We start from the raw sequence: 55,309 nt of genomic DNA on the forward strand, positions 1-55,309 counted from the left end.
TCGCGACCAAGCTGCGCCGTGGTGAGAGCTTCACCATGTCCTGGACGCACGCCGCCGGTGAGCCGACCGGTCGATCGACGATCTGGTTGCAGCCTGCTATCCCGCTGCGGTTCGTCTTCGACTCTGAGCAGCCCGAGTCTCTCGACCAGAACCTCCTCAAGCGCATGGCCAACGATGCGAACTCTTCGCGTGGTCTCAGCCTCGACATCGATGTGGCGGAGACCAGCGCGGATCAGCGTCCGGCAGCGGCCCGTCCCGCGCAGGCCCGCCCGTCGACCGCACCGCGCTCTCTCGTCCGCGCCGCATGACGTCCGCTGATGCCGCGGTGAACCACGCCGCCGCGTGGGACGTCCCGACCGAGCCGCTCACGATCATCGCTGCGGCCGCAGCCGGGCCGGTCGTTACGGCTTGACGTCGTCCGTCGGAACGGTGCCGTGCGAAGCCCTCGTGGGTGGTTCGAGTCGAGTCAACGCGATCGCCGCCACGAGCAGCACGGACCCGATCGCGATGAAGAGCAGCTTCGGCCCTACCGGGCTGTCGGCGGGTAGAAGGAGGGTCGGCGCGGCGAACACGAGGGCGGAGATCACCGCGACGATCGGACCCCAGGGTCGTACCCGTCTGCGTTCCATGACACCCTCCTCCTCAGACCGTGCGATCAGGGAACGACGTATCCCGCTGCGCGGACGAGCGAGTACCACTCTGCTCGCGACAGCACGACGTCCGCGCCGGCTGCTGCCTCGACCACGCGACCGGGCGTCGTCGTCCCGAGGACGACCTGCATCCCGGCGGGATGGCGGGTGATCCAGGCCACAGCGATGGCAATGGGCGACACGCCGTAGCGCTTCGCGAGGTCGTCGATCACCGCGTTCAGTTCCGGGTACGCCGGGTGGCCGAGAAACACGCCTTCGCTCCGTGTCCCCTGAAGAGGGGACCACGCCTGAAGGGTGATGCCCTCCAGGCGGCAGTAGTCGACGAGACCGCCGCCATCGAGGACAGCCGACTGGGGAGCGGTCTCCATGTTCATGGCCAAGCCCTGGGCGATGATCGGCGCGTGGGCGATCGAGAGTTGCACCTGATTGGCGACGATGGGTTGGCGCACGGCGGTGCGGAGCAGATCGATCTGCCGCGGCGTGTGATTCGACACACCGAAGGCTCGGACCTTCCCGGCGGCTTCCAGCTCGTCGAACGCGCGCGCGACCTCGTCGGGCTCGACCAAGGCATCCGGCCGATGCAGGAGCAGGACATCGATGTACTCCGTCTGCAGGGCGCGGAGCGAGGCGTCGACGGACGAGACGATGTGATCGTAGGAGAAGTCGAAGTACGGACCTTCGCGCACGATCCCGGCTTTCGTCTGCAGACGGATCTCCGCACGCTCGGAGGATGACAACCGAAGCGCCTCGGCGAATCGCTGCTCCGCGGAGTGAAGCTCTCGAGCGTAGATGTCGGCGTGGTCGAAGAAATCGATACCTGCGGAGCGGGCATCGGCGTACAGCTCGCGCACATGAGTGTCGCTCTTCCCGTCGATCCGCATCATTCCGGCAACGACGGCGGGGACAGCGGGGCCCGAAGGGCCGAGCGGGACGGTTCGCATCGCCCCACGCTATCCCGGGATGTGCCGCCGGGGCTTCAATCAGCGGCGACGGCCTCGTCGTCGGAGCCCTTCTCCGACGCGTCGCGTTCCTCCTCCGACCGCTGCGTGCCCCGTGGGGCGGCACGCATCAGTTCGTCCATCTCGGACAGGAAACTGTCGAGTTGTTGTTGCTGCCACCGCAGATCGCGCGTGCGGTCTTCAGTGGAGCGCAGCACGCTCGAGGCGTGTCCGGTGATGGCATCCGCGATGCGCTGCGCCTTCTCGCGCGCGTCATCGAGGATCTCCCTGGCGTGCACGCGCGCCGATGCCTCCATCTGCTGCGCCTGTGCCCGAGCCAGCCGCTCGTGATCGTCCGCCCGAGAGGCGATTCGCCGCGCATGCTCGAGCGCGGCCTCCACTTGTTCGCTCGCGTCCGAAGTGATGCGCTCAGCATGGGCCACGGCCTGATTGTGAAGAACGAGAAATTCCTGCTGGGCGTCGTTCTGTCGGCGCGTCAGTGACTCTTCGAACTCGAGGACTCGAGCTGTCATCTCCCGCACGTCCCGGTCGGCTTTCGCCCGCATGTCGCCGGTCTCACGGGATACGAGGGAACGCAGCGCCGCTGCTCCCTTCTCGGCCTCCGTTCGTACGGCCACGGCCTCACGTTCTGCCTGTGCCACCTTCTCGAGGGCGTGGGCGCCCTCGCGCTCGATACGAGCGACGTGCGCGGTGAGCTCGGTTTCGATCCGAAGGCGGACCTGGTCGGCATCGTGCTGCGCCTCCGCGCGCATCCGATCGCGCTCGGCGGTCGCGTCCTCGCGGATGCCGGCCGCCTCGTCGCGCGCGCTGTCCAAGAGCCGTTCCGCCTGGACAACCGCGTTCTGCACGAGTGCGCTCGCCTGTTCCTCGGCGACGCGGAGGATCGCGTCGAACCGTTGACGCGCCTGGGCGGGATCTCCGGCGTCGTCAGAACCGGAGGCCAGCCCGCTGGAGAGAGCGGCGACCTGTGCCTCGGCCTCCGCCGTACGTGCGGCAGCAGCGCGTAGCTCTTCTCGCAATCGGCTCGTCTCCTCGGAGTGGAGTCGGGCTGATTCGGCGAGCTCGTCGTCGTGTTCCGCACGCTGCTGGGCGAACATCGCCTCGGCGCGCATCTTCTCGCGCTGCGCGTCGTTGGATGCTGATCGGGCTCTCTCCGTCAGACGGCGGACCGTTTCGTCGACGGCCTCGCGGTCGTATCCGCGGAAGCCGATCGGGAAATTCGTCGCGGCGCTGTCGTCAGGAGTGTCGCCGAGGAGTTCTTCCAGGGGCGACGCTGCCTCCTGGTCGGGCGCGTCCTCGGACGATGACGGGGACGGCTCGGCCTGATCGTTCGTCACGGGTGTCCTCTCGAGCGATCATGGTCCGCGTCGTGCTGCTCTCGGCACGCTACGAGCGGCGAGTGCGGGGAGGAGCCCGAGCCGAGGGATGCGCGGCCTCGAACCGGGTGCCGTGGCCACGAGACCGCGCATCCATGATGAATGACCGGGTTTACGAGCAGGGAACTTGGGGGAGAACCGCTCACGATCACTCGGAGAAGACGATGCCATGCCGACGAGCCCGAGACCGGTTCCTGGGCGATTCCTCACCCGAGGAATCGCCCGAACCCGATCGGATTTCCGACCGCACGCAGGTCGGGTGCGTCGGCATCCCGCGCGACAGGCTCGGGGCGCGGTACCCTGGCCGAGCCCCTCGACGCCGCCGGAGACGCCCATGACCGAGACGATCGTTCGGTCCGCCGGCTCCACCGCGGGCGAGCGAAGCCGTCGGGTCGCCCGCCTCGCGGCCCTCGGCGGGAGCTTCGCCTTCGTGAGCGCGGCACTCATCTGGATGAGCAGACTCGGAGACCCGAGCGTCGAGTACGTGAGCCAGCTCGGTGCGACCGGGATGCCGACGGCGCCGCTGTTCAACTCTGCTCTGCTCCTGCTCGGCATCGCCGCGGTGTTGGTCGATCGTGCGCTCCTCCACGGGCCGAACGTCTATGTCGCAGGGTGGCCGGTGTCGGCCACGCTCGTCGTGTGCGGCGCGTGTTTCGCGCTGGCATCCGTCGTCACCTGCTCTCCCGGGTGCCCGGTCCCCTTCACCCCGGGAGCCCTTCCGCAGGACCTCATCCATATCAGCGCGGCGGTGCTGGGCTTCGTCCTCGCAATCGTCGCCATGGCTCAGGTGGCCTTCCTGCGTCGGCGCCCCTGGATGCGCGCGGCCAGTCTCGCAACCCTCGTGGCGGTGGGCGTGACCTCGTTCTCCGGTGCCATGCTCGCGCTCTTCCGCGGCGACACCGTGCTGGGGGGCAATCTCGAGTTCACGGCCGCCACGCTCGCCATTTCCTGGTTCGGCGTCTTCGGTCTGCAAGTCGCGGCCGACCATCGCGTCATCCGGTCAGCGGGAGCGGAGGGGCGCCGCGGCGCGCCCGCGCAGGAAGTACCGTGACGTCATGACGAAACGACTCCTGCTCCGGATCCTCGGCGTTGCCGCGCCGGTCGCAGCGCTCGTCATCGTTCTGGTCGTGCTCCACGGCGCCGGCGTGCCGTTGTCTCTGCCCGGCGTGCTCGTCGTCTTCGTGATCCTCGTGATCGCACGCACGGTCGTGCGGTTGCGGCGTCGGCGGCGCACCGACCGCGGCTGAGTCGGCGCGCCACCGCGTCACAGGTCGCTCTCGGCCTCGATGAGACCCCACGCGTGCGCGGCGCGGATGGCGCTCGCGCGATCGGACACCTCGAGCTTCCGGTACAGGCTCTGCAGCTGCGTCTTCACGGTGTTGGGCGAGACGACCAGAGCGCGAGCGATGTCCGCGATCGTCGAGGTGGGCGTGAGTTGCGCGAGAACCACCTGCTCGCGTTTGGTGAGATGCGGCACGCTCACGGATGACGCGAAGAACGAGGCGCGTTCGGACATGCGCTCGCGCGCCGCCGGCGACAGCAGTCGCAGAACGAGCCCGCGGTCCTCGGGGGCGACCGCGCTCCAGGGGCTCCACAGGTCGTGGCGGGCGCTGAGTGCCTCGGCGCGCTGGGCGGTGGAGCGATGCGCGCCCGTCCCGTTCAGCCGCACGTCGGCGACCATGCTCACCACCATGCTCTCGAGGGCAGCTCGTGGCGACGAGTCCTGATGGATGCCCCACTTGACACTCATCACGTACGCTTCGTGCGCGCGACCGGCATAGAGCTGAGAAAGCGCGATGGCCGGGGCCGTCGCGGCGGAGAGGCCGAATGGCCCCTCGAACAGGGCCATCGCCTTGCGCGCCTGACGGAGCGCGATCAGAACTTTGGCGCGAGCCGTGAGCAGTTGGATCGACTGAAAGTGCGACGGCGGGGTGCTGCGCGTCCTGACCATCCACGACCGCAGCATGCCGAGCGCATCGGGCGCCGCTCCGGACAGGAGAAACGCGATCGCCTGCACGGCCGCGGCGAACGGCCACAGCTCCCGTGCCCCGCTCGTCGCCGCGATGGTGTCGAGCCGGTCGCGGGCCGCCGCCGCATCCCCTCGTTCCAGCGACAACCACGCATCGGCCAGGCGGGTCCCTTCGCCCCAGGGCGAGGCGAACCATCCGTCTTCGCGGTCGGCGTCGCAGAGAGCCCCCGCCGCGCGCACGTCGCCTTCCAGGAGCGCGACGACAGCGAGAACACCTCGGGCTCGCAGTCGTCGTGCGGGCGGCGCGAGACGGTCGACCTGCCCGAGCGCGAGGGTTGCATCCCGGAGCTTGCCCATCGCCAGGTGAGTCATCCCCACCTGGTACCAGCCTTCGGCAACGACGTCGTCCGGCACGGCGGGCCGTTTGCGCAACGCGTCCACCAGGAGGGTGGCGGATTCGGTGGCGAGAGCGAAGCGGCCTGCCGCCCGCAGGAGGTTCACCCGGATGATGAGCGCTTCGATGTTGTGCTGGGCGGCGGCCTTGGCCTCGGGCAGTCGGCCGAGTGCACCCACGACCAGCGCAGGCGTTTCGGCGGATGCGGCCGTCTCGGGGTCGACGGAGAGGAGGGCGTCCACCGACACGGGATCGAAGCCGACGTGCGATCGAAGAGTCGAGACCAGGGACGTGAAGGCCTGGGAATCCCGCGCCCAGATCTCCGGACCGGCCGAGCGGAGGATCGAACCGAGAGTCGGCCATTGGCCCGCGTCCGACGCCAGCTGGGCGGCCCGGAGAGGCTCTCCGGCGGCGACGAGGTGATCGAGGAGACGGAGACGGGCCCGTTCGACCAGCTCGGGAGCGCCCGCGGTGATCTCCCGCAGCCACTGCGTGCGCACGGGCTCTGCCAGAACGAGTCGAGTCGTGCTCGGCCAGACGAAGCCGGCATCCTGGAGCTCCGTCAGGAGGTCGCTCGTGGTTCCCGTCGTGGAATCGATGCCGATCGCGTCGGCCAGTTCCACGTTGATGTACGGAGCCACCGCAAGGAGCCGCACCTCGTCCGTGACGGGGGCGCTCAAGTGGGCCTCCATCTCCGCGGTCAGGGCGACGGTGGCGTCGTCGGCGACGGCATCCGCTTCGTCGCGGGTTCGCAGGGGCAGACCCTCGAGACGCAGTCGGGAGCTGGCCAGTTGAGCGAGCGCGGGCCATCCGTGCGTGCGCCGCATCAAGACGTCGATGGCGACGTCGGTCGTCTCGACCCCGTTGAGCTCCAGGACGAGAGCGAGCTCCTCTCTCGACATGAGGAGGTCCGGCGGGGTGAGCACGTGCACGTCGAACTCGAGCGCGACCAGCGGGCTTTCGAGTCGGGTGACATGACGAGTGGCCGCCACGACGCGGAGTGCGGGATCGACACGGAGGAGGTCGAGGATCGCGGTCGAGTCCACCGGTGTCCCATCCGTGAGGTTGTCGACCAGCAGGACGTGCTGCGGAGGACCTTCGCGGAACGCCGCGCCGATGCGGTCGAGGGTGGCCGGGTCGGCGTGTGCGGCCTCCAGGAGCTGGATGCCGACCTCGGGATCGTCCTCGAGCTCGCTGGCGAACTGCCGCAGCAGAGCGCTCTTGCCGACGCCCGCGGGTCCGCGGAGCAGGACGACATCGCTCTCGAGTGCGTTGCGGAGCTTGGCAACAGTGGCGGTGCGCGGTGTCCAGAACCGGCTGGAACGGCGCACGGTGCGCGCGGCAGCGGGTGGGGTGTCGAGGTCGATCAGCATCCTGTTCTCCAACTCTCGGGCCGGTGGTGTCGTCGGCCCGCTGTGTGCGACGGCGACGAGGTGAGCGCTCGGCGTCGGGCCGCTTCACCCGATCATTGGGGCGATGTTCGCCCGTTGACCGCACGAAGAGAGCGGTTTCATCCCGGTCGTCATCCCCCTTTCACCCTGGCGACATCACACTCCCCGACCTGGTCTCACCACCGTGACGAGCCCCTGAATCCCCCCGCGTTTCGCCCGCTCGCGGCGATTCCCCGCGTGCGCGGACCGACGCCGGCCACGTGCCTATGCTTCCCCGGGCTCGGCGTTCCCGACACGGGCCGAGCGAAAGGCGGAACACGAGTGGACATGCAACGCGTGGCGCGCATCCTGCGCGCGTACTGGAAGACGATCCTCGCGCTCACGATCGCCGGGGGGCTCGCGGGGCTGGGCTGGAGCGCCCTGCAGCCGCGGGTCTATACCGCCGACGCGACCGGCTACGTTGCCAGCGCGTCCTCGGACGGGTCGACCGCGGGGGCCCTCGCGGGAAACTCGCTCGCGTTGTCGAAGGTGAAATCCTTCATCGACATGGGCTATTGGCGATCCGTTGCCGAAGCGGCGCGCGATGAACTCGGACTCGACACCAGCCCCGAATCCCTGGTGGCACGAATACAGGTGTCCAACCCGATCGACACGGTGAATATCCGGGTCGACGCGAGCGGACCGACTCCCGAAGCGGCGCGTGATCTGGCGCAGGCGTGGCTGCACGGCATGACCTCGCAGGTCGACCAGTTGGAGTCCAGCGCGGCGGGCGACGGTGCTGTTCGTCTGGTCGCGGGGGACTCGGCGCGTCTTCCGACCGCGCCGTCCTCGCCCAACGTGAAGCTCGCGGTGGCCATCGGCGCCATCGCCGGTGCCGTGATGGGCGTCGTCTTCGCCCTGGTCCGCCGCGCGTTCGACCGTCGGTTGCGGTCGGCGCACGACGTCTCCGATGCCGTGGATGCCTCGGTGGTTGGCATTCTTCCCATCGACAAAGAGCTGGCCGCCGGTCGGGCCGTGTTCTCGTTCGACGACATTCGCGACGGCAGGGGATCCTTCGCGCACAAGGAGGCGATGCGAGAACTCCGGACGAATCTGCAGTACGTCGATGTCGATCGTCCTGCGCGAGTGATGGTCGTGACCAGCCCTCTCCCCGGGGACGGCAAGTCGACGACGGCCGCGAATCTCGCGGTCAGCATCGCGGCGACGGGACAGTCCGTCATCCTCATCGACGCTGATCTGCGGAGGCCCGTCCTGGGTGCGATGTTCGGCTTCTCCGACGATGTCGGACTGTCCGACGTGCTGGCTGGTCGCGCGCGCATCGATCAGGTCGCCCACCAGGTCGACGAACACGGCCGCCTCTTCGTCGTCGCGGCGGGGCGCACGCCGCCCAACCCGAGCGAGATGGTCGGTTCCCAGCGCATGCAACAACTCGCACGTACGCTGGCTGACGATCTCGTCGTCGTGATCGACTCGCCCCCGACGCTCGCCGTTGCCGACGCCGCGGTCATCGCCAGCTGGGCCGACGGTGCCGTGCTCGTCGTCACGGCAGGGCGCACGACCGACGACATGCTGGTGCGAGCGGTCGGAAACATCTCCAAGACGCGGGGGCGGCTGCTGGGAGTCGTGCTCAATCGCGTCCCGCTGCGCGGTGCCGACTCGAACTACTACGGGGCGCAGTATGGGGGCTACTACGGGTACGGGGTGTCCAGCTCTCGCTCGGGCCGGAGTCGCCGGTGGAGTGGCCTGTGGCGGCGCGCATCGAAGAGTTCCCCGGGCACGGATGACGAGACGCCCGGCCCTCGCCGGCGTTCCCCCGAAATGCCCCCGTCCAACGTCAGCGGGTTACGCACCCTCTCCACGCGGCGGAACGGATCTTCGCCGGCGGGTGAAACCGCTCGTGAAGGCGCTAAGGCGACCGCGACGACCACCGACGGTGTCGGCGAGTCCCCCTCCACACGTCGAAAGCGCGGCTGACGGTCTGAAACGAAGAAGGCGCCGGTCCCCGATGGGGCCGGTGCCTTCGCCGTGGGCTCAGTGGGCGGTGTCGCCGGGCGCGACCACCGCCTTGACCGTGCGGACGAGGATCACGATGTCGCCGATGAGCGACCAGTTCTCCACGTAGAAGAGGTCGAGCCGGATCGCCTCCTGCCACGGCAGCGTCGACCGGCCGCTGACCTGCCAGAGCCCGCTCATTCCCGGGCGCACGATGAGGCGTCGACGTGCGTCATCGTCGTAGAAAGCCACCTCGGCCTCGCGCTGGGGTCGTGGGCCGACGAGGCTCATCTGGCCGGCGAGGACGTTGAACAGCTGCGGGATCTCGTCGAGGGAATATCTCCGCAGGACCCGGCCGATCGGGGTGATCCGCGGGTCGTTCTCGATCTTGAACAGGGGTGAGCCGTCGCGGCCCTGGGCCGACAACAGCTCGGAGAGTCGCGCGTCGGCGCCATCGAACATGGAGCGGAACTTGAACATTCCGAAGCGCGTGCCTCCCTGCCCCACGCGCTCCTGCCGGTAGAACACCGGACCAGGGCCCGAGAGGCGGACGAGAGCGCCGAGGACGAGCAGCAGAGGGCTGAGCGCGACGAGGAGGAACAGGGACGCGACGATGTCGAACGCGCGCTTGAGCACCCGCTGACGCGTGGAGTATTGGGGCGTCTCGACGTGGACGAGGGGGAGGCCAGCGACCGGACGCGTGTGGATGCGGGGGCCGGCGACATCGGTCAGATTCACCGCGACGATGAGGTGCTGCCTTCCGGGCTCGAGCCCCCAACCGATCCGTCGGATGTCTTGGGCATCGAGCTGGCCGCCTCCGGTGATGAGTACGCTGTCCGCGTCGAGCGCGTCGAGTCGACGTTGCAGCGTGCGCGCGTGCGCGTCCGTCCACGTCGTCCCGTCGTCGGAGTCCACCTGGTGCAGGCCGACCACCGTCAGGCCGACGCCGGGCTGTCGCATGATCTCGGCGGACACCCGCGCGTTTTCATCGGCGCTGCCCACCAGCACGACGCGCGCGGACATGTCGCCCTTTCGTCGCCGTGCGACCAGCCATCTCCGCGCGGCGGTACGAGCCACGAGCAGCGTCAGAGTGCCCAGGGGGAGGCTCAGGAGGAAGTAGCCGCGGGACAGGTCGATCTCCGCGAGGTATGCGGCGATGGCGACGAGTCCGAAGAGCTGGAACGACGCCGCGATGACCAGGCGATGCTCGGCGATGCCTTGTCCGACGACACGGGGCAGCCGGGTTCCCCAGAGGGTCAGCGCCGCCAACCAGCCTGCGCTGAGGAGGATCGACGCCGTCGTGTAGTCGATCGGCGCCCCGCCGACGCTGGCCGGTGCAGGACCGAGCCAAAGGAACTGCGTGACGAACACGGCGAGGACGACCACGAGGGAGTCGAGGATCGTGAGCAGATTGGCGTACCTCGCCTGCCAGGACCGTCGGCGCGGGAGGCGGGGGGAGGTGGAGCTTTTCGTATTGGTTGGTGAAACGAGTGGCGAGGTCGCGAGATCCATGAACGCTCCGCTGATCGGGCTCAGTGGCCGGAGAAGGTGCGCGCCTGTGCGGGATTGAAAGGCGCGTGGCCCGGGCACTCTGCCACCGCGTCGGTCGGGAGTTCAGAATTCTCCGCACGGCGAAGAAGGGTGAAGGAGGCCGACCGCGATGGATCGAGGGCACGGACCGCGCACGGCTCGGTGCGCACTCCGATGCGATCCGTCGATGGATCGCCCCCTCGCTCACCTTGACATCCACACCCGTCACCCAGCCGGGGCGGCGCCTGGCGGTGGCGAGAAGGAATGTCACGGCATGTACACATGTTCATGTGGGCGTAACTGTGCAGTCAAGCTGGACCCATGACCGACGTGCCCGATCCTTGGAACGAGTTCGCCCACGAGTTCGGCGCACGCCTTCGACACGCACGCGCCGACCGCGGCCTCTCGCAGGAACACGTCGCCCACGCCGCGGGGCTGGCGACCTTCACCTATCGCAAGCTGGAGCACGGCGAGTCCAATCCCGGTACGCCAGCGAACCCGCGCCTACGCACCATCGTGTGTCTCGCGGAGGTCCTGGGCATCCCGCTGTCGGAACTTCTCCCTCAGCCTCCGGAGGGCGTCGCGCCCGGGCGCTGAGGGCGGTGTCGGAGGCTCGTGCTTCACTTCCCTCGTGCCCACCGACGATCGGGTCGCCCGTGAGGGCGATCCGGAGAAAGAGGTGTCCGGCATGAGAGAAAACGATGTCCGCCCGGTGCGTACCGAGGCTCGCTGCGGATTCCCGTGGTGCACGACGCTCCACGGAGAGACCGCTCACCCCGACGACGAAGCGCATCGCAGCGCCGGTGTGGGTTTCACCGCGCGCGTTCGGTCCGTCGATGAGACCGGGGCGGGGGCGGAGGCCGATGTTGAGGTCGGGATCCTCCGGCGTCTCGATGATGACGAGGACTGGCTCGTGGTCGAGGTTGCGGGCGAGGGGCTCGCGTTCGGCCGAGACGGAGTGCGGCAGCTTCGTCGGATCCTGGTCGAGAACCCGCAGATCCGCGAGGCGTTCCTCTGCTGAGTACGACCTCCCGTCCTGTCGTCGTGATTCACCCGGCGCCGCGCTCCGTAAGGACGTTGACGAATGGGCAGTGGTCGAGCCGCGAGGCGCTGAACTAGGGGAGCGGACGCCACCCCGGTCCGTTCGCCGAAAGGTCCCCGTGAGTGCATCATCGCCCGCGCGCGTGCTGATCGTGTGCACCGCGAACGCGATCCGATCCCCCTTCCTGGAGTATCTGCTCAGGGCGAGGTTCGCCATGTCCGGAGTCACCGGCGCGCTCATAGAGAGCGCCGGTTCCGCGGCGCGGCCGGGAAGCCCCGCTGCGCCGCAGGTCGTCGAGATCGGTCGGTCGTACGGCCTCGATCTCGATCGTCACCGCACGCGCCGCCTTGACGAAGCGATGCTGCGGGATTCCCCGATCGTGCTCTGTGCGGCGGCAGCGCACCGGCGAACCGTCCTCGACATGCGGCCCGATCTTCTGGACTCCACGTTCACGATTCGGGAGTTCGCGCGCCTGCTCACCGAGGGTCCGGATGGTGAGCGCGACGACTGGCCGTCGCTGGTTCGGGCCGTCGCGCGGCGTCGCACGCGGGTTCGCCCGGCCTCCGCGGGAGACGACGACCTCGTCGATCCGATCGGCCAGCCGCTCGCCGTGTGGGAACAGTTCGAACGCGATGCGGTGGCGGCCGTCGAGGCCATCACCGCCTACGGGGCGACGGCGCTACGAGGCGGAGCCGGTCTCTCGCTGACGACCACCGCGCCGGCGACGCGGCGCGAGATGCGGGCCCGGCGCGCGCCGGGCCCGCCCGACGATGCGGCATCCGCGTCCCAACTGCTCAGCGGCGGAGGCAGCTGAGCCGGTGTCTCAGGTGGCGTGCCGCTGAAACACCTGCCGCTCCGATGAGGCCGAACGGGAGCGCCGTGGGCAGCGCGTGCGCCAGGGCCTCATTCAGCGGTCCGGCCCACGCGTCGACGTGCTTCGGGCACAACGTGATGACCCCCCCCGAGCGACGAGGTGACTCGCGCCCACCGCGACGCCGAGATCAGGGCCTCGACCGTGGTGGTGAATGGAGATGCTTCACGGTACGAAACGGTCCCCGTGCGCGGGTCCGCCCGCGCGCGAGCGCTCAGAGGGTGACGGCCCCGCTCAGGCTGGCGGCCGACGGAACGTCGACCTCCCGCCCCTCTTCGCTGTCGGCGCGGGCGATGATTCGGCCGAGGCCGATCCCTGCAGCGAGAGCGGTGACGATCCAGGCGACGATACCGACGAAGACGGCGGCGACGACAACGACCATGGGACTTCTCCTTTGGAGTCCGGTGGTGCACAACGGGTAGCTGGTCGACACTCTAGCGCCCACCGGGCAGGGAAGAACTGGTTGCCGCGCCGTGACGTGATGCGCTATGTCAGCGGCGCCGACCGAACGTGCGTCGGACCACCCGAAGCAATCCGAGGAATCCGAACAGTCCGATGACCGCTCCCAGAATGGCGAACAGCGTCACCGACCCGCCGAGCACGGGTCCGCCACCGGCGACGATCAGCACGACGGCGATGACGACCGCGGCGATCGAGACCAGGGTGGTGGCGATCTCCGACGTGATCCGACTGAGGATGCCACTGGTATCGGTTCCGTCGTCGGACCGGAGCGTGATACCGATCGAACCGCGCTCGATGCCCGTGAGCAGAGCCTCGAGGCGCTGTGGCATCCGCTGCAGCCGGGCGAGGGAGATGACCGCGCCGGCCTGAAGATCGGTCGCAGCGCGGCTGAGCGAGATCGTGCGCCTGAGCAGTTTCGGCATGAGGGGCAGTGCGCGGCCGACCATGTCGAAGTCGTCGACGATGACGCGCAGACACCCCTCCAGAGTCGCAAAGCTGCGCAGAGCGGATGCCAGCTCACCCGGAAGAGCGATCCGGTGCTGCCGGATGACGTCGACGATGCGGGTGAAGATCGACCCCTGGCCCACACTGCGGACGTGCTCGGCCGTCAGCACGATACCGACGTCGTGCCGAAAGGCATCCAGGTCGACATCGTCGGGCGCGTCGACGATGAGCAGCAGCGCGTCGGTGGCGGCGACATCGTTCTCGCTGAGCGCCGCGAGCAGAAACGCCGTCATGTGCTGGCGACGACTGCGTTCGATGATCCCGACGGCTCCGAAGTCGATGAGACCCAGGGTTCCGTCGCGTGTGAGGAGGACATTGCCGGGGTGGAGGTCGGCATGGAAGACGCCGTAGACGAGAATCTGCTCGATGACCGTCGTCATCAGGACCTCGGCCAAGCGATCGCGTTCCTCGGCCGTGAGGGTCGCGAGGTGCTCGGCCGAGTCGCCGAGCGCCGCTCCGTCGACGAGTTCCATCGTCAGCACGCGCGTGCTGGAGGCTTCGGGATAGGCGGTGGGGACGGTCACCAGCCCGCGACGGGCGGGTTCGGCAGCGTCGATGTGCTCGATGGTGGCGCGGATCATCTCTGTGTTCCGAGCCTCGACACGGTAATCGAGCTCCTCCAGAAGAGTCGTGGTGAAGCCGCGGGCGACCGACTCGATGCGCAGGTCGCGCCCCACCCGGGTGCGCGCCTCGGCGCGGTGCGCAAGGCGGCCGATGATGTCGGCATCCGCCTCCACCTGGGCGCGGGCGGCGGGACGTTGCACTTTGACGACGACGCGACTGCCGTCGCGAAGGGTTGCGCGATGCACCTGCGCGACGGAGGCAGCGGCGAGGGGGCTCGGGTCGACGTCGGCGAAGATCTCGTCGATCGGTCGTCCGAGGTCGCTCTCGATGACCTCGCGCACGGTCTCCCAGGGGAGGGTCGTGGCGCTCGTCTGCAGCGAGGCGAGGGCGCTCAGGTAGGGCTCGGGGATGAGGTCGCGGCGCGTCGAGAGCACCTGGCCGAGCTTGACGAAGCTGACGCCGGCGTCGTTGATCGTCGCAACGATGGCGCGGGCCCGTTCCTCCGACGTGCTGAGCTGTTGTTCGACGCGGGAGTGCCCGCCGTGGAAGAGCCACCCGACGCCATGACGCGAGGCGATCGCCAGGATCTCCAGATACCGGCGCGTGCGTTTGCGCTGACGGAGGGCCGCGCGGATGACGTCGATGGGATTCGGAAGCGGCCGTGTGGGAAAGATGGCCTCGCTTGCCACGAGGGCGGCGACCCCGAGCGCGAAGACCCAGCTGATGGAGAGGGCGATGAGTCCGACCCACAGCCACACGTCGTCCGCGGCGAGAGTCGCGCCGTCGGGCATGCCCGTCTGCCGAAGGACCCATCCGGCCGCGGGTACCCCGAGGAAGAACACCAGCAGGCCGACCACGATGCTCCGCGGCCATCCCACCGCCGTCCCCAGGATCTGCCGGGCGACGAACCCCACGAGGACGGCGCAGACGACCGCGAGGACGGCGATGAGCAGGGTGACGACCACGGGGTCAGCGTAGCCGCCGATCACGCGATGCGGACGAGACCGCACCCGGGACAGACCCAGGCGGCCGTGCGGTGCCATCCTCGCGGCTCGAGCGTATGGAGGCACCGGTCGCAACGGGGAGGGAAGCCGCCCGGATCTTCGCGGAGGGCCGGAAGGATTTCGGGGGACACCGGGGGGAGATCGTGAGGCGGGTGCATGGGGCCCTTCTGTCGAGGGCATTCTGACATGCGCATGCGACAGGGTGCGGATCGGATCTCGATACGCCCGCCTCGAGCGCAGAGGACGGGGGAGGAGCGTCGACGCCCCTCCCCCGTTCCGCGAGTCTCGCGTCTCGCCCTAGCGGCGGAAGTCCCGCAGGGCCTTCTTCGCCTTCTTCGAGGCTTGGGCGGCCGCCTTCCGGCGACGTCGGCGCGACCGAGGGTCGTCCCACAGGCGCACGACCTGGTGTCCGACCGACTCCCGACTCTTGACCTGTACGCGGCCGGTGCGGGTGCCGAGGACATACGCCAGCACGACGAGGCCGCCGACGATGATGATGCGATTGCGCATGGCACCCTCCTAGTTCAAACGCTTCTGGTCGTGCGCGAGCCTCGCACGGAGGCTGGAGTGCACCGAGATGTAGGTGCGGAACTGCTGACCGGTCAGGGTGCCGAGATTCGTCACCAGCGTGTCGACGTACTCGGTGATCTGCCGAGGAGAGGTGTTCTGCCGCGGCGTCACGCTCACGTGCAGGACCGTCTCCTTGCGCACCTCGTTCGAGTGGATGCGCGACGTGAGGATCTCGTCGCGCTCGTCGAGCGAGTTCTTCAGCGCCGCGGACGCGAACCCGTCCGTGACCGTGATGCGACCGGCCTCGCTCTCGGCGCCCGTGGACTGCAGGGGCACACGGTGCTTGCCACGGACGGCGCCGATGGCGACGAGGACGAGCACGATCACCACGATCGCGAGCGCCGCGATGGCGCCGATGTCGAGGGAGGGCTGACCGATGCCCTCTGCCCATCCGCGGACGGAGTCGGCAGACTGCGTCCAGAGCTCGGCTGCGCCGGGCACGGCAGCGACGACGATCAACACACCGCCCAGTGCGATCACGACGAGTGCGACGACGAACAACACGATGCGGTTGAGCGCGCGGTTGGTGTTCCTCATCGGGAGCCCTCCTTTCCCGGGTCGAGCGGTCGCTCGATGCGGATGTGCGTGCGGACAGACGGGGTGAGCCGGTACGAGGCCACCTCCTCGTCGACGATCCGACGGAGGTCATCGGCATCCACCGGGATGCCGAGGGGCGGCCGGACTGTCACGTCGACCGCGCGGTGGGCGACGCCCACGACGACGTTCTCACGGGCGATGCCGGACTCGGTGCTCAGGTGCTGCGCGATCGAGGAAGCCACGACGCCGTTGTCGACGACGACGGCGCGCTCGCCCCAGGTCATCTCGTGCTTGGAGAGGCGGCCGGGAGCCACGGCGATCAGCAGGATGATGAGACCGACGAGAGCGATGCCGACGCCCGCCGCGATCAGTGCCGCCGGCACCACGGCTGTCGGGAGCGCAGCGACGGAGTCGAATGCCGCCCCGGGGTCGACGAGGAGCGGCGGTCGGCCGGCCAGGGAGAGAGCGATTTCGAGGCCGGCGTAGATCGCGGCCAGGATCAGCAGCACCACGACGACGAGCATCGCGCCCGTGCGGGGGGAGTGCGTCTCACGACGCACGACGGTACGCAGGACGGAATCGGTCATCTCACCCTCCTCTTCTTCGGGGCGGTCGCCCCGGCGATGGTCAGGTCCACCCGCGACACCTCGCGCCCGAACAGACGCGTGAGGCGGTCGTGGAGATCGTTCTGGATGCCGCGCGCAGCCTCGAGCACGGGAGTGGCGGCGCGGATGGCCTCGGTGTCGTCGAGGCGGGGGACCGGGAACGGAGCCTGGACGCGCACCACGACGGTGTCGCGCGAGGCGGCGATGTCGACCGACACGTCGGAACGGTCGATGCCGATCGCTTCCGCGGCGGCCTGTTCTGCCGCCTTGCGGAAGACGCGATCGGCCACGTCCACGCGACCGCCGGTGTGCACGGTGACCCCGCCCCCCGGGGTGGCGGTGGCCACCCCGGGAAGCGCGGAGGTCACGATGTGCTCCGACCCGAGAATGCGTTGGCGATACTGCGGATGTCGATCTGGCCCGACACGATGCGGCCGATCACGGCGCCGATCACCATGAACACGGCGACGAGGAGGAAGCCCCAGAATCCGAAGATCAGTGCGGCGGCGGCCAGGACGAGTCCGACGAGTGCGCCGGTGAGTGTCGGGTTCATGAGACGCGCGCGGGGGTCGAGTCGTCGTCATCGTCACCCGGGATGTGGATGTCGTTGACGTCGACGTTGATCTCGACGACCTCGAGGCCGACGAGACGGCTGATGGCGCCGGCGACGCGGGAGCGCACCTGGTCGGCCACCTCCTGGATGGGTGCCGGGTATTCGACCACGATGGTGAGGTCGGCTGCGGCCTGGGTCTCGCCCACTTCCACCTTGACGCCCTGCGTCAGGTCGGTCGCGTTGATCGCGTCGCGGATCGCGCCGAAGGCGCGGGCACCGCCTCCGCCGAGGGCGTAGACGCCGGCGATCTCACGCGCGGCGATGCCGGCGACCTTGGCGACGACGGAGTCGGCGATGGTGGTCTTCCCGGCGGTGTCGGCGGCGGCGGTTTCGGCGCCGGTGAACGCGCGGTCCACGCGCGACCCCTGCGGCGCGGCGACCGGCGCCGCGGGCTTCTCTTCGATAGCCATCGGAGTGTCCTTCCAGTACGTTCTGCCCGGGTGATCCCGGTGCAGCGGTGTTCGCTACTGGTGAGACGCACCGAGGAGGGGATTCGTCACGCGCCGCACGAAGATCTTTCCCCGCCGCCATGGACGACGAACGCCCCGGCACTGCTGCCGGGGCGTTCGCGTGATGCTTCTCCGAGGTCAGGGGCGTCCCATGCCGTAGTACGTCCAACCGGCCGCGCGCCAAGCGACGGGATCGAGGCAGTTTCGCCCGTCCACCACGACGCGACCGGCCGTCAGCTCGGCGGCGTGCGCCGGGTCGAGATCGCGGCGGTACTCGTCCCACTCCGTCACGACGATGACGGCGTCGGCGTCGCGCAGCGCCTCGTCGCGGTCCTCGACGTAGGTCAGCTGCGGGTGGATGCGGCGGGCGTTCTCGATCGCGGCCGGGTCGGTCAGAGTGACGTCGGCGCCCAGACCGTGCAGGCGCACGGCGACGTCCAGGGCGGGCGAGTCGCGGATGTCGTCGCTGTGGGGCTTGAAGGCGGCGCCGAGCACCGTCACCTTCTTCTCGAACACCGAGCCGCCCAGTGCTTGGACGGTGAGGTCGACGGCTCGATCACGGCGTCGGAGGTTGATCGCGTCGATCTCTCGCAAGAACGCCACCGACTCGCCGCGGCCGAGCTCTTCGGCCCGTGCGGAGAAGGCGCGGATGTCCTTCGGCAGACACCCGCCGCCGAATCCGATGCCGGCGCCCAGGAAGCGGCGGCCGATACGAGCGTCGTGACCGATCGCGTCGGCCAGGGTGGTCACGTCGGCACCGGTGACCTCGGCGATCTCGGCCATCGCGTTGATGAAGCTGATCTTGGTCGCGAGGAAGGCGTTGGCCGACACCTTCACCAGCTCTGCCGTGGCGTAGTCGGTGATGATGAACGGAGTGCCCTTGGCAATGGACGGGTGATACACCTCGCGCAGGACGTCGGCGGTGCGAGCGCCTTCCTCGGTCGGGCCACCGTCCGCGCTCGGCACACCCGCGACCAGACGGTCGGGATCGATGGTGTCCTGCACGGCCCATCCCTCGCGCAGGAACTCCGGGTTCCAGACGAGTGTGGCGCCCCGTTCGCTGACGCGCGGTGCGAGGGACTCGGCGGTGCCGACCGGCACAGTCGACTTGCCCGCGACGATGTCGCCCTCGGAGAGGTAAGGGAGCAAGCCGTCGACGGCCGCGTGCACATACGTCAGGTCGGCGGCATATCCACCGGGCTGCTGCGGCGTGCCGACGCCGATGAAGTGGACCTTCGCGCCCTGCGCGGCCGCCATGTCGGTCGTGAACGACAGGCGTCCCGAGGCGATGCCCTCAGCGAGGATCTCCTGCAGTCCGGGTTCGAAGAAGGGTGCCTCCCCCTTCGAGAGCGAGTTCACCTTGCGCTCATCGACGTCGATACCGACGACCTCGTGTCCGATCGAGGCCATCGCCGCAGCGTGGACGGCTCCCAGGTATCCGCAACCAATCACAGAAAGACGCACGGGTCTCCTCCAGCTTTGTATCGAGACGGCACGCGAGTGTCGCACCGTCGACCCGCGCGGGAGCGCGGGGAGTTCACGCGGCCGTCTCGCCCGGCGCCAGTGCGGCGCGAGCGGTCTTGCCCAGAATGACGAAGTCGCCGACGAGCGTCCAGTTCTCGACGTACGAGAGATCGAGGCGCACCGACTCCTCCCAGGAGAGGGAGGATCGACCGCTGACCTGCCACAGGCCGGTGATACCGGGCTTGGCGAGGAATCGACGGTGCACGTGGTCTGCGTAGAGGGCGACTTCCGACGGCAAGGGCGGCCGCGGGCCGACGAGCGACATCGATCCGCCGATCACGTTGAACAGTTGCGGGAGCTCGTCGAGGCTGAACTTGCGCATGATCCGACCGATCGGGGTCACCCGCGGGTCGTTCTTCATCTTGAAGAGCACTTCGTTGCCGGCATCCCGCTCCTGCTTCGCGAGCTGCTCGAGCAGGTCTTCGGCGTTGACCACCATCGACCGGAACTTGATCATCGTGAACTCGCGGCCGCGGAATCCGACGCGCTTCTGGCGGAAGAACACGGGGCCTTCGCTGGAGAGGCGCACGGCCATGGCGAGGAAGGCGAGGAGAGGACTGAGAACGATCACCCCGGCGATGCTCGCGACCAGGTCGACGGTGCGCTTGAGGAAGACCTGTCCGCGGGAGAACCGGGGCGTCTCGACGTGGATGAGGGGCAGCCCGGCGACCGGTCGCGTGTGGAGGCGCGGGCCCGCGATGTCGATGATGCTCGGTGCGAGAACGAGGTGCTGGCGACCCGCCTCGAGGCTCCAGGAGATCTGCTTCACCTTGTCGGCGGGAAGCTCGTCGGCGCTCGTCACGGCGACCGTGTCAGCCCCCGTCACCTGCAGGGCACGGGCGATGTCACCCACGTGACCCATCACCGGGATGTCCGTCCCGGGGATGGTGTCGGCGACCTTGCCGCTCGGCACGCACGCGCCCACCACTCGGTAGCCGGCGTTGGTGTTGCGGGCGAACTCGCGAGCCAACTGCGTGACGGACGCGAGCGATCCGACCAGCAGCACGTTCGCGGAGTACTTGCCGTGCGAGCGCTGGACGATGAGCCACTGACGCCAGAGCCAGCGCGTGAAGATGAGGACGAGGATGCCGACGGGCAGGCTGATCAAGAGGTACCCGCGTGCCACATCGATCTGCGTGAGGAAGGCGATGATCGCGATCGTTCCGAACAGGCGGAAGCTGGAATCGACGATCCGGATGTACTCCTGCGAGCCGGTGCCGAGCACGCGGTCGCTCCGCGAGTCGATGAAGGACAACGCCCACATCCAGGCGATGATCAGCACGGCCGAGAAGACCCAGTACGACAGATCGGTGATCCGACTGTCACGGCTCGCCGCGATGGCGGCGTTGCCGGTGCCGAACCACGCCAACTGCGTGCCGTACACGACCCAGATCAGGGCGGCGAGATCGGTCAGGATGAGGTTGCGGCGATAGCGTTGGCGCCAGCGGTCATGCGTCGAAGGGCTGGCCTGGGGAGCGCGGTCCAAGAAGGATGCGTGGCCCGGAGTCTTCGTCGTCGGCGCATCATCGATGTCGCCGACGGCGCCCTGCGACGTCGATGTCGCGTCGACCTGGAGGTCAGACGTCACAGTGCTTAGGCCCCTTTCCCCGGGTGTGCCGGATCGTGGTTCTCGTGCTGAACGATAACAGCCTGAACTCACCCCGTGAATCACCCCTGTATGAACGAATTGTTTCCTGAGTACCCCGGATCGTCATCCTGAATTTCCCTCGGGGAACGGCCTGTCCTCCAATTGGGGGACGACGTATGGCCTGCCCGATCTCCGCAACCCAACACGATCCCGCGGCGATGTCAACCGTGTTCTCGATAGTGGCATTGTTGGTATTCGCGCGCGAGCCGCCTACACTCGACACGGTTCTCGACATCCACACTGTCGTGGGACGCGACTCCGGGGGGATCGCCGATGACACTCGAGAGCCGGTGGACCCGTCTGCGCGCCCGCGTCGCGCCGAGCGTCCTCATCGCGGGGCTGGCCGTTCTCCTCGTGATCGGCGGGTCGATCGTGGTGTCCAGCGCGTTCGGGGTCTGGCCGCTCGGAGTCGCGCGCAACGATGCCGCTCCCGCCCCCATCGCATCAACGAGCCCGGACGTGACCATCGCGCCCATCCCGAGCGTCGCGCCGACACCGACACCGACGCCGACGCCGACACCGACGCCGGTCGTGCCTGCCTCGCCCGCCGCCCAGCCGTGCGACGGCGACACGGTTCTGACCATCTGGGCGCACCCCGACGACGACATCATCTTCGGCAACCCGTCGATCTCCGACGCCCTCGCCGCGGGTGAGTGTGTGCGCACGATCTTCCTGACCGCGGGTGATGCGGGCAGGGGGCTCGGATACGTGCATTCGCGCGAGCTGGGGATCCTGCGGGCGTACAACCACATGCGCGGCGCCGACGGATTCTGGGACTCCACGGTCCTCACATTGACGGGGGGACTGCGCGTGGAGCGGCTGAGTCCGCAGGGCGACCCCCGCGTCTCGGTGATGTTCGCGCGCCTGCCCGACGGGAACATCACGGATGAAGGCTTCGACTCCACGGGGCACGCGACGTTGAGCAAGCTCGTCGACGGCGCGATCGCGACACTGACCCCGATCGACTCCGGTCCGGCCGTGGACCGAGCGCAGCTCTCCGCATCCTTGGCCGAGCTTGCGGCGGCACTCCACCCCGTCCGCACGCTGACCCACGTCCCCCGAGGGAGCGCCTATGCTCCCGGCGACCACCCGGATCACTCGGTCGTGGGCACGCTGGTGCGGGATTCTCTCGGCCGAGACGCGTCGCTGGCCCCCGGCATCCGCTACCTCGTGGGGTATCCGTCGATCGACCTCCCGCGCACGCTGGACGGTGCTGCCTTGGATGCCAAGGTCGAGACGTACCGCATCTACGCGCAGCAGGACGATGTGGTCCGGTGTGCGGACCGCGATGCATGCCTCAAGACGCGCAAGTTCGGGGAGTGGCTGCGGAGGTCGTACCCGCTGAGCGAGGCCGACCTCCGCATGTCCTGACGTCCCGTCCGAGAGCGCCTTCTCGACTCGGCGGCGCGGTCAGTGTGCGAACGTGCCGTGCACGATCGCGCGACCCCGCGTCTGGAACGCCAAGGCGAACGAGACGGCGGCCGGCGTTGCGTCGCCGTCGACACCGAGGCTCTCGGCACCCACGGCGTGGACGACGAAGAAGTAACGGTGGGGTTGGTCGCCCTCGGGCGGCGCGGCGCCCAGGAATCCGAGCTGTCCGGCGTCATTGCGCACGTGGAATGCTCCCGGCGGCAGGTCGCCGTCGGCGAAGCCCGGGGGAATCTCTCTGAGATCGCCGGGAAGGTCGACGAGGACCCAATGCCAGAAGCCGCTCGGCGTGGGGGCATCCGGGTCGAAGCAGGTGATGGTGAACGAGGCGGTGCCCTCGGGCACCTGGGACCACTTCAGATGTGGCGACGTGTTGCCGCGGGCCGCCACCTGGTCGTCCTTGAGGGGCTGGGAGTCGGTGACGTCATCGCTGACGACGTCGAAAGACGCGACCGCGGGAAGGAGCGGGTACGGATCGGGTGTGGGGAGACGAGTCAGATCAACCATGCCGGAACCATACGGCGGGGCATTCCCGGGGCGGGCGGGCTTGCACGGGAGACCCACGCTGGGTAATCGCCCGCCGACGCTCGTCGGCAGATCGCGGAGGCAGAGTCCCGAAGTGCCCCCCGATCGGCGCCTTCCTCCCCGCCACTCGGTGGGGGCATGGCGTGGAGTGCCTGATTCCGGCGGGTCCGCGCGATAGCGTCGTACGGTCACGCCGCGCGCCGACGACCCGAGACCGTCGCCGCGTTCGGTCGGGGGGACACAGAACGGAGCTACGGTGCAGGACGAGGACCTTTCCGGGGCGGAAAGTGGGGGAAGGGATGCAGCGCGCGATGCGCGCCGCATTCGGGTGACCCGGCGCGGCCTGCTCATCGGCGGTCTGGCGTTGGTGGGCCTCGGCGGCGGTGCTCTGCTCGTCCGTCAACTGCGCCGGAGCGGCCCCCCGGTGGGCGCGTGGATTCCTCTTCACTCGATCGCTGCACCGACGCTGCCGGCGGGTCCCTCTCCGGCGAGCGAAGCGCCGGGGCCCGACACGGCGATGACGATCTGGGCGCACGCCGACGACGACATCATCTTCGCCAATCCCGAGCTCTCCACCGCCATCGCGGCCGGCGCGACGGTCCGCGCGGTCTACGTCACGGCGGGCGACGCCGGGAAGGGTCTCGACTACGCGCGGGAGCGGGAAGCCGGCATCCGCGCCGCGTACGACCTCATGCGCGGCTCGGTGGGCGAGTGGGACGAGCGGTCACTCACCCTGCTGAGCGGCGCGCGGGTGACGCGTTTCGTGCCGCGAGACGAGCCCCGCCTATCAATCACGGTCCTGCGTCTTCCCGACGGTGGGCTCAACGGGAAGGGCTTCGAGGCGACCGGAAACGCCGGGTTGACCCAGCTCGTCAACGGTGAGGTGGCCGAACTGGTCCCGGTCGACGGTGCCCCGGCATACGATCTCCCGCGTCTCACGGCCACTCTCGCCGAGCTTCTCGCCGCCGCGCAGCCTGGCCGGGTGAGCACCAACGTTCCGCACGAGAGCGCCTTCGCCCACGGCGACCACCCCGACCACTCGTGCGTCGGCTCCCTCGTGCGCGCCTCAGCGCCAGTCGTCGGTATCGCGGCCGAGGCGATGTCGTACTACATCGGTTATCCCTCGCAGGACCGGCCCGTGAACGTCACCGGCGAAGAACTGGATGCCAAGGTCGAGGTGTACCGCACGTACGCGGCGGACGACCCCGTGGTCCGGTGCGGAGAAGCCTCGACGTGTCTCGCGCAACCAGGCTTCGGCGAGTGGCTGCGGAGGACCTACCCGATGTCCGAGGGGGAGCTGCGCCTGTCCTGATCGGGCGTCACCGTCGCGGCACGCGCCGCGGGAGGGACACCGACAGGCGGAAACCTCCGCCGGCTTCGCTGGCGGCGTCCAGCCGGCCGCCCAACAGCTCGGCTCGCTCCCGGAGACCGCGCAGACCCGTACCGCTCGACGGGAGGGTGAGGGCGGGCTCGGTCGGGGCGTCGTTCGAGATCACGACATCGATCGTCGCCGTCGTCGCGCGAATGCTGACCTTCACCACGGCGCCGGGAGCGTGCTTGCGGACGTTCGTGAGCCCCTCCTGCACGGTGCGATACACCGCCCGTTGCACCGCGGGAGCGAGGTCCACGGGAACCTCGGTGACCAGCTCGGCGCTCAGCCCGCTGTCGGCGACCAGGCTCGGCAGGTCGCCGAGCGTGGGTTGCGGCTTGTCGCCGGGAGCGGGAGCGCCTTCGGCTCGGAGAACGCCGACCATCTGGCGGAGTTCGTCGAGAGTGCGCACCGCGAGGGAGCGGATGACATCGGCCGCTCGGCGGGCGTCGGGATCCGCCGAGGCGACCTGGAGGGCGCCGGCCTGAACGGCGATGAGGCTCACCTGGTGGGAGACGACGTCGTGCATCTCCCGGGAGAGTCGTATGCGCTCGCGGCGGAGCACGTCCTGCTCGTCGCGAAGGCGTTCGGCGGCGCGGGCGGCGGAGAGCTCGGCGACACGGTCGCTGAGCTCGCGCCGTGTTCGGACGAGGGCGCCGAGAGCGATCGGGGTCGCGGCGTACAGCAGCGCGTACAGCAGCGAGGGGGCGAGATAGTCCAGTTCCGGCAGCTGCCAGTCGGGGAGGAGGAAGCACGCGAACGTCACGGCCCCCGCGATGAGGAGCGGCGGGAGGCGTCGCTCGCGCACCGCGACGGAGTAGAGAGCGATCGGCGCGGCGATCGTCATGGCATCCACCACGAGTCCGGGCAGAACCAGCGCGAACGCCACCCAGGGTAGCCGCCGGCGGACCAAGAGTCCGAGCACCGCGATGGCGGCCAGGGCGATTTCGAAGGGCGTCCAGCGCGGGAGAAGAACGATGACGTCGACCACCGCCGCCGCGGCGAGCGCCACGTCGGTCACGACCGCGAACCACCTGCTGCCGGTGACCTCCGCCAGCCGATCGCGCGCGACGCGGGTCACTTCCGGTCGCCGCCCCGGCGGGCGCGCTCCGCGATGAGGGCGGCTTCGAGACGCGTCGATACAGACAGCTTCGCGAGGATGGCGCTCACGTGGTCCTTGACCGTCGCTCCGCTGAGATGGAGGCGTTTGCCGATCTCCGCGTTGGACTCGCCGGTGGGGAGGTGCTGCAACACGTCCCGCTCTCGTTCGGTGAGCAGCGCCACGCGTTCCACGGCGTCCGGGTCGGGGGCTCCGACGTACCCTTCGACGAGCGTGCGCGAGACCTGCGGGGAGAGCACCACGCCGCCGGCGGCGAGGGAACGCACCATCGCGGCGAGATGTTCGGGAGGGGTGTCCTTGACCAGGAACCCGGACGCGCCGTCGTGGAGCGCGCGGGCGATGTGGTCGTCCGTGTCGAACGTGGTGAGGATGCCGATGACGGGGCGGTCGGGGTCGTCGCGGAGATCGGCGAGCACATCCAGGCCGCTGCGCCCCGGCATCCGGATGTCGAGGAGGACGACGTCCGGGCGTTCGCGACGGATGGCTTCCACGGCCTGATCGCCGTCGACCGCGGCCACCACCTCGATGTCGTCGGCGGCGCCGAGGATCAGTTCGAAGCCGGAACGGACGAGGGCCTCGTCATCGACGACTACCACGCGGATCACGTCTGTCACACTACGACGGCGCGTGCCGTGCCGTCCCTGTGTGAACGGCGAAGGGGACGCCGTGTGCGCGGCGTCCCCTTCCTGCGAGCGGTGTCAGTCGTCCGAGACGGTGACCGTCACGTCGATGTTGCCGCGCGTGGCGTTCGAGTACGGGCAGACCTGGTGAGCTTCGTCGGCGAGCTGCTGGGCGAGGTCGTGCTCGACGCCCGGAAGCACGACCTCGAGCAGGACGGCGAGCTGATACCCGCCCTGGCCGTTCGGGCCGATCTGGACGCGCCCGCCCACCGAGGAGTCCTCGAGCTTGACCTTGTGGCCGCGGGCGACGGCGTGGAGAGCGCTGTGGAAGCACGCGGCATACCCGGCGGCGAAGAGCTGCTCGGGGTTGGTGCCGTTGCCGGAGCCGCCCATCTCCTTGGGGACGGCGACGTCCAGGTCGAGGTCGCCGGCGACGACGTGGCCGTTACGGCCTTCCCCGGTCGAGAGGGATTCGGCGGTGTAGAGGACGTCCATGGGTGAGGTTCCTTTCTCGAGGACGAACGGATGCCGGGAGGCACACGTGGGCAAGGACGGGCGCGCGGTGCGCCGGTCGATCAGGAGGCGAGTGTGCGCCCGCCGACCGCGTCCACCACGGTCTGCGGGTGGTCGCGGAGGTCGCGCATCGCGGCCGTCAGCTGCTGCAGGGCGCTGATCAGCTCGCGGGCGCTGTCGGCGTCGGTGAGGCCCGATCCGACCGCGATGCAGCGGGGGACGTGGGCGAGCTCTTCGCGCATCTCGCGTCCGCGCGAGGTGAGCGAGACGGTGACGACGCGCTCGTCGTCGGCGCGACGCTCTCGCGTGATGTAACCCGCGGACTCCATGCGGGCGAGCATGGGCGAGAGCGTGCCGGAGTCGAGCTGCAGGGCGTCGCCCAGGCCACTGACGGTCTGGGCACCGTCGTTCCACAGCGTGACGAGGGCGAGGTACTGCGGGTAGGTGAGGTCCCACGGGTCGAGCAACACGCGGTACGCCTGCGTCGTGGTGCGGCTGGCGGCGTAGAGGGCGAAGCACACGAGGGAGTCGACGGCGGGCATGGCAAAAGAGTTGCACACAATTCAATTGTGCACAACATGAATCAACGATCGCCCCCGAAGTCAACCCCTGCCGACGGCCGTCGGTTCGATCCGACCATGGGTCGCATGACCCCCCGCAGCGACGCGAGCGCCGTCTCTCCGTCGGGCTTCCTCCCCGACGCAGACCGCGACGTCCTCGCCATCAACGGGCACCACTTCGACCTCGGGATCCCCGGCCTCCCGGGTCTCGCCGACTCGGCCTGACGGACCCCGTCGTCAGTCCTCGGTGCGTACGATCGCGCCGTCCGTCGCTGCCACGGCGACCTCGCCGCCGTCGACGAATTCGATCGTCCACGCGGCGGCACCGCCATCGCGATCGAGCGCGACCTCGTCGACGCTGCGGTTCCCGTCGTAGGCTGCGGCGGCGATGCGGATCGCGTCCGCCAGCGGCGTCGACGCCGCGCTCAGGGCCGCGCGATCGTCCGCGTCGAGATCCCCGCCTTCGTGCCGACCCGCCACGGTCGGGCCGGCAGGCTCGACCTCGACCTCGACGTCGCGATCACCGACGGCGACGCGAATCCGGGACGTCCCTCCTTCGGTCTCCAGGGCGAAGGCGCGGCCGCCGGCATCCGACTCCGCCAGGACGACCGCGGCGATCGTCGACTCGTACCCCTCGTCGCCCGGGGTGCCCGAACCTGGCGAGGGGGCGCATGAGGCGAGGGTGAGGGCGAGTCCGAGCGCCGAGAGCCCGGCGGCGAGAACGCGGAGGGATGCCATGGCGCGAGGCTAGCGACCCGCGTGCGACCGCTCCCGGTCGTTGCGCCGGAGTCGCTGATGTGCCAGCCGTTCGACCGGGGGTAGCAATTCGTCCCGCGATCGTCAACCGCGGTCTCCGCTCCAGGTCGGCGTCCAAACATGGCGGACATGAGCGAGATCACCGCACACCACGGACTGCTGACCGACATCGACCTCCACGTCGACGACACCGGCGGGGCCGGCCGCCCCGTCGTCCTCATCCACGGCTGGCCCCTCTCGGGCGAATCGTGGGCCCACCAGGTCCCCGCCCTCGAGGCTGCGGGCTACCGCGTCGTCACGTACGATCGCCGCGGTTTCGGGCGGAGTGACAAGCCCCGCACCGGATACGACTACGACACGTTCGCCGACGACCTGCACGCGGTCCTGGAGGAGCTCGATCTGCGCGATGCGACGCTCGTCGGATTCTCCATGGGCGGTGGCGAGGTCGCCCGCTACCTCACGCGCCACGGTGCCGACCGCGTCCGCAGCGTCGTCTTCGCCGCGGCCGTCCCGCCGTACCTCGCCCAGACCGAGGACAACCCTGAGGGGCCGCTCGACAAGGACACCGCCGACGGCATGGAGAAGGGCCTCAAGGAGGACGAGAAGGCCTTCTATCACCAGTTCACGACCGACTTCTTCTCGGTCGACGGAACTCTCGCCGTCCCGGCATCCGAGCAGGCCGAGGCCGAGCGGCTGGCAAACCAGGCCGACCACCACGCGGCGCTGAAGGCCATGGAGGCCTTCGCGACCACGGACTTCCGTGACGACCTGAACAACGTCACGGTTCCGGCGCTCATCCTTCACGGCGACAGCGACGGGACCGTCCCGTTCGAAGGCTCGGGCAAGCGCACGCACGAGGCGATCCCCGGGAGCGAGCTGCACGTGGTGACGGGGGCTCCGCACGGCGTCAACGTCAGCCACGCCGACGAGTTCAACCGCGTGCTGCGGGACTTCCTGCAGCGCTGACCGCCCCTATCCGCCGCGTCCTCGACCTCGCCCGCGACCCCGCGGAGGACGCCTCCCGCACCCCCGGCACTTCGGAGCCGGGGGTGCGGTCGTGCGAGGCGGGCGGATGCCGGCGCCCCGCCGGCCGGCCCGCGTTTGGCCGTCGCATCCCGATGCCGTAAGCTAACCCTTTGGTGCCCGCCTCACTGCGAGCGGGTTACCCGAACGTGAGCCCTCCACCGGCCCAGTTCCCCGGTCGTCGACCGGAGAACCGACCACCGGAGCGGGATTCACGAACTCCTCCGTTCGATCAAGAAAGCAGCACTACTGTGACGCGCACTTTCACCCCCAAGGCCGCTGAGGTCACGCGCGAGTGGGTCGTTATCGACGCCACCGACGTCGTCCTCGGCCGCCTGGCCTCGCACGCGGCGGTCCTCCTCCGCGGCAAGCACAAGCCGACCTTCGCCAACCACATCGACTCCGGCGACTTCGTCATCGTGATCAACGCCGAGAAGGTCGCGCTCACGGGTCAGAAGCTCCAGAAGAAGATGGCTTACCGTCACTCGGGCTACCCGGGTGGTCTGAAGTCGGTCAGCTACGAGGAGCTCCTCGAGAAGAACCCCGTCCGCGCGGTCGAGAAGGCCATCCGCGGCATGCTGCCCAAGAACAGCCTCGGCGCGGCGCAGCTCAAGAAGCTCAAGGTTTACCGCGGCGCCGAGCACCCCCACGGTGCCCAGCAGCCCACCGCGTACACCTTCGACCAGGTCGCCCAGTAAGCGCCGCCGGATAAGGACGAAACAGTGTCGAACATCGACCCCAGCAACTACAGCACCGAGACGCCGGCCGAGCAGACCGTCGTCGCGGCCGAGCGCCCCGTTCTCTCGGTCCCCGGCGCAGCCGTCGGCCGCCGCAAGCAGGCCATCGCCCGCGTGCGCCTGGTCCCCGGCTCCGGCACGATCACGGTCAACGGCCGCACGATCGAGGACTACTTCCCGAACAAGCTCCACCAGCAGCTCATCAACGACCCGTTCACGGTCCTCGAGCTCGCCGGCGCGTACGACGTCATCGCTCGCATCTCCGGCGGCGGCCCCTCGGGTCAGGCCGGTGCGCTGCGCCTGGGCATCGCCCGCGCGCTCAACGAGATCGACGTCGAGAACAACCGCCCGGGTCTGAAGAAGGCCGGCTTCCTCTCGCGCGACGCTCGCGTGAAGGAGCGCAAGAAGGCCGGTCTCAAGAAGGCCCGCAAGGCGCCTCAGTACTCCAAGCGCTGAGTTCGACGCTCCGGATGCCTCTTTTCGGCACGGACGGGGTGCGGGGGCTGGCCAACGGCCTCCTCACCGCCGAACTCGCGCTGCACCTGGCCCAGGCGACCGCTGTCGTCCTGGGCCAGGGCCGTTCGGCGGAGGCGCGAAAGGCCGAAGGCCGTCGCCTCACCGCCGTCATCGCGCGCGACCCGCGGGTCTCGGGGGAGTTCCTCTCCGCCGCGGTCGCTGCGGGCCTGGCCTCGTCGGGCGTCGACGTGCTCGACGCAGGCGTCATCCCGACCCCCGCGACCGCGTTCCTGATCGCCGACCGCGACGCCGACTTCGGCGTGATGGTCTCGGCCTCGCACAACCCCGCGCCCGACAACGGGATCAAGATCTTCGCCCGCGGCGGCACCAAGCTCCCCGACATCGTCGAAGAGCGCATCGAGCGTGCCCTCGAGTGGGAGCGGCTGCAGCCGACGGGTGCCGGCGTGGGGCGGATCCGCCGCTTCGCCGATGCCGAAGACCGCTACGTGGTGCACCTGCTCGGATCTCTGCCGCACCGGCTCGACGGCATCCACGTGGTTCTCGACTGCGCGCACGGCGCAGCCGCGGGTGTCTCGCCCGAGACGTTCCGCGACGCCGGTGCGACCGTCACCGTGATCGGTGCCGATCCCGACGGTCTCAACATCAATGACGGCGTCGGCTCGACGCACCTCGAGGTGCTGTCCGAAGCCGTCGTGCGTCTCGGCGCCGACGTGGGTATCGCTCACGACGGCGACGCCGACCGGTGCCTCGCGGTGGACGCGCAGGGCAACGTCGTCGACGGCGATCAGATCATGGCGATCCTCGCCGTGGCCATGAAGGAGCGCGGCGCCCTCGCGCACGACACCCTCGTGGCGACGGTCATGAGCAATCTCGGACTTCACCGCGCGATGGCCGAGCACGGCATTCAGGTGAAGCAGACGGCGGTCGGCGACCGCTATGTGCTGGAAGCCATGGACGAGGGCGGATACTCCCTCGGCGGTGAGCAGTCCGGGCACGTGATCATGAGCGAGTTCGCCACGACCGGCGACGGTCTGCTCACGGGCCTGCACATCGTGGCGGAGATGGCCCGGCAGAAGAAGACGATGGCCGAGCTCGCCGCCATCATGACGGTGTACCCGCAGGTGCTGATCAACGTCCGCGGAGTCGATCGCGACCGCGTGTCCGACGATGTCGTGCAGGAAGCGGTTCGCTCCGCGGCGGCCGAGCTCGGCGACTCCGGTCGTGTGCTGTTGCGCGCGTCGGGAACCGAGCCGCTCGTGCGCGTCATGGTCGAGGCCGCGTCCGAGGACGTCGCCCGCGCCCACGCCGACCGGCTCGCCGAGGTCGTGCGGGAGCGCCTGGCCCTCTGACCCACGGCCCCCAAACCAGAGGATGCGCGGCCGCGGCACTGAGAAGGGTCAGTACTCCAGCGACTCGATGTACCGCAGGAGCACGCCCTCGCGCAGCGCCCAGGGGGAGACCTCGAGCTCGTCGACGTCCATCGCCTTCATCGCCCGCTCCACGACGATCGCGGCCGCGACGATCTGGAAGGTGCGGTCCGCCGTGATCCCGGGGAGGGCTTCGCGCGCGTCCGCGGGGATGCGCGCCAGTCGCGGGATCCAGTCCTTCAGTTCTCTGCGGGGCAGCACCATGCGGTCGATTCCCGACCACCCCGGAACCGGGTACCCGGCGAGCTTCGCCAGCGACCGGATCGCCTTCGACGACCCGATGACGTGGTCCGGGCGCGGGAGGGCGGAGAACCGTTGGGCGACCGGCGCGAGGACGGATGCCGCGTGCCGGCGCAGCGTATCGATCTCGTGCTCGCTGGGCGGGTCGTGGGGGAGGAACTGCACCGTGGAGCGCCCGGCGCCCAACGGCACCGACTCGGCGAGCTCGGGCAGTTCGTCGGCGCCGCCGGCGATCTCGAGCGACCCGCCGCCGATGTCGAAGAGGAGGATCTGGCCCGCCGACCAGCCGAACCAGCGCCGCACCGCGAGATAGGTGTACCGAGCCTCCGTCTCGCCACCGAGCACCTGCAGCGGTTGGCCGAGGACATCCTCGATAAGAGCGATGACACGCTCCCCGTTGGTGGCCTCGCGCACCGCCGAGGTCGCGGTGGCGAGCAGTTCGTCCACGCCCTCCGCGCGCGCCTTCTCGCGCGCCTGGGTCACGGCATCCACGAGTCCCTGGACGCCCTCGTCCGAGATCGAGCCGTCGGGTTCGAGGTAGCGCATGAGGCGCAGCACCGAACGGTGCGACGTCGTCGCGGTGGGCCGTCCGCCGGCGCGAGCGTTCGCGACCAGCAGGTGGACGGTGTTGGAACCGATGTCGAGTACCCCGAGTCGCACGCTCCGAGCGTAGTGCGAGGCCGCGGGTAGCATGGGCGGGTGTCCGCCGCCGAGACCGCCGCGCCCGCGCCGTCGCTGAGCCCCTACCGTCAGATCGATCGCGCCGATTGGGCCCGCATGGCCGGGGGCATCGAGCAGCCGCTGACCGAGACCGAGGTGGTGCAGCTCCGCGGTATCGGCGACCGGCTCGACCTGCGCGAGGTCGCCGAGGTCTACCTGCCGCTGAGCCGGCTGCTGAGCCTCTACGCGCGCTCCACGCGTCGGCTCGGCGCCGACACCAGCGAGTTCCTGGGCGAACCGGATGCCACGACCCCCTTCGTCATCGGGGTCGCCGGGTCGGTGGCGGTGGGGAAGTCCACGATCGCGCGGTTGCTGCGCGAGTTGATGAGCCGCTGGCCGGACACTCCGCGCGTCGCGCTCGTGACCACGGACGGATTCCTCTACCCCAATGCCGAGCTCGAGCGGCGGGGACTGATGGATCGCAAGGGCTTCCCCGAGTCGTACGACCGCCGGGCGCTGGTGGAGTTCCTCAGCGAAGTGAAGTCCGGAGCCGAAGAGGTGCGGGCGCCGTTCTACTCGCACGTGCGGTACGACATCATGCCCGACGCCCACGTCACCGTGCACCGTCCCGACGTCGTCATCGTCGAGGGGCTCAACGTCCTGCAGCCCCCGCCGACGCCGAACGACGTCGCGGTCAGCGACCTCTTCGACTTCTCGATCTACGTGGATGCCGAGGCCGCGCACATCGAGCGGTGGTACGTCGAACGGTTCCTCGCGCTGCGCGACAACGCGTTCACGAACCCCACGTCGTTCTTCCGCGTCTTCGCCGACATCAGCGACGAGGAGGCGGTGTCGCGCGCGCTCGGGTTCTGGCGCGATATCAACCTTCCGAACCTCGAGGAGAACGTGCTGCCCACCCGCCACCGCGCGAAACTCGTGCTCCAGAAGGGCGCAGACCACACCGTCGAATCGGTGCTGCTGCGCAAGCTCTGACGCCCCCGGCCCACGGGGGATCCCCCAGGCACGGCCCCGTAGACTCGGAGGCTATGTGCGGAATCATCGGATACGTGGGTCCTCGTCAGAGCCAGGACATCCTGCTGGCGGGCCTGTCACGGCTGGAGTACCGGGGATACGACTCCGCCGGCATCGCCGTGATCGACGGCGACGGCGGCCTCGGCATGCGTAAGCGCGCCGGCAAGCTGTCCGTTCTGCGGGATGACCTGGCATCCACGCCCCTCGCCGACGGCACCACGGGCATCGGACACACGCGCTGGGCCACGCACGGTGGACCCACCGACGCCAACGCGCACCCGCACCTGGCGGACGACGACAAGCTCGCCGTCATCCACAACGGCATCATCGAGAACTTCGCCGAGCTCAAGAGCGAGCTGGTCGGCGAGGGCATCACGTTCCGCAGCGAGACCGACACCGAGGTCGCCGCCGCCATGATCGGGCGCGAGTACGCCCGCACGGGCGATCTGGTCGCGGCATTCCGCGCCGTCGTGTCCCGCCTCGAGGGGGCGTACACGCTGCTCGCGATGCACAAGGACCACCCCGGCCTCGTCGTCGGTGCCCGCCGCAACTCGCCGCTCGTGATCGGCCTGGGCGAGGGGGAGAACTTCCTCGGCTCCGACGTCGCCGCGTTCGTCGAGCACACCCGCAAGGCCCTCGCGATCGGTCAGGACGAGATCGTCGCGATCACGCCCGAGGGTGTCGAGGTCACCGACTTCTCCGGCGCCGCGGTCGAGGTCGAAGCCTTCGACGTCACCTGGGACGCGTCGGCCGCCGAGAAGGGCGGATGGTCGTCGTTCATGGCCAAGGAGGTCTCGGAAGAGCCCGAGGCCGTCGCCAACACCATCCGCGGCCGCATCCACGAGGGCCGTGTGGAGATCCCCGAGCTGGACGGCATGGACGAGTTCCTCGCCGGCATCGACCGCATCCTCGTCATCGCGTGCGGCACCGCCGCGTACGCCGGCATGGTGGGCAAGTACGCGCTCGAGAAGTGGACGCGCGTCCCCGTCGATGTCGAGCTCGCGCACGAGTTCCGTTACCGCGACCCGGTGCTCTCGCCCCGGACGCTCGTCGTCTCGATCAGCCAGTCCGGCGAGACGATGGACACGCTCATGGCCGTGAAGTACGCCCGCTCGCGCGGCGCGAAGACGCTGTCGATCTGCAACACGCAGGGCGCGACGATTCCGCGCGAGTCGGATGCCATCGTCTACACGCACGCCGGCCCCGAGGTCGCGGTCGCCTCGACGAAGGCCTTCGTCGCGCAGATCACGGCGCTGTACCTTCTCGCGCTGCACGTCGGCCGCGTGCGCGGCGCCGTCGACCCGGTCGTCGCCGTCGAGGCCGTGACCGAGCTCGAGGCCGTCCCCGGCAAGATCGCGCGCGTGCTCGAGACCGAGCAGGCCCGCATCGAGCAGCTCGCGCACTGGATGGCCGACACCCGGTCGGTGCTGTTCCTCGGCCGTAACGTCGGGTACCCGATCGCGCTCGAGGGCGCCCTCAAGCTCAAGGAGCTGGCGTACATCCACGCCGAGGGCTTCGCGGCCGGCGAGCTCAAGCACGGCCCGATCGCCCTCATCGAGCCCGGCCAGCCGGTGTTCGTCGTCGTGCCGTCGCCGCGCGGGTCGGGCGAGATGCACAAGAAGGTCGTGTCGAACATCGAGGAGATCCGCGCCCGCGGCGCCCGCGTTATCGCGATCGCCGAAGAGGGCGACGTGGCTGTGCTCCCGGCCGCCGACGAGGTGCTGCGCATCCCGCTCGCCGCCCCGATGTTCGAGCCGCTGCTCGCCGTGGTGCCGCTGCACATCTTCGCCATGGGCCTCGCCGAGGCCAAGGGCCTCGACGTCGACCAGCCGCGCAACCTCGCGAAGTCGGTCACGGTCGAGTAATCCGCGGGCTTTTCGGGGTCGGATGCCACGGGCATCCGGCCCCTCGCCGTTTCGCTCGGCGACGACAAGCACCGGCAGAATGGACGGGATGCCAGGGAGGGAGGGCGCATGATCGTCGGAATCGGCGTCGACCTCGTCGACGTGCCGCGCTTCGAGCAGCAGCTCGCGCGCACGCCCCGGCTGCTCACCCGCCTGTTCGCGCCCGCCGAGCGGCTGCTGAAGCCCCGGTCGCTCGCCGCGCGGTACGCCGCGAAGGAGGCGCTGATCAAGGCCCTCGGCGGCTCCGACGGCGTGTACTGGACCGACATCGAGGTGACGCCCGAGCCCTCGGGGCGTCCGACGTTCACGCTCACCGGCGAGACCGCGGCGACCGTGGCCGCGAGGGGGATCACGGCGCTGCACCTCTCGATGTCGCACGACGCCGCGCTCGCGACGGCGTACGTCATCGCGGAGGCCGGACCGGCTGCACCCGAGGCGGGGCCCGCCGAACCGATCCGGGAGGAGCGCGCATGAGAATGGCATCCGGAGTGCTCCGCGAAGCGTTGATCGACGTCGACGCGATCACCGAGAACGTGCGGCACCTGCGCCGACTGACCGGCGTCGAGGTCATCGCCGTGGTCAAGGCCGAAGGCTACGGGCACGGCGCGCACCGTGCGGCGGTCGCGGCGCTGCGCGGCGGCGCGACGCGGATCGGCGTCTCCGATATCGACGAGGCGCTGGCGCTGCGACGCCGGGGCCTCCGCGCACCGGTCTTCGCGTGGTTGCACGCGCCGGGGGCGTCCTTCGTCGAGGCCGTGCGGGAGGACGTCGAGCTCGGGATCTCCGACATCGACCAACTGCTGCGGGCCGGGGAGGCAGCTCAGGGCGGCCGCGCCGCCGCCGTGCACCTGAAGATCGAGACGGGGCTGTCGCGCAACGGCATCCCGCCCGCCGACTGGCGCGTGGTGTTCTCCGAGGCCGCACGCCTCGAGCGGATCGGTCGTCTGCGGGTCGTGGGGCTGTTCTCGCACCTGTCGAACACGAGCGAGGCCGACGACCGCGCGGCCCTGGCGAAGTTCGAGGAAGGTGTCGTGCTCGCCGCCGCGGCCGGGCTCACCCCGCCGCTCCGGCACATCGCCGCGACCCACGCCGCGATCGCCCTTCCCGAGGCGCGGCTGAACGCCGTGCGCATCGGCATCGGCATCTACGGCATCTCACCGTTCCACGACCGCAGCTCGGCCGACCTCGGCCTGCGTCCCGCGATGACGCTGCGCGGGGCCGTCGCCGCGGTGCGCCGCGTCCCGGCTGGCACGGGGGTGTCGTACGGCTACGCCTACCGCACCGAGACCGACACCACTCTCGCGCTCGTGCCCCTCGGGTACGCCGACGGCGTTCCGCGGCAGGCGTCGGGTCGTGGACCCGTGTCGATCAACGGCCGCCGCTTCACGGTGGCCGGGCGCATCGCGATGGACCAGTTCGTCGTCGACGTCGGAGATCACCCCGTCGCCGTGGGAGACGAGGCCGTGCTGTTCGGCGATCCGACGCTGGGTGTGCCCGCGGCGCGTGATTGGGCGGATGCCGCGGACACGATCGACTACGAGATCGTGACCCGGATCGGTCCACGGGTGCCGCGACGGGAGGTGGGCGTGTGAGCGTTCCCGATGAGCTGCTGGGTGAGCGCGAGATCGCCGGACCCGCCGACATGGAGGAGCTCGGACGCGCGCTGGGCCACGCCCTCGAACCCGGTGACGTGGTGGTGCTCACCGGTCCGCTCGGCGCCGGCAAGACGACCTTGACCCGCGGGATCGGCGAGGGGCTCGGCATCCGGGGTCCGGTCCAGAGTCCGACGTTCGTCATCGCTCGGACGCACCCGTCGCTCGTCGGCGGGGCACCCCTGGTGCACGTGGATGCCTACCGGCTGGGCGCCGCCGTCGAGCTCGACGACCTCGACATCGATGTGGAGCACTCGGTCGTGATCGTCGAGTGGGGCCGCGGTGTCGCCGACCACCTCGCCGACTCCTGGTGGGAGATCGAGATCTCGCGTCAGACCGGCGGTCGAGGTGTGGACAACGCGTGCGGCGAGATCGCCCCGCACACTCTCGACCTGGACGCCGATGCCCCGCGGACGGTGACCATCTCGCGTCGCCCCTGACGCCTCAGGTCGGCTGCCGGTCGCGCCGCGAAGGCGAACGGCGGTCGGGCTCGGCGGTCCACACGTCGCGCAGGGCGCGCAGGGTCTCGTACGCCTGCTCGACGTGGGCGAAGTGCCCGCTGTCCTCCAGCACCGTCTCGCGATACCCGGGGATGCGCCGGCGGGCGTCGCGCGCGTCCTGACGCCCGGCGAACACGTCGTGCCGGCCGCGTACGGCGCGAACCGGTGCGGTGATCCGCTTCCACGCGGCGTCGTCGTGGGTCCGGGCGGCACGGGCGGCGGCGAGGAAGGCCGCGGGCCGGATCTCGTCCGCCAGAGCGTCGGAGACCGCGGTGTCGACACGATCCGGATGCCGGAACAGCGGGCGCGCGAACAGCCGCAGGGCGCCGATGCGACGCAGTCCTCGAAGGAGGGGACGCGCGAGGGGACCGATACCGCGGAGGATGCCCATCGCGGCGACCATGCCGCCGAATGCCGGGAGCACGGTCCACCCGGAGACGGGCCGGCGCATCACAGCGCGCACCGCCGCACCGGTGGGGGAGACGAGCCCCACGGCCACGGTCTGCGCGGGGAACGCCGCGGCGACATCGAGGGCGACGACGGCGCCGAGGGAATGGCCCACGACGCGCCAGCGCGGATACCCCAGGGCGCGGGCGACCGCGACCACCGCTTCGGCGGCATCGGTGGGGGCGGGGACGGGGCCGGGCGACTCGCCCCACCCCGGCAGGTCGATCGCGATGACGTCGTCGAGGGGGATGCCGAGCCGTTCGGCGGCGCTGAGCAGTGGCATCCACGTCCGCCACGATCCGGCGGCGCCGTGGAGGAGCACCGTCGCAACGGCTCCGGCAGAGCTCCGACCGGCGTGCACGACGATCGGGCCCGCGGCCGTCGGCACCACCACGCGGCGCAGCTGTCGTTCCATACCCCTTCTTCGGAGCCGAGGGCCTCGCCGGATGCCCCTGGTCCGGGCTGTTCCCCACCCATGTCCCACTTATGGCCGGTGGGGGCCGCCTGAAGTGGCCGAAAGTGGGACATGCACCGCCAGAAGGGGGACGAGGTACGCCGGACGGGCGGTCGGCGGCACCGGTGTCGGGCGCCCCGGATACCCTGGAACGGTGATCCTCGGCATCGACACCTCCCTCGGCACCGCCGTGGCGGCGATCGCGCGCGACGGCGAGATCCTCGCCGACGAGCAGAGCGCGAACCCGCTCGGGCACGCCGAGGTCATCGGCGATCTGCTGAGCCGAGCCGTTCGCGTGGCCACGCACCCGACGCACGTCGCGATCGGCATGGGTCCGGGTCCCTTCACCGGTCTTCGCGTCGGGATCGCGACCGCGCGCGCGTTCGCTCTCGGGCGTGGCATCCCGGTCGTCCCCGTCCCGAGCCACGACGGCATCGCGCTCGGCATCCTGCTCTCCGATGCGCTCACCGGCACCGACACCCCGCGCTTCGCCGTCGTCACCGACGCACGGCGAAAGGAGTTCGCGTACAGCGTCTTCGACGGTATCGACGACGACGGACTCCCCGTGCGGATCACGGATGCCGTGCTCAGCCCCCGCGACGACCTCGACGCACGACTGGCCGAGGCCGGGGCGGTGCGGTACGACGCCACGAGCGTCTCCGCCGCCATGATCGCGCTCGCGGCGGCCCGGGCGCTCGATGCCGGCCGCGTCCTCGCCGGATCCGAGCCGTTGTATCTGCGCAGCCCCGACGTCGTGGCCGCGCATGCGCCGAAGCGGGTGAGCGCGTGACGACGCGCGCCGCGACCCTCGACGACCTCGACGCGATCATGGCGCTCGAGCACGCCTCGTTCCCCACCGACGCGTGGAGTCCGGCGATGATGCGCGAAGAGCTGACGTCTCCGCACGGTTGGTATGTCGTGGTGGAGGAGGCGGGGCGCCTCGTCGGGTACGCGGGGCTGCGGGCCGTGCGCGGGGCGAGGGATGCCGACATCCAGACCATCACGATCGCCGAGACCGCGCGCGGACGCGGGAGAGGCCGCGCTCTGCTGACGGAACTTCTCGCCGAGGCCGAGCGTCGTGGGGTGCACGAGGTGTTCCTCGAGGTCCGCGCCGACAACCCCGTCGCGCAGACGCTGTATGCCTCGGAGGGCTTCGCCGAGATCGGCCGTCGCCCGCGGTACTACCAGCCCGACGACGTCGACGCGATCGTCATGCAGCTCGACCTGCGGGCGTGGACCGCGCGCCGCACGCCCGATGACGCGGCGACGACCGGAAAGGGATGGTGCTGATGGACGCGCCCCTCGTCCTGGGTATCGAGACCAGCTGCGACGAAACCGGGATCGGTATCGTCCGCGGCCGCCAGCTGCTCAGCAACACGATCGCCTCGAGCATGGACGAGCACGCCCGCTACGGCGGCGTCGTCCCCGAGGTCGCAGCCCGGGCGCACCTCGAGGCGCTCCAGCCCTCGATCGACGCGGCGCTCGCCGAGGCCGGGGTGACCCTCGCCGAGATCGACGCCGTGGCCGTCACGAGCGGTCCCGGACTTGCCGGTGCCTTGATGGTCGGCGTCGGAGCGGCGAAGGGTCTCGCGGTCGCCCTCGACAAACCGCTCTACGCCGTGAACCACCTCGTCGGACACATCGCGGCCGACATCCTCGATGCCGAGGCGGGGGAGCTGGAATACCCCACGGTCGCGCTCCTCGTGAGCGGCGGACACACCTCGCTGTTGCTCGTCCGCGACCTCACCAGCGACGTCGAACTGCTCGGGGAGACGATGGACGACGCCGCCGGCGAGGCGTTCGACAAGGTCGCCCGTCTGCTGGAGCTGCCGTACCCGGGCGGTCCAGAGATCGACCGCGCCGCCGCCGACGGCGACCCCACCGCGATCCGCTTCCCGCGCGGGCTCTCGCGCGCCTCCGACATGGCATCCCACCGGTACGACTTCTCGTTCTCGGGCTTGAAGACCGCGGTCGCGCGCTGGGTCGAGCAGCACGAGGCAGCGGGCGAGCCGGTGCCCGTCGCCGACGTTGCGGCGTCGTTCCGCGAGGCCGTGGTCGATGTGCTCGTCACGAAGGCGCTGGACGCCTGCGAGCGGTACGGCGTGCCGCGCCTGCTCCTGGGCGGTGGGGTGATCGCCAACAAGCGCCTGCGCGACGTCGCGATCGAGCGCGCCGCCGCCGCGGGCGTGGCCGTGCGGATTCCGCCGCTGCGGCTGTGCACCGACAACGGCGCCATGATCGCCGCGCTCGCCGCCGAGCTCATCGCGTCGGGCCGCCGCCCCTCGACCCTGGCGTTCGGCGCCGACTCCACCTTGCCGGTGACCGAGATCCAGGTCGCCGAGGATCCGGATGCCACGGCCCCCGGCCCCGTTCCCGTCGGGGCCGCCTCGTGAGTGAGCCGGAGCCGCTGAGCCGACGGGAGCGCGCGGCGGGCGAGAGCGCGCCGGTCCCCACCGCCGCGGAACAGATCGCGGCCGGCGACGCTTTCGACGGCGAGCGCTTGCCGACGGCCCAGCTCGAGCGCGCGGCGTTCGGCGAGCACGTTCTGCCGTGGAGCCCCCCGACGCCGACGGCGCCGCCCTCCGTCGCACCGTGGGCCCTGGCCGTTGCGATCACGGCACTCGTCGCCTCGCTGTTCGCGGGCGTGCTGCTCCCGCTCGGCGTGATCGCGCTCGTCATGTCGGTCATCTCGCTGCGTCGCGCGCACGACAGCCGGAGGGTGGCGATCTGGGCTCTCGCGCTCGCCGTCCTCTCGATCGTCTTCAGCGCCGGATGGCTCCTGTGGGCGCTGCCGCAGCTGTCGCCGGTCTAAGCCCCTTCCACGGCGCTCGCGCTCACCAGATCGCCGACGATGTCCCGGATGCCGGGACGCTCCCCGGTGCGCCCGACCACCCGCGGGCCGGGGGTCGGCCCCGGCACGGTGTGGCCCCCGCCGCGCACGACGTGGAGGGTCACCGGAGCACGGCCCTCCTGTCGGTAGGCGACAGTGTGGATCGCCGCACGCCCGGGCGCGGGGGCGGGGCCGTGGTCGGTGGACGGCGCGTCGGCGATGTCGTTGCGGCGCGCGAAGTACTCGGCGGTGGCGGTGGCCGACAGGGAGGCTCCGCCGACGCGGAATAGCGCGCGCGCCCACCACGCCATCGGTCCGCCCTCGAACGGGACGATGGGGTCCGCGGTTCCGGCCACGATCGCGATCGGCACGGGGCGACGCGTCGGCGCGCCGAAATCACCGAGGAAGTTCTCTCGCTCGGGCATCGTGGCCGCGACGATCGCCGCTCCCGCGAGCAGGTCGTCCGCCTCGTGCAGCAGGCGAATCACCATCTGGCCCCCGTTCGAGTACCCGACCCCGATGACCCTCGCGGTGTCGATGCCGTGGCTGCGGGCGAGGGATCGGACGACATCGCGGGCGAAGGCGACGTCGTCGATGTTCTCGCGGCGCGCGGGGAACGCGCTCGCCGCGCGTGCGTCGTTCCAGTTGCCGCGGTAGCCGTCGAGATACGCGATCACGGCGCGACCCTCGTCGGCGAGACCGTCCAGGGTGCCGCCGGTGAAGCGGCGGTGGATGTCGCCGCTCTGGCGCGACCCATGGAAGACGAGGACGACAGGGCGATCGGGCGGGCCGTCGGGGTCACCGACCACGACGAAGGTGCGCGTCCGGCCGGCGACCGAGATGGTGTGGGTCATGAGAAGTCCTCCTCACCCGGGGCGGCTCGCCACGGGGTCGGGGCGAGCGTATAGATTGACATCGTGTCAAGGTCAAGGCGGTGGCTATGAGGATCGGCGAGGTCAGTCGGCGCAGCGGCGTCAGCCCGCGCTCGCTGCGGTACTACGAGCAGCTCGGGCTCATCGACTCCGAACGTGAATCCAATGGCTACCGCCGCTACGACGACGTCGCGGTCGAGCGGGCGGTCGTGATCCACATGCTCTTCGAGATGGACTTCTCGCGCGAGATCGTCACGTCCGTGCTCGCGTGCACCGGCGACGCCCCCGCCGAGGCTCACGATGCGCTCGCCGTCCAGCTCGCCCGCGTGCGCGAGGATCTCTCCACGCGCATCGAGACGCTGATGGCGACCCGGCACCGCATCGATGATTTCCTCGCCGCCCGCGCCGCGGACACCGCGGCCTGAGGACGCGGTCCGGGCTTCGGCGAGCGTCTGCTTCAGCGCCCGCGCGTCACCCCACGCGGTCGGCCAGCAGCGCCACGCGGCGGCCACGGACGCGCGTCACGAGCAAGGTCGCCGACTCGTCGCCGCGCAGCGAGAGGCGCGTCCGCAGTGCGGCGGGGTCGATGTCGACCCCGCGCTTCTTGATCTCGAGCGTTCCGATGTTGCGATCGCGCAGGGCGCGCGCGAGCTTCTTCGTGTCCGCGGGGAGCTCTTCGCGTACGCGGAACGACGACACGAAGGGGCTCGTCAGAGCCGCGTCAGAGGTCAGGTACGCGATGCCCGTGGCCACCATGCCGGCCTCGAGCGATCGCGCGACCTCGCCGATCAGGCGCGCGCGGATCACGGCGCCGTCGGGTTCGTGGACGTACGCACCGAGCTCGCGGGGCTCGACGTCGGGAGCATCCGAGGGTGCCGTCAGTTCCCAGGCGTCGTCGCCGCGCACGACGAGCGCAGCGCGGCGGACGTTGTCGCGCGCGAGGCTCCCCGCCCAGAGGACGAGTTCGATCGTCGAACCGTCGGCGCTGATCCACTGCGCTTCGACGTCGTCCGGGATGAGCTCACGGTCGAACGCCGGCCCGAGCTTCACGCCGCCGGGCCGGCCCCGGAGCAGCTCGAACACCCACTCGAGTGACGGCGACCACTGGTCGGCCGATACGCGCCGGGTCTCGCCGTGGCCGGCGGTGCGCCTCGCGGGGTCCAGCCAGACCGCATCCACGCCGCTCAGGTCGGCATCCTCCGCTCGACCGTGGGCGACCGTGACGGCGTCGCCGAAGGGGGCGAGGTTGTAGGCGGCGATCGCGGCCGTGACCTCATCGGCGTCGACCGCGTGCACCCGGATGCCGAGCCCCGCGAGGCCCAGTGCGTCACCGCCGATGCCACAGCCGAGGTCGGCCACCGAGCTCACGTCGGCGGCCCGGAACCGACCCGCGTGCCGTGCCGCGATCGGCAGGCGCGTCGCCTGTTCGAGCCCCGCGCGGGTGAAGAGCATCCGGTCGGCGAAAGGACCGAATTTCGCGCCCGCGCGCACGCGCAGCCGAGCCTGGCTCACGACGGCCGCGACGAGATCGGGGGAGTGGCCCGCCGCGCGCAGCCTCGACACCGCGCGGGCGGCGTCGTCGGTGGTCGTGAGCGGTCCCACCTCGTCGAGCAGGGTGAGCCCGTCGGGCGTGAGCAGGGCGGTCAGCTCGGCGATCTCCACCGGGCCAGCCTAGGTGTCGAAACTGTTGGCACTCGCGTTGCATGAGTGCCAGCACTTCTCTACACTCGGATTAGCACTCTCCTGGTGTGGGTGCTAACGAGTCTTCTGTAACGAGAAAGAAGAGGTAGACCGTGTCGGTTTCCATCAAGCCGCTCGAGGACCGCATCGTCATCAAGCAGGTCGAGGCTGAGCAGACCACCGCGAGTGGTCTCGTCATCCCCGACACCGCCAAGGAGAAGCCGCAGGAGGGCGAGGTTGTCGCCGTCGGACCCGGCCGTATCGACGACAACGGCAACCGTGTCCCCCTCGACGTCACCGTCGGCGACCGCGTTCTGTACAGCAAGTACGGCGGCACCGAGGTCAAGTTCGGCGCCGACGAGTACCTGGTGCTCTCGGCTCGCGACGTCCTCGCGGTGGTCGTTCGCTGATCGCGTTGCGATTTCCTCAGAACCCCGGATGCCTCGGCATCCGGGGTTCTGCTTTTGTCCAGCGGCGTCTTACGCCCCGTGACCGACCGCGGGGGGCTCTGGTCCGGGGCTGAATACGCTGGTTCGGTGACCGCCGATCTCGCTGTGCGTCTGACCGAGAACCTTCCCGCCGAACGCGTCATCGATGACCCCGCCCTCGTCGCGGCGTACGCGACGGACGCCTCGCGTCTTCCGGCCCCGCGGGCCGCTCTGGTGGTGCAGCCGCGCACCGCGGAGGAGGTCTCGGCCGTCCTCCGCGTTGCGAACACGACCGGGACCCCGGTCGTTCCCCAGGGCGCGCGCACGGGGCTCGTCGGCGGCTCGGCCGCGATCGAGGGAGCCATCCTCCTCGATCTGTCGCGGATGGATGCCATCCTCGCCATCGACGCGGTCGAGGGCACGGCCACGGTTCAGCCCGGCGTGGTCGTCGCGGATCTCCAGCGCGCGGCGGCCGAGCGGGGGCTCTTCTACGCCCCCGATCCGGCATCGGCCGAGTGGGCGACGATCGGCGGCACGATCGCGACGAACGCCGGTGGCATGCGGTGCATCCGGTACGGCGTGACCGGAGACGCGGTGCTGTCGCTCCAGGTCGTCCTGGCCGACGGCTCGATCGAACGCACGCGCCCCGCCACGGTGAAGGGCGTCGCGGGCCTCGACCTGACGAGCCTCGTCGTGGGCTCGGAGGGAACCCTCGCGGTCGTGACCGAGGCGACGCTCCGGCTCCTCCCCGCACCGGGACCCGCCCGCGGCGTCCTGGGCCTGTTCCCCTCGACAGCGGCAGCGCTCGCGGCCGCCGCGGCATTGACGACCGGACCCCGCCTCCCCTCGACGCTGGAGTTCCTCGATGACACGGCGCTCCGCGGCATCCGCATCGCCCGTCCCGACATGGATCTCGACCCGGCGGCGCGGTCATGGCTGCTCGCGATCACGGACGCGGTCGAGGGAGCCGATCGCGACCTCGACCACTTCGTTGCCACCTTCCGCGCGCATGGTGCGGTCTCGGTCGATCGCGCCGACGACGAAGAGCAGCTGGACCGGCTCCTCGCCGCTCGCCGCGCTCTCAACCCCGGGCTGCTCGCGCTGCGCGGCGCCGCCACGCACGGCGACCTCGCGGTGCCACGGTCGCGTCTGGCGGCCTTCGCCGAGGAGGCCGAGCGCATCGCGGAAGAGCGGGGCGTCGAGATCAGCCTGGCCGGGCACGTCGGCGACGGGAATCTGCATCCCACGGTGGTCTACGACGCTGCCGATCCGGTCGCTACCGCCGCGGCGCACCGGGCCGCGGCCGACCTGCTGCAGCTCGCGCAGCACCTCGGCGGCACCGTCGCGGGCGAGCACGGCGTGGGCACGCTGAAGCTCGACGACCTCGACGGGGAGCTGTCGAGCCGCCTGCGGGGTCTGCAGCGCGAGATCAAGCGGGTGTTCGACCCCCGCGGCATCCTGAACCCGGGGCGGAAGCTCTAGCGCACCAGGTCCGCGGCGGACGTCAGCGCCGCGAGGCGATCGATCAGCTCCTGCAGCGTGGCGTCGTCCACGACCAGCCCGAGGCGAACGTGCCCGCGCCCGCCGGCGCCGAAGCCGTCGCCGGGCGCGATCCCGATCCGCGCCTCTTCTCGCACACGCCGAGCGAACGCGACGGCGTCCGTGCCCTCGGGCAGACGCACCCACACGAAGAACGTCCCCCGCGGCTCGATCACGTCCCACCCGATGCCGCGCAGACCCGTGATGACGAGGTCGCGGCGCCGTCGGTACACCTCGACCAGATCGGCGGCGGCTCCCTGGTCGCCGAGCAGTGCTTTGGCCGCGGCCTCCTGCGTCGCGCCGAACATCGTGCTGAAGGCGTGCGCCTGGTAGCGGCGCATGGCCGAGATGAGGGAGGCGTTCCCGGCGGCGAAGCCGACGCGCCATCCCGCCATGCTGTAGGTCTTCGACAGTGTCTGCACCTCGACAGTGCGGCCCTCCGGACCGTCGATCGCCAGGGCCGACAGCGGCCGTTCGCCGAACCCCAGCGAGGCGTAGGCGAAGTCGTGCACGAACGCCGCGCCGACCCGCTCCGCGAAGCCGATGGCGGCGGTGAACGTCGCCGGCGTCGCCAACGCTCCGGTCGGGTTGTTCGGGTAGTTCAGGAGGAGCAGTCGCGCGTCATCGACGTGGTCGAGGGCGGCGAAGTCGGGCTGATAGTCGGGTTCGGTGAGGGTCACCGTCTCCGCCCGTGCCTGCGCGAGGTCGATGGCCGACGTGTACAGCGGGTATCCCGGGTCGGGGAGGACGACGGTCGCGCCCGGGTCGGCGAGACCCAGGACCGCGGCCATCAGAGCCTCGTGGGAGCCGTGGAAGATGCCCACCTGCGCATCGGGGTCGAGCTCGAGCCCGTGGTCGTCGCGGTAGCGGCGCACGACGCCCTCCCGCAGCGAGCGCCGTCCGGCGTACGACGGGTAGCGGTGGTTGATGGGATCGTCGACGAAACGCTGCATCGCGCGCACGATGCGCTCGGGCGTCGGAAGGTCGGGGTTGCCCTTCGAGACGTCGATGAACCGCGGCCCGGGAAGCGCCGAGAGTCGGGCGTTCTCGGCATCCATCGCGCCCCAGAAGTTCGGGGGCAGGGCCGCGACGCGGGCGGCGGGCGCGAAGTCGACCATGCTCACCGCCGCCGGAAACGTCGCGCCAGCGAAGACCCGATCGCCTGGATCCCCTGCACGAGCACGATCAGCGTGACGCAGGTGATCACCATCGCGAATCCGTCGTAGCGCTGGTAGCCGTACGAGAGCGCCAGGTCACCGATGCCGCCGGCTCCGACGGTCCCCGCCATGGCGGTGGCGTCGATCAGACCGACGGTGGCGATCGTGATGGCCAGGATGAGCGAGCCACGCGCCTCCGGAAGAAGGAACCGCCAGAAGATCTGCAGAGGGGACGCACCCATCGAGCGCGCCGCCTCGACGACGCCGGCCGGGACCTCGAGCAGGGAGTTCTCGACCAGCCGGCCGATGTACGGCGCGATCATCACGGTCAGGGGGACGATCGCCGCCCAGACGCCGATGCTCGTTCCCACCAGGAGCCGGGTGAAGGGAAGGATCGCGACGAGCAGGATGATGAACGGCAGCGAACGGATGAGGTTGACCACGGCGCCCAGGACCAGGTTCACGGGCGTGTTCTGCAGCACACCGCCCCGACGCGTCAGGGCGAGGATCGCGCCCAGGGCGATACCGAGGATCGACCCCAGAACGAGCGAGACCCCGAGCATCTGCAGCGTCTCGCCGAGAGCGCGCAGATAGATCTCGGGGGTGACGAGTGTCCACTTGCCGCCGTTCACGCCACGACCTCCTCGAGCTCGACGACCCGCTCGGAGAGGTAGCGGTGGGCCTCGCGCATCTTCTCGGGACTGCCGGTGACCTTGATGATGAGTTGCCCCACGGTGTGATCCTGGATCTGGGTCATGTCCGCGTGGAGCATGTTCACGTCCACGCCGACATCCCGGATCAGGCCCGTGATGAGCGGCTGCTCGACCTCGGCATCCAGGAGGAGCATGCGCCAGAGTCCCTCGCCGCCGAGCTGGTCGACGACACGGCGCGGCAACCCGCGCGGGACGATCGTGTCGACGAAGTCACGCGTCGCCGCCGCACGGGGGCGGACGAACGTGTCCAGCACGCTCCCGTGCTCGACCACCTCACCGTCGGCCATCACGGCCACCTCGTGAGCGAGATCCTTGATGACGTCCATCTCGTGGGTCACGACGAGGATCGTCGTGCCGTACTCGCGGTTGATCCGACGCAGCAGGTCGAGGATCTGCGCGGTCGTCGAGGGGTCCAGGGCGCTCGTGGACTCGTCCGAGAGCAGGATCTTCGGGTTGCGGGCCAGCGCCCGCGCGATCCCGACGCGCTGCTTCTGACCGCCCGACAGATCGCCGGGGTGGCTCCCGGCCTTGCCGCTGAGCCCCACGAAGTCGAGTACCTCGTCGGCGCGACGGCGGGCGTCGACGGGCGAGACGCCGTCCAGCCGCAGGGGGAGGGCGACGTTGTCGCGGGCGGAGAGGGTCTCCAGCAGGTTGAACTGCTGGAAGATCATGCCGGTGTTCTTCTGTGCCGCGCGGAGTTCCCGCCCGCACAGCGAGGAGATGTCGAGATCGTCGACCAGCACTCGCCCCGACGTCGGCTTCTCCAAGCCGTTCACCGTGCGGATGAGCGTGGACTTCCCCGCTCCGCTGTATCCGATGACGCCGAAGATCGTTCCGGGGGCGACCTGAAGGGAGACATCCCGGAGGGCCGTCGTGGTGACGGCCCTCCGGGTGTAGCTCTTGGTCACCGCGTCGAAGACGATGCCTCCGCCCGCGGCGCCGCTCACTCGAACCAGGCCGGGAGCTGGTAGCCGGCGTATTGGGGGTTCGCCTTGATGAAGTCGATGAACTCCTGCGACTGGTACGCGGCTTTGATCGCCTGCGCCCACGGGGTGTCGACGTCAACCGAGCGCACGGTGACGACGTTCGAGAACTGCACTGGCTGGTCCTCGACGGCCAGGGCCTTGTCGTAGTCCAGGCCACCCGAGACGATGAAGTTGCCCTGGATGGTCGCGTAGTCGACGTCCTGGAGGGCCGGGACCTGCTGAGCGTTCTCGATGGGCGTGATGTTCAGGTTCTTCGGGTTCGACGTGATGATCGACAGGTCGGCGGTGTTGGGGTCATCGACGTCGTCGAAGTCGATCCAGCCGACATCGCGCAGGATCAACAGCCCGCGGTAGAGGTTGGCCGGGGAGTTCGGGACGGTGACGGTGGACCCGTCGGCGACGTCGGCGAGAGACGTCTTCTTGCCGCCGAACAGCGCCATGCGCGGCGTCGGCACCTGGACCAGGGCGGCGTTGTCGATGCTCTCCTGTTTGTTGACGAAGTCCATGTACACCGGGTGTTGCATGATGTTCGCGTCGATCTCGCCGGAGTTCACGGCGACATTGACGACGATGCCGTCGGTGAAGTCGACCGGTTCGACGGTGTAGCCCTCGGACTCGAGGATGGGCTGGATGCCACCCTGGAACATCTCCTCGTACGGGCCGGGGTTGAAGCCGATCTTCAGCGCGGTCTTGTCCGTGGATGCCTCCGTCGGGGACGAGGTGGACGAAGCGCCGCACGCGGCGAGGCTCACCGCGAGAAGGGTCGCGGTCAGGGCGGCCGCTGCGGTACGGGCGATACTCATGGATCCTCCGGGACTCGGATGGTGCAGGGCGGTGCTGCGCTCGGTGCGCGAGAAGTGAGGGGATGTCGGCGCGAGGCGACTCCGTGACGCTAGCGAGCGGGCGCGACCGCAAGCGAAACGCGGCGTCACACGGGGCAACACTCGCCGCGGACGATCACCGCGAAAGCGTGACGCACTCGACACATACGCGACTTGTCCGACAAGTATGGTGGTGTCGACGAAAGGGAGGACCCCGCCCGTGAAAGCCCTGGACCCGACGGCGCCGCTCGCGGTGAATGTCATGCCCCACGACGCACGCCACGTCGTCGCCCGCGCGGTCGAGGCGGATCGACGGGGAATTCCCCGCTTCGTCCTGCCGGACGCGGGCCGGTCCACGCGCGATCCCTGGGTGACGCTAGGCGCGGCGGGCGCGATGACGGATGCCATCCGCCTCGGCGCGATCACGAATCCGCTGACTCGTCGGCCCGAGGTGACCGCCGGCGCGCTGCAGACACTCGCCGAGCTCACCGGTGGGCGCGCGTTCGTGATCCTCGCCGTCGGCGGTGCGGTGCAACTCGCGGGGATGGGTGTGCCGCGCCCGGCGGATATCGAGACTCTCGCGGAGGCGGCGGCGCTCGTGCGCGCCGCCGACGCGGGGGAGGTCTGGGTGGCGACCAAGGGGCCGCGAACGATCCGCGCCGTGTCCGGGACCGCCGACGTCATCCTGCTGTCGGGAATCCCGTTCCCCCTGATCGCCGAGGTCGCCGCCCGGACGCGGGAGATCACCGGCGCGAGGGTCGCCTTCACGCTGCACCACTTCTTCGACGCCGCTTCGCGGGCGGCATCCGGGGAGAGGCTGGTCTACGAGATGACGAACATGCGTCCCGAGTATGCGGCGGCCGGCGGTGTGGATGAGGCTCTGCGCGCGGACGTGCTCGCGACCCTCCGCACAGCGGGTCCCCTGGCGGCGGGCGCCCGCATCCCCGACGACGTACTCGGCCGGTTCGCTCTCGGTCCCGACCACCCCGACCCGGTCGGGAGTTCCGCCGAGCTCGCGGCGGCTTTCGGGGTCGATGAGCTCGTGCTGCCCGAGGCCTCGAGCTTCCGGTCCGCATGATCCGCGCGACGTGGCTCCACGCGAACGGTCTCGACGCCTGGTGGGGGCACACGCACGCGCTCGCGCGCCGCGGTGCGGAAGACCACTTCAGCTCCGCACTCCACGCGCGCGCGTGGAGCGACCTCGGCGAGGGCGAGCGCTGGCTCGAGGCGGCGCGGGAAGCGGGGGCGTCGTCCGACGTCGTGTTCGTCTGCGACGCGGCCGTCGAGCCGCTCGTGGCGGAGGTGGCCGAGGAGTTTCCCGCCGTGCGCTTCGTGCACTGCCAGGGGCGGCGCCCCACCGAGAACGTGTCGGTCTACCGCGCCGCACGCGATCAGCACGCGTTCGTCTCGGGGATGCTGGCCGGGGCCGCGACCCGCAGCGGGGTGATCGCCGCGATCGAGGGGATGCCGTCGCCGCACGATCGACGATTCACGGGAGCATGGGTCCTCGGCGCGCGGGCCACCCGCGCCGATGTCCGCGTCCTCGTCGAGTGGGTCGGCTCCTACCGCGCCCACGATCAGGACGAGCGCGAGCGCACGGCGGTCGAGCGGGTCCGCGCGGCGGGGGCGGACGTCGTCGGCGGCAACCTCACGGAGAACCCCGCCGCGGTGCGAGCCGCGCTCGAGGCCGGACTGAGGGTCAGCGGGCACGATCCACGGGATGCCGGCGTCCTCGGCATCCTGGATTGCGCCTTCCTCGACTGGACCCCCTTCGTCATCGACGTGATCGAACGCGTCCGAGCGGGACGCGCGATCCCGAGCGACAGATGCCTCCGCGCGTCGGACGGCGTCGTGCGCAACTCCGCTCCCGCCGCGGATCTTCCCGTCGCGGCTCGGGACGCGGTCGACCGGGTGTCGCCTGCGTTGGCGGCGGGGCGCTTCGACATCTGGGCAGGTCCCCTCCGCGATAGCGGCGGCCGACTCCGGGTGGCGGACGGCGAGAGTCTGGCGGGCGGAGTCACGGAGCCCCGGGACGCCCCGTCGGCGCGGGAGAGGTACCTGGATTCGCCCGCGTTCGACTGGTTCCCCGAAGGGGTGATCGAGCTGCCGCCGCTCGGGCGGCCTCTAGGCTGACACCGTGACCCCCGCCCCACCGCCCGCCTCGGGAGCCGTCCGCGGCGGCCTCTTCGCTTTCTCCGCGTACCTGTTGTGGGGTGTGCTTCCGCTGTACTTCCTGCAGTTGGCGCCGACCGGTCCGTGGGAGATCGTGGCGTGGCGCATCGCTCTCTCTCTGGTGTTCTGTCTGCTCCTGCTCACGGTGCTGCGCGCGTGGCGTCCGTTCCTCGCGATCGTCCGCCAGCCCCGGTTGCTCGGGCTCACCGCGCTCGCGGGCCTCCTCATCTACGTCAACTGGCAGACGTACGTCTACGGGGCGCTCACGGGCCACGTCATCGAGACGAGCCTCGGCTACTTCATCAACCCCATCGTCACCGTGCTGCTCGGTGTGACCGTTCTGCGCGAGCGGCTGCGCCCGGTCCAGTGGATCGCGATCGGTCTGGCCGTCGCCGCGGTGATCGTGATCGTCGTCGGGTACGGCAGCTTCCCGTGGATCGCGCTCACCCTCGCCGTGTCGTTCGGTGTCTACGGCCTGGTGAAGAAGCAGATCGGGCCCTCGGTGGATGCCGTCAGCGGCCTGACGCTCGAATCCCTCTGGCTCCTCCCGGTCGCGGTGGTCCAGCTCGTCGTCGTGGGTGTCACGACGGGGCTGACGATGGGGGCCAACGGCTCGCTGCACACGGTCCTTCTCCTGGCGGCGGGCGCCGTCACCGCGATCCCCCTGCTGCTCTTCGCCGCGGGAGCTCGCCGTGCCCCGCTCACCGTGATGGGACTGATTCAGTTCGTGGCGCCCATCATCCAGTTCGGGATCGGCGTGTGGCTGCTTCACGAGCCCATGACGCTCGAGCGCTGGATCGGGTTCGGTCTGGTCTGGGTCGCCCTGGTCGTGCTGAGCGTGGACTCGTTGGTCGCGGCGCGGCGGCGCCGCGCCTCCGTCTCGGATGTCACGGAGCCCGTCTAGGGGCGTTATGCCGCTGTGACCTGGGCGACCCACATCGTTAACGAACGGCAACACGGCGAAAACGTGGGGGCCGTTAGGTTTAGGACACCAGACGGCACCCCTGTGCCGTCGAACGTTCATCCACAGCAAGGAGCACTATGAGCGTCTTCACGCGCACGCGTGCCGGCAAGGTCCTGGGCGGCATCGCCCTGGTCGGTGCCAGCGCGCTCGTCCTCGCCGGTTGCGCCGGTGGTGGCGGCGACGCCGCAGACCCCAGCGCATCGTCCGACGGGGGCGCCGTGTCGAAGTCCGACGGGACCTTCAGCGTCGGCACGATCCTCCCCGCCACCGGAAACCTCGCCTTCCTCGGCCCGCCCGAGGTCGCCGGCGTGAAGCTGGCGATCAAGGACATCGAAGCCACCGGCGACGCGTTCCCGTTCACCACCAAGCTCACCGAGCGTGACTCGGGTGACACCACGACCGACATCGCCACCCAGTCGGCGACCGAGCTCGTCGACGCCGGCGCCGATGTCGTCATCGGTGCGGCTTCCTCGGGTGTGTCGTTCACGTTCGTCGACCAGCTGGTCAACGCGGGCATCGTTCAGATCTCGCCGGCCAACACGTCGCCGGACTTCACCACGTACGCCGACGACGGCTACTACTGGCGCACGGCTCCCTCGGACGTCCTCCAGGGTCGCGTGCTCGGTAACCTCATGGTCGGTGACGGTGCGGCGAACGTCGGCATCATCTACATCAACGACCCGTACGGCACGGGCCTGAAGGACAACGCCACCAAGGCCATCGAAGCCGCCGGCGGCGAGGTCTCGGTCGCTGTCCCGTACAACCCGGGTGACACGGTGTTCACGTCGCAGGTCGACCAGCTGCTTGCCGCGAAGCCCGACGCCATCGCCGTGATCGCGTTCGAGGAGACCTCCTCGATCATCCCGCAGCTCGTCAACACGCAGGGCTTTCCGGGGTCGAAGGTCTACTTCGTCGACGGCAACCTGTCGAACTCGTACGAGTTCCAGCCCGGCACGCTCCAGGGCGCCAAGGGCACCCTGCCCGGTAACCCGGCCGACACCGAGTTCCAGAGCCGCCTCCTCGAGATCGACCCGTCGCTGACCGACTTCAGCTACGCGCCGGAGTCGTACGACGCGGTCATCGTGGCGGCCCTGGCCGCGGCTCAGGCCAAGGACGACTCGGGCACGGCGATCCGTGACAACCTGCAGTCGGTCACCGAGGGCGGCGAGAAGTGCACCACCTTCGCCGACTGCCTCGCGCTGATCAACGACGGCAAGGACGTCGACTACGACGGTGTCTCCGGCCCGATCACGTTCGACGAGAACGGTGACCCGACCGAGGCGTACATCGGCATCTACCAGTACGGTGCCGACAACAAGTACACCCTGCTGAACACGGAGTTCGGCTCGCTCAACGAGTGATCTGACCCGTTCGAAGGGCCCGGATGCCACGGCATCCGGGCCCTTCTTCGTTGCCCCATCAGCGCGAAACCGCATCCAGCCGACATCCCCCGTGCGGTCTGCCGCGGTCTTGTCGGCGAGATGAAGTCTCGACGTGTCATGGGCGCGGCGTTGGGCCGGGGAGGGGCGCCGGTGCCGGGGACGGAGTCGGGTCAGGGGGAGGGCGTGAGGCCGCAGGCAGCGGCCGTGAACTCCAGCAGAGCGTCGGCGACGGACTGCGGCCGTTCGAGCGACACGACGACCTCGCGACCGTCGACGCGGGCGACGAGGTCGAACAACGTGCCGACCTTGTCCTCGGCGATCGCGTGCGGGTCGCATCGTCGCGGCGTCACCGTGACGGAGATGGTCGAGGGGCCGTCGTCGGCGGCGACGGTCGTGTCGAGCGTCGCCTCCTCTCCCGCGGCGAAGTGCAGGAGGGGAGTACCGCGCAGGGCGACGAGTTCGATCCGGCCGTCGCCCCCGGCGGTCGGCGTGATCGAGAGCGTGAGATCGGCCGTGCCGTCCGCCCGCGCGGACACCGCCGTGGCCTCGATGCGGGCAATCGCGCCCAGGGCGTCGCGGTCGCACTGCGCCGCGCCCAACCGCGGCAGGATGCCGAGCGGGTCGTCCGCCGTGACGTCAGCGCTTCTCGTGCCGCCCGTGGAGTCGATCTCGAGGGTGACCGACGCCGTGCCGCCGTCCGAGGCGCAGCGAAGTGCGGGGAGAGCCACGGGGAGGTCGATGACGCGGCCGGGGCCGATCACCTCCGTGCGATGCGCCGCCCAGGCCGCGGGCTCGGACAGGGCAGCCCAGGTGAGCGTCGCGCCGGAGACGACGAGTGTCTCGGTCGAGCCGTTGTCTACCCGCAGCTGGACGCGTCCGGGGGCGATGTCGCCGCGCTGCTGGATGACCGAGACGGTCAGCCCCTCAGGGAGTGCGGGAGGAGCGTCCGCGGAGCATCCCGCGAGGGCGACACCCACCAGGGTGAGCGTCGCCCCCACGGGGCGCGCGCGGCTCAGGCTTCGCTCTCCCGTGCGTCGCGCTTGGCGTCCTCGTCGGCCGCCAGGGTGCCCAGGTACAGCTCGATGACACGGGGGTCGGTGAGCAGTTCGCGTCCGGTGCCGGTGTAGGCATCCTTGCCCTGGTCGAGGACGTACGCCCGGTGGCAGATCTGCAGGCAGCGGCGGGCGTTCTGCTCGACCATGATGATCGTCACGCCGGCGCGGTTGATCTCCGCGACGCGCAGGAACGTCTCGTCCTGCCGGACCGGGGACAGGCCCGCCGACGGCTCGTCGAGGAGCAGGACCGACGGATCCATCATGAGCGCGCGGCCCATCGCGACCATCTGACGTTCACCGCCGGACAGCGATCCGGCCCGCTGTCGCCGTCGCTTGGCGAGCTCGGGGAAGAGGCCGGTGACGAACTCGAAGCGCTCGGCGAAGACCTTGGGGCGCTGGAAGAGCCCCATCTGCAGGTTCTCCTCGATCGACAGGCTCGGGAACACGTTGTTGTTCTGCGGAACCATGCCGACGCCCTTGCCGACGAGCTTGTCGGCCTTCAGCGCGGTGATGTCCTCGCCGTTGAGCAGGACGGCTCCGCCGCGGATCTTCACTTGACCGAAGATCGCCTTCAGCAGCGTCGACTTGCCGGCGCCGTTCGGGCCGATGATG

At 70.1% G+C, this 55,309-nt stretch carries 61 protein-coding genes (2 of these 61 only partly in view); 30 read left to right on the forward strand and 31 right to left on the reverse strand.

Annotated elements, in window-relative coordinates; all coding sequences use genetic code 11:
• Nucleotides 1-308, forward strand: partial view of a DUF7882 family protein gene (locus ABC271_RS03905; protein WP_412923583.1) — the 3' portion only. 79 nt of this gene lie to the left of the window's left edge; the window shows 308 of its 387 coding nt (coding positions 80-387); its start codon lies beyond the left edge, outside the window; the stop codon is at nt 306-308.
• Nucleotides 309-401: 93 nt separating this feature from the next.
• Here ABC271_RS03905 and ABC271_RS03910 read toward each other — a convergent pair whose 3' ends face one another.
• The 3 genes from ABC271_RS03910 to ABC271_RS03920 are packed head-to-tail and all read right to left on the reverse strand — an operon-like array spanning nt 402 to nt 2,946.
• Complete coding sequence (locus ABC271_RS03910; RefSeq protein ID WP_412923584.1) at nt 402-629, reverse strand: hypothetical protein; 228 nt, start codon at nt 627-629, stop codon at nt 402-404.
• A gap of 26 nt (nt 630-655) precedes the next feature.
• Nucleotides 656-1,591 (reverse strand): aldo/keto reductase, encoded by a 936-nt coding sequence (locus tag ABC271_RS03915; RefSeq protein WP_412923585.1) that lies wholly within the window; start codon nt 1,589-1,591, stop codon nt 656-658.
• Between the two features lie 35 nt (nt 1,592-1,626).
• Nucleotides 1,627-2,946 (reverse strand): coiled-coil domain-containing protein, encoded by a 1,320-nt coding sequence (locus ABC271_RS03920; RefSeq protein WP_412923586.1) that lies wholly within the window; start codon nt 2,944-2,946, stop codon nt 1,627-1,629.
• A gap of 373 nt (nt 2,947-3,319) precedes the next feature.
• Between ABC271_RS03920 and ABC271_RS03925 the strand changes: the two genes are divergently transcribed.
• A complete protein-coding gene (locus ABC271_RS03925) occupies nt 3,320-4,036 on the forward strand; it encodes a DUF998 domain-containing protein (protein ID WP_412923587.1) in 717 nt (238 codons plus the stop codon).
• Nucleotides 4,037-4,040: 4 nt separating this feature from the next.
• A complete protein-coding gene (locus ABC271_RS03930) occupies nt 4,041-4,232 on the forward strand; it encodes a hypothetical protein (protein WP_412923588.1) in 192 nt (63 codons plus the stop codon).
• A 17-nt stretch (nt 4,233-4,249) separates the two neighbouring features.
• Here ABC271_RS03930 and ABC271_RS03935 read toward each other — a convergent pair whose 3' ends face one another.
• Nucleotides 4,250-6,721, reverse strand: a complete 2,472-nt coding sequence (locus ABC271_RS03935) for a helix-turn-helix transcriptional regulator (RefSeq protein ID WP_412923589.1) — start codon at nt 6,719-6,721, stop codon at nt 4,250-4,252.
• A gap of 345 nt (nt 6,722-7,066) precedes the next feature.
• Here ABC271_RS03935 and ABC271_RS03940 point away from each other — a divergent pair, with 345 nt between their 5' ends.
• Nucleotides 7,067-8,713, forward strand: coding sequence for a tyrosine-protein kinase domain-containing protein (locus ABC271_RS03940; RefSeq protein ID WP_412926099.1), 1,647 nt, complete (start codon nt 7,067-7,069; stop codon nt 8,711-8,713).
• 57 nt (nt 8,714-8,770) lie between these two features.
• On the opposite strand, the gene ABC271_RS03945 is transcribed toward ABC271_RS03940, so the two are convergent.
• Nucleotides 8,771-10,243, reverse strand: coding sequence for a sugar transferase (locus tag ABC271_RS03945; RefSeq protein ID WP_412923590.1), 1,473 nt, complete (start codon nt 10,241-10,243; stop codon nt 8,771-8,773).
• Nucleotides 10,244-10,582: 339 nt separating this feature from the next.
• Here ABC271_RS03945 and ABC271_RS03950 point away from each other — a divergent pair, with 339 nt between their 5' ends.
• From ABC271_RS03950 to ABC271_RS03960, 3 genes are all read left to right on the forward strand, one after another.
• Complete coding sequence (locus ABC271_RS03950) at nt 10,583-10,858, forward strand: helix-turn-helix domain-containing protein (RefSeq protein ID WP_412923591.1); 276 nt, start codon at nt 10,583-10,585, stop codon at nt 10,856-10,858.
• 34 nt (nt 10,859-10,892) lie between these two features.
• Nucleotides 10,893-11,282 carry a hypothetical protein gene (locus ABC271_RS03955; RefSeq protein ID WP_412923592.1) on the forward strand — a complete coding sequence of 130 codons (390 nt, stop codon included), beginning with the start codon at nt 10,893-10,895 and terminating at the stop codon, nt 11,280-11,282.
• 172 nt (nt 11,283-11,454) lie between these two features.
• The gene (locus tag ABC271_RS03960) at nt 11,455-12,117 is read left to right on the forward strand and encodes an arsenate reductase/protein-tyrosine-phosphatase family protein (protein ID WP_412926100.1); all 663 of its coding nucleotides are present in this window, start codon (nt 11,455-11,457) and stop codon (nt 12,115-12,117) included.
• A 271-nt stretch (nt 12,118-12,388) separates the two neighbouring features.
• On the opposite strand, the gene ABC271_RS03965 is transcribed toward ABC271_RS03960, so the two are convergent.
• The 10 genes from ABC271_RS03965 to ABC271_RS04010 form a co-directional block, all read right to left on the reverse strand.
• Nucleotides 12,389-12,556: a hypothetical protein gene (locus ABC271_RS03965; protein WP_412923593.1), complete on the reverse strand. Its 168-nt coding sequence runs from the start codon at nt 12,554-12,556 to the stop codon at nt 12,389-12,391.
• A 109-nt stretch (nt 12,557-12,665) separates the two neighbouring features.
• A complete protein-coding gene (locus ABC271_RS03970; protein WP_412923594.1) occupies nt 12,666-14,669 on the reverse strand; it encodes an ABC1 kinase family protein in 2,004 nt (667 codons plus the stop codon).
• A gap of 336 nt (nt 14,670-15,005) precedes the next feature.
• Nucleotides 15,006-15,218, reverse strand: a complete 213-nt coding sequence (locus ABC271_RS03975) for a hypothetical protein (protein ID WP_412923595.1) — start codon at nt 15,216-15,218, stop codon at nt 15,006-15,008.
• Between the two features lie 9 nt (nt 15,219-15,227).
• A complete protein-coding gene (locus ABC271_RS03980) occupies nt 15,228-15,815 on the reverse strand; it encodes a hypothetical protein (RefSeq protein WP_412923596.1) in 588 nt (195 codons plus the stop codon).
• Nucleotides 15,812-16,402, reverse strand: a complete 591-nt coding sequence (locus tag ABC271_RS03985) for an Asp23/Gls24 family envelope stress response protein (RefSeq protein WP_412923597.1) — start codon at nt 16,400-16,402, stop codon at nt 15,812-15,814. The genes ABC271_RS03980 and ABC271_RS03985 overlap by 4 nt, the downstream gene beginning before the upstream one ends.
• Nucleotides 16,399-16,788, reverse strand: a complete 390-nt coding sequence (locus ABC271_RS03990; protein WP_412923598.1) for a hypothetical protein — start codon at nt 16,786-16,788, stop codon at nt 16,399-16,401. The genes ABC271_RS03985 and ABC271_RS03990 overlap by 4 nt, the downstream gene beginning before the upstream one ends.
• On the reverse strand, nt 16,785-16,973 hold the full coding sequence (locus ABC271_RS03995; protein WP_412923599.1) for a DUF2273 domain-containing protein: 189 nt from the start codon (nt 16,971-16,973) through the stop codon (nt 16,785-16,787). Before ABC271_RS03995 ends, ABC271_RS03990 begins: the two co-directional genes overlap by 4 nt.
• On the reverse strand, nt 16,970-17,443 hold the full coding sequence (locus ABC271_RS04000; protein ID WP_412923600.1) for an Asp23/Gls24 family envelope stress response protein: 474 nt from the start codon (nt 17,441-17,443) through the stop codon (nt 16,970-16,972). The genes ABC271_RS03995 and ABC271_RS04000 overlap by 4 nt, the downstream gene beginning before the upstream one ends.
• Before the next feature lie 177 nt (nt 17,444-17,620).
• Nucleotides 17,621-18,946, reverse strand: coding sequence for a UDP-glucose dehydrogenase family protein (locus ABC271_RS04005; RefSeq protein WP_412923601.1), 1,326 nt, complete (start codon nt 18,944-18,946; stop codon nt 17,621-17,623).
• 73 nt (nt 18,947-19,019) lie between these two features.
• Nucleotides 19,020-20,594, reverse strand: a complete 1,575-nt coding sequence (locus tag ABC271_RS04010; protein ID WP_412923602.1) for a sugar transferase — start codon at nt 20,592-20,594, stop codon at nt 19,020-19,022.
• A 333-nt stretch (nt 20,595-20,927) separates the two neighbouring features.
• Here ABC271_RS04010 and ABC271_RS04015 point away from each other — a divergent pair, with 333 nt between their 5' ends.
• Nucleotides 20,928-22,025 carry a PIG-L family deacetylase gene (locus tag ABC271_RS04015; RefSeq protein ID WP_412923603.1) on the forward strand — a complete coding sequence of 366 codons (1,098 nt, stop codon included), beginning with the start codon at nt 20,928-20,930 and terminating at the stop codon, nt 22,023-22,025.
• 39 nt (nt 22,026-22,064) lie between these two features.
• Here the strand turns inward: ABC271_RS04015 and ABC271_RS04020 are convergent, their stop codons facing one another.
• Nucleotides 22,065-22,589 carry a YbhB/YbcL family Raf kinase inhibitor-like protein gene (locus ABC271_RS04020; protein WP_412923604.1) on the reverse strand — a complete coding sequence of 175 codons (525 nt, stop codon included), beginning with the start codon at nt 22,587-22,589 and terminating at the stop codon, nt 22,065-22,067.
• A gap of 346 nt (nt 22,590-22,935) precedes the next feature.
• Here ABC271_RS04020 and ABC271_RS04025 point away from each other — a divergent pair, with 346 nt between their 5' ends.
• Entirely contained in the window at nt 22,936-23,919 is a 984-nt protein-coding gene (locus tag ABC271_RS04025) for a PIG-L family deacetylase (RefSeq protein WP_412923605.1), read from the forward strand.
• A 7-nt stretch (nt 23,920-23,926) separates the two neighbouring features.
• Here the strand turns inward: ABC271_RS04025 and ABC271_RS04030 are convergent, their stop codons facing one another.
• From ABC271_RS04030 to ABC271_RS04045, 4 genes are all read right to left on the reverse strand, one after another.
• Nucleotides 23,927-25,057, reverse strand: a complete 1,131-nt coding sequence (locus tag ABC271_RS04030) for a sensor histidine kinase (RefSeq protein WP_412923606.1) — start codon at nt 25,055-25,057, stop codon at nt 23,927-23,929.
• Nucleotides 25,054-25,701, reverse strand: coding sequence for a response regulator (locus ABC271_RS04035; protein WP_412923607.1), 648 nt, complete (start codon nt 25,699-25,701; stop codon nt 25,054-25,056). Before ABC271_RS04035 ends, ABC271_RS04030 begins: the two co-directional genes overlap by 4 nt.
• Nucleotides 25,702-25,794: 93 nt before the next feature.
• Nucleotides 25,795-26,211 (reverse strand): organic hydroperoxide resistance protein, encoded by a 417-nt coding sequence (locus ABC271_RS04040; RefSeq protein ID WP_412923608.1) that lies wholly within the window; start codon nt 26,209-26,211, stop codon nt 25,795-25,797.
• Nucleotides 26,212-26,291: 80 nt separating this feature from the next.
• Nucleotides 26,292-26,771: a MarR family winged helix-turn-helix transcriptional regulator gene (locus ABC271_RS04045; protein WP_412923609.1), complete on the reverse strand. Its 480-nt coding sequence runs from the start codon at nt 26,769-26,771 to the stop codon at nt 26,292-26,294.
• A 105-nt stretch (nt 26,772-26,876) separates the two neighbouring features.
• Between ABC271_RS04045 and ABC271_RS04050 the strand changes: the two genes are divergently transcribed.
• Nucleotides 26,877-27,014, forward strand: coding sequence for a hypothetical protein (locus ABC271_RS04050; RefSeq protein WP_412923610.1), 138 nt, complete (start codon nt 26,877-26,879; stop codon nt 27,012-27,014).
• Between the two features lie 12 nt (nt 27,015-27,026).
• Here the strand turns inward: ABC271_RS04050 and ABC271_RS04055 are convergent, their stop codons facing one another.
• A complete protein-coding gene (locus ABC271_RS04055) occupies nt 27,027-27,527 on the reverse strand; it encodes a PepSY domain-containing protein (protein ID WP_412923611.1) in 501 nt (166 codons plus the stop codon).
• A gap of 147 nt (nt 27,528-27,674) precedes the next feature.
• Between ABC271_RS04055 and ABC271_RS04060 the strand changes: the two genes are divergently transcribed.
• The 4 genes from ABC271_RS04060 (at nt 27,675) to glmM (ending at nt 31,131) form a co-directional block, all read left to right on the forward strand.
• Complete coding sequence (locus ABC271_RS04060) at nt 27,675-28,511, forward strand: alpha/beta fold hydrolase (protein ID WP_412923612.1); 837 nt, start codon at nt 27,675-27,677, stop codon at nt 28,509-28,511.
• Nucleotides 28,512-28,819: 308 nt separating this feature from the next.
• A complete protein-coding gene (gene rplM / locus ABC271_RS04065; protein ID WP_412923613.1) occupies nt 28,820-29,266 on the forward strand; it encodes a 50S ribosomal protein L13 in 447 nt (148 codons plus the stop codon).
• A gap of 24 nt (nt 29,267-29,290) precedes the next feature.
• The gene (gene rpsI, locus ABC271_RS04070; RefSeq protein WP_412923614.1) at nt 29,291-29,761 is read left to right on the forward strand and encodes a 30S ribosomal protein S9; all 471 of its coding nucleotides are present in this window, start codon (nt 29,291-29,293) and stop codon (nt 29,759-29,761) included.
• A gap of 14 nt (nt 29,762-29,775) precedes the next feature.
• The gene (gene glmM, locus ABC271_RS04075; protein ID WP_412923615.1) at nt 29,776-31,131 is read left to right on the forward strand and encodes a phosphoglucosamine mutase; all 1,356 of its coding nucleotides are present in this window, start codon (nt 29,776-29,778) and stop codon (nt 31,129-31,131) included.
• Between the two features lie 48 nt (nt 31,132-31,179).
• Here glmM and ABC271_RS04080 read toward each other — a convergent pair whose 3' ends face one another.
• Nucleotides 31,180-32,109, reverse strand: a complete 930-nt coding sequence (locus ABC271_RS04080) for a Ppx/GppA phosphatase family protein (protein ID WP_412923616.1) — start codon at nt 32,107-32,109, stop codon at nt 31,180-31,182.
• A 39-nt stretch (nt 32,110-32,148) separates the two neighbouring features.
• On the opposite strand from ABC271_RS04080, the gene coaA reads away from it, so the two are divergent.
• The 5 genes from coaA (at nt 32,149) to tsaE (ending at nt 37,137) form a co-directional block, all read left to right on the forward strand.
• Entirely contained in the window at nt 32,149-33,102 is a 954-nt protein-coding gene (gene coaA, locus ABC271_RS04085) for a type I pantothenate kinase (protein WP_412923617.1), read from the forward strand.
• Between the two features lie 53 nt (nt 33,103-33,155).
• A complete protein-coding gene (gene glmS / locus ABC271_RS04090) occupies nt 33,156-35,006 on the forward strand; it encodes a glutamine--fructose-6-phosphate transaminase (isomerizing) (RefSeq protein ID WP_412923618.1) in 1,851 nt (616 codons plus the stop codon).
• A 108-nt stretch (nt 35,007-35,114) separates the two neighbouring features.
• On the forward strand, nt 35,115-35,519 hold the full coding sequence (locus ABC271_RS04095; protein ID WP_412923619.1) for a holo-ACP synthase: 405 nt from the start codon (nt 35,115-35,117) through the stop codon (nt 35,517-35,519).
• The gene (gene alr / locus ABC271_RS04100) at nt 35,516-36,637 is read left to right on the forward strand and encodes an alanine racemase (RefSeq protein ID WP_412923620.1); all 1,122 of its coding nucleotides are present in this window, start codon (nt 35,516-35,518) and stop codon (nt 36,635-36,637) included. The genes ABC271_RS04095 and alr overlap by 4 nt, the downstream gene beginning before the upstream one ends.
• Nucleotides 36,634-37,137, forward strand: coding sequence for a tRNA (adenosine(37)-N6)-threonylcarbamoyltransferase complex ATPase subunit type 1 TsaE (gene tsaE / locus ABC271_RS04105; protein ID WP_412923621.1), 504 nt, complete (start codon nt 36,634-36,636; stop codon nt 37,135-37,137). Before alr ends, tsaE begins: the two co-directional genes overlap by 4 nt.
• Before the next feature lie 4 nt (nt 37,138-37,141).
• Here the strand turns inward: tsaE and ABC271_RS04110 are convergent, their stop codons facing one another.
• Nucleotides 37,142-38,059, reverse strand: coding sequence for an alpha/beta fold hydrolase (locus ABC271_RS04110; protein ID WP_412923622.1), 918 nt, complete (start codon nt 38,057-38,059; stop codon nt 37,142-37,144).
• Between the two features lie 193 nt (nt 38,060-38,252).
• Between ABC271_RS04110 and tsaB the strand changes: the two genes are divergently transcribed.
• Genes tsaB through ABC271_RS04130 form a run of 4 tightly spaced genes read left to right on the forward strand, consistent with a single transcriptional unit; the run spans nt 38,253 to nt 40,910 of the window.
• Nucleotides 38,253-38,888 carry a tRNA (adenosine(37)-N6)-threonylcarbamoyltransferase complex dimerization subunit type 1 TsaB gene (gene tsaB, locus ABC271_RS04115; protein ID WP_412923623.1) on the forward strand — a complete coding sequence of 212 codons (636 nt, stop codon included), beginning with the start codon at nt 38,253-38,255 and terminating at the stop codon, nt 38,886-38,888.
• A complete protein-coding gene (gene rimI / locus ABC271_RS04120; protein WP_412923624.1) occupies nt 38,885-39,388 on the forward strand; it encodes a ribosomal protein S18-alanine N-acetyltransferase in 504 nt (167 codons plus the stop codon). Before tsaB ends, rimI begins: the two co-directional genes overlap by 4 nt.
• Nucleotides 39,388-40,491 carry a tRNA (adenosine(37)-N6)-threonylcarbamoyltransferase complex transferase subunit TsaD gene (tsaD, locus tag ABC271_RS04125; protein ID WP_412923625.1) on the forward strand — a complete coding sequence of 368 codons (1,104 nt, stop codon included), beginning with the start codon at nt 39,388-39,390 and terminating at the stop codon, nt 40,489-40,491. The genes rimI and tsaD overlap by 1 nt, the downstream gene beginning before the upstream one ends.
• Complete coding sequence (locus tag ABC271_RS04130; protein ID WP_412923626.1) at nt 40,488-40,910, forward strand: hypothetical protein; 423 nt, start codon at nt 40,488-40,490, stop codon at nt 40,908-40,910. The genes tsaD and ABC271_RS04130 overlap by 4 nt, the downstream gene beginning before the upstream one ends.
• On the opposite strand, the gene ABC271_RS04135 is transcribed toward ABC271_RS04130, so the two are convergent.
• Nucleotides 40,907-41,782, reverse strand: a complete 876-nt coding sequence (locus tag ABC271_RS04135; RefSeq protein WP_412923627.1) for a CE1 family esterase — start codon at nt 41,780-41,782, stop codon at nt 40,907-40,909. The genes ABC271_RS04130 and ABC271_RS04135 overlap by 4 nt on opposite strands.
• A gap of 86 nt (nt 41,783-41,868) precedes the next feature.
• Between ABC271_RS04135 and ABC271_RS04140 the strand changes: the two genes are divergently transcribed.
• Nucleotides 41,869-42,225 (forward strand): MerR family transcriptional regulator, encoded by a 357-nt coding sequence (locus ABC271_RS04140; protein WP_412923628.1) that lies wholly within the window; start codon nt 41,869-41,871, stop codon nt 42,223-42,225.
• Between the two features lie 46 nt (nt 42,226-42,271).
• On the opposite strand, the gene ABC271_RS04145 is transcribed toward ABC271_RS04140, so the two are convergent.
• Complete coding sequence (locus ABC271_RS04145; protein WP_412923629.1) at nt 42,272-43,462, reverse strand: THUMP-like domain-containing protein; 1,191 nt, start codon at nt 43,460-43,462, stop codon at nt 42,272-42,274.
• Between the two features lie 131 nt (nt 43,463-43,593).
• Here ABC271_RS04145 and groES point away from each other — a divergent pair, with 131 nt between their 5' ends.
• Together groES and ABC271_RS04155 are read left to right on the forward strand one after the other, a co-directional pair.
• Entirely contained in the window at nt 43,594-43,890 is a 297-nt protein-coding gene (gene groES, locus ABC271_RS04150; protein WP_076491199.1) for a co-chaperone GroES, read from the forward strand.
• A gap of 126 nt (nt 43,891-44,016) precedes the next feature.
• Nucleotides 44,017-45,390 carry an FAD-binding oxidoreductase gene (locus ABC271_RS04155; RefSeq protein ID WP_412923630.1) on the forward strand — a complete coding sequence of 458 codons (1,374 nt, stop codon included), beginning with the start codon at nt 44,017-44,019 and terminating at the stop codon, nt 45,388-45,390.
• On the opposite strand, the gene ABC271_RS04160 is transcribed toward ABC271_RS04155, so the two are convergent.
• From ABC271_RS04160 to ABC271_RS04175, 4 genes are read right to left on the reverse strand one after another with little or no spacing between them, the layout of a single operon-like run.
• Nucleotides 45,387-46,565, reverse strand: a complete 1,179-nt coding sequence (locus ABC271_RS04160) for an aminotransferase class I/II-fold pyridoxal phosphate-dependent enzyme (protein WP_412923631.1) — start codon at nt 46,563-46,565, stop codon at nt 45,387-45,389. The two genes, ABC271_RS04155 and ABC271_RS04160, sit on opposite strands and share 4 nt — an antisense overlap.
• Nucleotides 46,566-46,567: 2 nt before the next feature.
• A complete protein-coding gene (locus ABC271_RS04165; RefSeq protein WP_412923632.1) occupies nt 46,568-47,236 on the reverse strand; it encodes a methionine ABC transporter permease in 669 nt (222 codons plus the stop codon).
• Nucleotides 47,233-48,264 carry a methionine ABC transporter ATP-binding protein gene (locus ABC271_RS04170; protein WP_412923633.1) on the reverse strand — a complete coding sequence of 344 codons (1,032 nt, stop codon included), beginning with the start codon at nt 48,262-48,264 and terminating at the stop codon, nt 47,233-47,235. The genes ABC271_RS04165 and ABC271_RS04170 overlap by 4 nt, the downstream gene beginning before the upstream one ends.
• Nucleotides 48,261-49,106, reverse strand: coding sequence for a MetQ/NlpA family ABC transporter substrate-binding protein (locus ABC271_RS04175; protein WP_412923634.1), 846 nt, complete (start codon nt 49,104-49,106; stop codon nt 48,261-48,263). Before ABC271_RS04175 ends, ABC271_RS04170 begins: the two co-directional genes overlap by 4 nt.
• Before the next feature lie 238 nt (nt 49,107-49,344).
• Here ABC271_RS04175 and ABC271_RS04180 point away from each other — a divergent pair, with 238 nt between their 5' ends.
• From ABC271_RS04180 to ABC271_RS04195, 4 genes are all read left to right on the forward strand, one after another.
• On the forward strand, nt 49,345-50,202 hold the full coding sequence (locus ABC271_RS04180; RefSeq protein WP_412923635.1) for an LLM class flavin-dependent oxidoreductase: 858 nt from the start codon (nt 49,345-49,347) through the stop codon (nt 50,200-50,202).
• Nucleotides 50,199-51,257 (forward strand): BMP family ABC transporter substrate-binding protein, encoded by a 1,059-nt coding sequence (locus ABC271_RS04185; protein WP_412923636.1) that lies wholly within the window; start codon nt 50,199-50,201, stop codon nt 51,255-51,257. Before ABC271_RS04180 ends, ABC271_RS04185 begins: the two co-directional genes overlap by 4 nt.
• A gap of 4 nt (nt 51,258-51,261) precedes the next feature.
• Complete coding sequence (gene rarD / locus ABC271_RS04190; RefSeq protein ID WP_412923637.1) at nt 51,262-52,200, forward strand: EamA family transporter RarD; 939 nt, start codon at nt 51,262-51,264, stop codon at nt 52,198-52,200.
• Nucleotides 52,201-52,337: 137 nt separating this feature from the next.
• Entirely contained in the window at nt 52,338-53,621 is a 1,284-nt protein-coding gene (locus ABC271_RS04195) for an ABC transporter substrate-binding protein (protein WP_412923638.1), read from the forward strand.
• Between the two features lie 191 nt (nt 53,622-53,812).
• Here the strand turns inward: ABC271_RS04195 and ABC271_RS04200 are convergent, their stop codons facing one another.
• Together ABC271_RS04200 and ABC271_RS04205 are read right to left on the reverse strand one after the other, a co-directional pair.
• A complete protein-coding gene (locus tag ABC271_RS04200; protein ID WP_412923639.1) occupies nt 53,813-54,640 on the reverse strand; it encodes a hypothetical protein in 828 nt (275 codons plus the stop codon).
• A gap of 14 nt (nt 54,641-54,654) precedes the next feature.
• Nucleotides 54,655-55,309: the 3' portion of an ABC transporter ATP-binding protein gene (locus tag ABC271_RS04205; protein ID WP_412923640.1), read on the reverse strand. It continues 128 nt past the right edge of the window; the window shows 655 of its 783 coding nt (coding positions 129-783); the start codon falls outside the window, past its right edge; the stop codon is at nt 54,655-54,657.

It is taken from the genome of Microbacterium canaveralium (assembly GCF_047238045.1).
Classification (GTDB): domain Bacteria; phylum Actinomycetota; class Actinomycetes; order Actinomycetales; family Microbacteriaceae; genus Microbacterium.

What these genes read in the sequence shown, in the direction of transcription:
- ABC271_RS03910 (WP_412923584.1), bottom strand. Translation starts at nt 629, where the DNA reads ATGGAACGCAGACGGGTACGACCCTGGGGTCCGATCGTCGCGGTGATC.
- ABC271_RS03915 (WP_412923585.1), bottom strand. Translation starts at nt 1,591, where the DNA reads ATGCGAACCGTCCCGCTCGGCCCTTCGGGCCCCGCTGTCCCCGCCGTC.
- ABC271_RS03925 (WP_412923587.1), top strand. Translation starts at nt 3,320, where the DNA reads ATGACCGAGACGATCGTTCGGTCCGCCGGCTCCACCGCGGGCGAGCGA.
- ABC271_RS03930 (WP_412923588.1), top strand. Translation starts at nt 4,041, where the DNA reads ATGACGAAACGACTCCTGCTCCGGATCCTCGGCGTTGCCGCGCCGGTC.
- ABC271_RS03935 (WP_412923589.1), bottom strand. Translation starts at nt 6,721, where the DNA reads ATGCTGATCGACCTCGACACCCCACCCGCTGCCGCGCGCACCGTGCGC.
- ABC271_RS03940 (WP_412926099.1), top strand. Translation starts at nt 7,067, where the DNA reads ATGCAACGCGTGGCGCGCATCCTGCGCGCGTACTGGAAGACGATCCTC.
- ABC271_RS03945 (WP_412923590.1), bottom strand. Translation starts at nt 10,243, where the DNA reads ATGGATCTCGCGACCTCGCCACTCGTTTCACCAACCAATACGAAAAGC.
- ABC271_RS03950 (WP_412923591.1), top strand. Translation starts at nt 10,583, where the DNA reads ATGACCGACGTGCCCGATCCTTGGAACGAGTTCGCCCACGAGTTCGGC.
- ABC271_RS03965 (WP_412923593.1), bottom strand. Translation starts at nt 12,556, where the DNA reads ATGGTCGTTGTCGTCGCCGCCGTCTTCGTCGGTATCGTCGCCTGGATC.
- ABC271_RS03975 (WP_412923595.1), bottom strand. Translation starts at nt 15,218, where the DNA reads ATGCGCAATCGCATCATCATCGTCGGCGGCCTCGTCGTGCTGGCGTAT.
- ABC271_RS03980 (WP_412923596.1), bottom strand. Translation starts at nt 15,815, where the DNA reads ATGAGGAACACCAACCGCGCGCTCAACCGCATCGTGTTGTTCGTCGTC.
- ABC271_RS03985 (WP_412923597.1), bottom strand. Translation starts at nt 16,402, where the DNA reads ATGACCGATTCCGTCCTGCGTACCGTCGTGCGTCGTGAGACGCACTCC.
- ABC271_RS03995 (WP_412923599.1), bottom strand. Translation starts at nt 16,973, where the DNA reads ATGAACCCGACACTCACCGGCGCACTCGTCGGACTCGTCCTGGCCGCC.
- ABC271_RS04000 (WP_412923600.1), bottom strand. Translation starts at nt 17,443, where the DNA reads ATGGCTATCGAAGAGAAGCCCGCGGCGCCGGTCGCCGCGCCGCAGGGG.
- ABC271_RS04015 (WP_412923603.1), top strand. Translation starts at nt 20,928, where the DNA reads ATGACACTCGAGAGCCGGTGGACCCGTCTGCGCGCCCGCGTCGCGCCG.
- ABC271_RS04020 (WP_412923604.1), bottom strand. Translation starts at nt 22,589, where the DNA reads ATGGTTGATCTGACTCGTCTCCCCACACCCGATCCGTACCCGCTCCTT.
- ABC271_RS04040 (WP_412923608.1), bottom strand. Translation starts at nt 26,211, where the DNA reads ATGGACGTCCTCTACACCGCCGAATCCCTCTCGACCGGGGAAGGCCGT.
- ABC271_RS04045 (WP_412923609.1), bottom strand. Translation starts at nt 26,771, where the DNA reads ATGCCCGCCGTCGACTCCCTCGTGTGCTTCGCCCTCTACGCCGCCAGC.
- ABC271_RS04050 (WP_412923610.1), top strand. Translation starts at nt 26,877, where the DNA reads ATGACCCCCCGCAGCGACGCGAGCGCCGTCTCTCCGTCGGGCTTCCTC.
- ABC271_RS04055 (WP_412923611.1), bottom strand. Translation starts at nt 27,527, where the DNA reads ATGGCATCCCTCCGCGTTCTCGCCGCCGGGCTCTCGGCGCTCGGACTC.
- ABC271_RS04060 (WP_412923612.1), top strand. Translation starts at nt 27,675, where the DNA reads ATGAGCGAGATCACCGCACACCACGGACTGCTGACCGACATCGACCTC.
- glmM (WP_412923615.1), top strand. Translation starts at nt 29,776, where the DNA reads ATGCCTCTTTTCGGCACGGACGGGGTGCGGGGGCTGGCCAACGGCCTC.
- glmS (WP_412923618.1), top strand. Translation starts at nt 33,156, where the DNA reads ATGTGCGGAATCATCGGATACGTGGGTCCTCGTCAGAGCCAGGACATC.
- ABC271_RS04095 (WP_412923619.1), top strand. Translation starts at nt 35,115, where the DNA reads ATGATCGTCGGAATCGGCGTCGACCTCGTCGACGTGCCGCGCTTCGAG.
- alr (WP_412923620.1), top strand. Translation starts at nt 35,516, where the DNA reads ATGAGAATGGCATCCGGAGTGCTCCGCGAAGCGTTGATCGACGTCGAC.
- ABC271_RS04110 (WP_412923622.1), bottom strand. Translation starts at nt 38,059, where the DNA reads ATGGAACGACAGCTGCGCCGCGTGGTGGTGCCGACGGCCGCGGGCCCG.
- tsaD (WP_412923625.1), top strand. Translation starts at nt 39,388, where the DNA reads ATGGACGCGCCCCTCGTCCTGGGTATCGAGACCAGCTGCGACGAAACC.
- ABC271_RS04135 (WP_412923627.1), bottom strand. Translation starts at nt 41,782, where the DNA reads ATGACCCACACCATCTCGGTCGCCGGCCGGACGCGCACCTTCGTCGTG.
- ABC271_RS04140 (WP_412923628.1), top strand. Translation starts at nt 41,869, where the DNA reads ATGAGGATCGGCGAGGTCAGTCGGCGCAGCGGCGTCAGCCCGCGCTCG.
- ABC271_RS04160 (WP_412923631.1), bottom strand. Translation starts at nt 46,565, where the DNA reads ATGGTCGACTTCGCGCCCGCCGCCCGCGTCGCGGCCCTGCCCCCGAAC.
- ABC271_RS04175 (WP_412923634.1), bottom strand. Translation starts at nt 49,106, where the DNA reads ATGAGTATCGCCCGTACCGCAGCGGCCGCCCTGACCGCGACCCTTCTC.
- ABC271_RS04185 (WP_412923636.1), top strand. Translation starts at nt 50,199, where the DNA reads ATGATCCGCGCGACGTGGCTCCACGCGAACGGTCTCGACGCCTGGTGG.
- ABC271_RS04195 (WP_412923638.1), top strand. Translation starts at nt 52,338, where the DNA reads ATGAGCGTCTTCACGCGCACGCGTGCCGGCAAGGTCCTGGGCGGCATC.